The sequence below is a fragment of the Paenibacillus mesophilus genome (assembly GCF_005938385.1).
GTDB classification, from domain to species: Bacteria; Bacillota; Bacilli; order Paenibacillales; family NBRC-103111; genus Paenibacillus_AB; species Paenibacillus_AB mesophilus.
Genome location: NZ_VCRA01000007.1, coordinates 288,357 through 346,027 on the forward strand (window position 1 = coordinate 288,357; position 57,671 = coordinate 346,027).

Consider the following 57,671-nt stretch of genomic DNA (forward strand, 5'->3'; position numbering starts at 1 on the left):
TCGCCTGTAATGACGATACTGCCTTCCTTGTACACCTTGCTATTCTTGGTCGGCGTACTGCCGTCGGTCGTGTAGTAGATCACATGACCTGCCGGGGCTTTCAACTTCAAGATGCTGTTTCTGGCAACCTTGACCGGCTCGGAGGAGCCGACGGCGATTTTGCCGCCGCCAATCGCGGCCTCAATGGCCTGAGGCGCAACGAAGAATCCTCCTCCGCCCATCGAGAACGTCTGCTTGGTCCATGTCCCGGTCATCACCGGACTGTTCTCCATCTCCTCCGCGATCGCTACCGCCTTGATCGTCGTCGTGGACGTTAGCGTGATCGGCCCCGTATAGAGCTGCGAGCCGGCGCTCGGCTGGCTTCCGTTCAGCGTGTAGTAAATGCTGGCCGAAGGCTCGTCGGCAGTGAGCGTCACTACAACTCTATCGGTGAAAGTCGAGCCGGACGGAGCCGCCTTCGGAGTCGGCACCGTCACCTCGTATTTGAAGGACGGGGTATTAATCGCAACTCTGCGGCTCTCGTCGCCCGCTTGGACCGTCAATACGGCACGAGCTGTCGATTTCAGACTTCCGGACAAAATTCCCGCGCTGTCCCGGACTAATTGAGCGTTCTCATCCGCTTGCCAATGCAGCGATGGATCGGAGGTGAGCGTAAAGCTGCCGCCGATTCGGCTCATCAGATCGCCTTCATTCAATATCACCGCCGCCGTACTCAGCTTGGAAGCATTCGAGCCGCCAAACGGCTTGAGGGCCGGATAATATCCTTCAGCCGCTTCCCAAATGGCGCCGTCTAATCCTTTAGGCAACCGGCCTTGCGTGAGCTGCCGGGCCGTCAAGCCCGCAGCGCCGGTTACGGCTCCGCTTGCCCGTTTGCCGTCTGCGTCAAAGTATGCCGTATCGTTTTTCAAAGCTTGCTTATTGAAGAAGCTGTCCCCGATGATAGCGTTGGCCGCCTTCTGTCCTGCGATCCCTCCATAAAAGGTCTTGTTGCGTTGAATCAACTCGTTGATACCGGCAATAATCTCCCCGTAGCTCAGAGAGCCGCTAATCGTTCCGCCAGCCGCATAACCGGTGATGCCGCCTGCCTTGGCAGCCGTTTGGCCTTGAGCGTACACTTTACCGGAAGCATACGCGCCAATGATGGTACCGCTGCTTACGCCCGCAATTCCCCCGGCTGTCGCCGAGTCGCCTTTCGCCACTATGTCCGCATAGGAGAACGATTGTTCCACGATGCCGCTCTGCTTAACATCGCCGGCGATACCGCCTGCCGCTGCCGACGGCTCAGCCGTGTCGACGGTAACCGTACCCGCAGTATACGATTGTTGGACCCGGCCTTCATGAATCCCTGCAATACCGCCTGCATAGCCACCGGTTGCGGCAACAGCCGAGTTCGCGGATGAACGTTCGATCGTGCCGCTGTTGAATCCGGCCAAACCGCCGACGGCCGACACTCCGTCGACTCGGAGCCCAATGGCGGTGACGGCGGTCAGTTTATTGTTGTTCTCGCCTGCTGCTCCGCCTACGTTTTGGACACCTTTGACGCTGCCTTGCACTTCGACTTGATTCAGCTCGCCCGCGTTCGAGCCTGCGATGCCGCCCGCATCGTTCCCCGCAGCGGTTACCGCCGCATTCACCGTCGAACCGGTAATTTGACCGTGATTGATTCCGACCGCACCGCCGATATAATCCCGGCCTTCTACCCTTCCGCCGATCCGGGTATCGCGGATTACGCCTCCCGCATGGTTAATACCCGCGACAATCCCCACGCGCGAACCGGCCGATACAAACGCATCTTCAAATGCCACCCTTGTAACGAGGCCGCTGTTTTCCGCGATAAATCCTTGTATATCCGCCGAACCGGCCGTATGCTTAAAGCCTTTGAGCTTGTAGCCTTGGCCGTCGAATTGTCCGCGGAAGTCGCCGAATGGCGTCCATTTCCTGCCCGCCAGATCGATATCCGCGCCCAACAAAATTTTCTCTACTGCCGGCTTCTCAACAGCCGTTCTATGGAACAGATTGTAAAAGCCAAGCCCCGTATCCGCATTATACAGCCGGACGATGCCGGATAGCTGGTTTCCGCTCACGATGATCCAATCGGCTGCGATCGTCCTGTTCAGGAAAGGCGCATCCAGATCGAAATTCCAGCTGCGGAATTCGCTGTACGACTCCGAGACGTCCGCTTGGTCATTGCCCGTCGAAATCCCCAAATTATAGCCGATCGGACTCGGCTCCGCCGTGTAGGCGGACGAGAGCACCTTGCCGTCGCGGAAATTGTAGCCGACCAGCGCCCCCTTAAACACGTTCGCTCCGCTTACGTTTACGGTCATAGCCGCTGTCTTGGCAAAGACGCCGTTCAGCGTTCCGTCATTGTAGCCGGCGAAGCCGCCCGTATACGATCGGGTGGGGTGATTGACGCCCGTCGTGGTCAAGCTGTCCTGCGTCGCGTAGGCATGCCGGATGACCGCGCGTCTCTCCACTGCCCCGGCAAAACCGCCGCTGCCGGTATCGTAGCCTGTGTTGTCCACCTTCCCGGTTGCATAAGCGTCGGCAATCTCGTACCGGTCGATGGAGCCGGCAAAACCGCCCGCATACGAGCCGGTAATACCCTTCGCCTCGACAGAGCCTAGCGCATATACCCGTTCCATCGAGCTGCTGCCGATATCCGAATCGCCCAGTATTCCGGCGAAACCGCCGATGTAAATCGTCGTATCCGGATTGTCGTCGGTGACCTTCACCGGCAATGCCGCATAAGCGTTTGTCACCTTCGTATTGTCGCCGCGTCCGATCAAGCCGCCGACATGCGCGGCAGGCACCGTACCTTGCTTCGTCACGGCACGCTCTACCGTAATGTTTTGTCCGTCCGGCGAAGCGGCGGACGTATAGTGAATTTGTCCTCCCGTCGAACGCCCGACGACACCGCCGATATCGTAAACCACGCTCGTGTCGGCCTTGATGCTTTGCAAGGGCTCCGAGCTTACGATGATGCCGCTGCTTGCACCGGCGATGCCTCCGACCGCCGCCTCCTTGCCTCCATGCACCGCCAAATCGACGTTCGTCTTGGCGTAATAGACGGAAGACTGGATCAGCTTGCCGACGATTCCGCCTACGTTCAAATCTGTGCTACTGTCGCCCCCCTGTGCAACCAGAGGGTTCCCGCGTACGTGAGCTTCATAAATGCCTGGATAAAGCGGCGCCCGTCTGCCGAAATCGAATGCCTGATCCATGGCGCCGGCCGATAGGATGCCGGCTATACCGCCCATCGAGCTTTCGCCCGACTTGGCCGAGAACGTCATATTGGATACGGCATCCACCCGGTCGAGGATGGAATCTTGCCCGCTGCCTACGATGCCTCCGGCGGTTACTTGCCCGCCTGCCGCCTGAATGACCGCATCGGAAGTCGCTTGATGCACGGCCGTACGCGACAGCTTGCCTGCAATGCCCCCGAGCGTTGCTTCCGGGCTTGCTTCGAGCGAAGCAATGGACAGCTTATCTACCTTTACCCGTTCGATATCGAAGCTGTTCGTGCCCGCACCCGTCTTGCTGCCGATCAGTCCGCCGAGCGTACCGTTGCCCGACAGCTGTCTACCCGTCTGAGAGGCGGTGACTGAAACGCCGTTCAGAGTGTTCCCTGCATCGGAATGTCCGGTCAAGCCGCCGACGATGGAACCGGTGCCTTGCGCCGCAATCGTTCCCGAGGTGTAGGTCAGCGTAACATCCTCTGTAAGGCCCGAGACGTGCCGGCCGATCAAACCGCCCGCCATGCTGTTCGGACCATAAGCGGCAATCGAGTAGTCCATGTCCGTCTTGAACGAGCGGACCGGACCCGTTTGCTTGCCGATCAAGCCACCGATCGTCGCATGCTCGGCCGAACTCTTCAATGCTATTCCCGTCGACCGGAAGGCGAACAAGCTCGGATCGAGCGACTGCGCATTGTCTCCGATCAAGCCGCCCGCGACGGCGCCCGTCCCGACGGCTTCCAGCGTGCTGCCGCTTTCCAGCGTGACGCTCGCGTTTCGGAACGTCCCCGTATTTTTCCCGATCAAGCTGCCGACCGTGCCGCCGCTGATCGTTGTATCTTTTGCCGCTTTGATCGTCACGTTTTGAACTTGGCCTTTGTTGTAGCCGGCCAATATACCCGTATAGCCGGTTCCTGCCACGGAGAGAGGCTCCATGACGATATTGCTTGCCTTGGCCTTCTCGCCGATTACCCCGAACAGCCCGGAGTAGCCATAGTCCGGCTTCAGCATCAGCCCGTCGATCAAATGGCTGCCGCCGTCGAACGTTCCTTGGAAAGGCGTGTTCTCGGCTTTGCCGATCGGAATCCATTGTCTGGACTGAATATGAATCGGATTCGCGATGCGGATCGTCCGGCCTTCGAAGTCGAATCGCTCCGCGCCGGTTACCGTACCGTTGACCAGCGCCGCCAATCCCGCCAGCTCCGCCTCCGTCTTGATGTCGTACGCAAAAGCGAATTTGTCGCGCATATACCAAGCGATATTGGCGTTGACCTCACCGCCGCTGCCGCCTCCGCCTTCTCCGCCGGTATTCGCGCTCCGCTGAAGCTCCGGATATTTGTAATCCGCATTGACGGAGCCGTATTTCCACGTGCCTTCGAAATCCCAACCGGACAGTGCGGGGAACGTCGTCCGATCCATCAGCGTCGAGGACAACAGCGTGCTCAACCGCGCATGAACCTGCAGCCAGCGGTGATTGCCATCCGCGAAGTCCGGCAAATCCTTGTTGGTCTCCAATGCTTCGTCCTTCACATAATAAGCCTTGTACAGCAGCTCCTTGCTCGCATTGTCGTAACGTCCGGCGAAACCTCCGGCATAAGCTCCGTTCCATGCCTGAACTTGTGCGGCGGAATATACGGTGGTCACTTCGCCGCCCGTAATTCGGCCAAGCAAGCCGCCTGCATACGAGCCCTCGGCCGCCGCCGTGACGACATTGCCCGCATAGGAGTTCGAGATCGTCCCGCCCGCCTGGTCGCCGACGAGGCCGCCGACATTCGTATAGCCGCCGCTTGCCGTCACCTTGGACACGGAATGGGACTTATCGATCACGCCCGTATTGCGGCCGGCAAGTCCGCCGAGGAATACCGGGCTGCCGGGCGTTCCATGCGCGTTGCCGAGCACGTCGATATCGACGTAAGAGGCGATCACTTTGCCTTTGTTATCGCCGACGAAGCCGCCCGCGAGTGTTCCTTCCCCTTCGATCGCAAGGGTGGAGTTGGAATACGTATAGTATAAAGTGCCGGTCTCCGAGTTGACTCCGACCAGACCGCCGACGATGCCGCCCTGTCCTTTGGAGGAAACCGGAATCTTATCCGTAATGCTGTTGTTGGCGATCAGACTGCGGTTTTCTCCGACCAGACCGCCCGTAATGGAGGATGGGGCGTTCATCTGCACCGAGCCGACATATCGGCTGTTCTGAATCGAGCTGACTCCGGAAGCCGGACTTGCGGCCGGATCGCCGTCCTGCTTGTCGTTGACGCCGACAAAGCCGCCGGCCTTCGACTGTACGGCCGTCTCGCTCGCCTTGATGTTCAGACCGTCCATAAACGTATTCGAGATATAAGCCGAAGCAGAGCCCCGGTTGTAACCGGCCATCCCGCCGACTACGGATTGGCCGCCATTAACGATCAGGTTGACCGTTCTGCCGGTTATCTTGTTCATTGAAGTTTGGTCTTGATAAGCCGCAGCGCCGCCCGCATAGGCGGAAGTCGAGCCGGCGCTTGTCGTGATCAGCAAATTCTCGATATTGGTTAAAGTCGAATCGCCGAGCAATTTGCCCTGCTCGATCCGCCCTGCAAGTCCGCCTGCTCCGTTATGCGCCGCATTGACCGTCATCGATACATAGTTCGGAGCAACGGCCTCCACGCGCGGATTCACGATCTCCGTCAGCTTGGCCGAACCGACGATGCCGCCGATCCAGGAGCGCTCCCCGGTAGAAGCGATCAGCACTGCATCCTCTACATGGACGTGAGGGCCGATAATTTTGGCTGCGACAGGACCGCCAACGGCGACTTCTGAACGGCCCGCTATACCGCCCGCCTCAGCGGCCGCTCCGCTCGACGTGATCGCGATCCGGGAAGCACTGCTTTCCATCAAGGTTCCCCGGTTCGTACCGGCGAGCCCGCCCAGCCGGCTATCCGCTCCGCCGGAGGTAATGGTGATGCTCTCGGCCGAGGCTCTTGGCGTATCCCCCAGGTTTTCACCAACTATGCCGCCTACGGAAGCTCCGCTGCCAGTCGTTGTAAACGTCATGTTACCGGCGTTCAAAGCAAAACCTGCCGCGCCTTGGCCGTCCGAGCCCGGGATCGTTCCTGCTGCCGCATCATGGATGCCGGAGATTCCGCCCGCTTTCGCCTGCGCGCCTTGGATACTGAACGTCATCTGCTCCGCCTTGACGTATGCCTTCGCAGAACGGTTATGGCCGATCGCTCCGCCGACTTGGCTGTTCGCAGCCAGCAGCTCGACGTTCATATGGTCCGCCGTAACAGGCGCCCCGGGTTGACCGACTTGCGCATCGGCCGTCAAGGAGCCGGCCAAGGAACCGAGCGTATAATGACTTCTGCCGGCTTGAGTGATCAAGCCGATATTGGCCGCCCGACTGTTCGTCAGCGAGAAGGCATTCGTATTCGTTCCGACGATACCGCCGGACGTGATCCTGTCCTCGCTTCCGACCGCGTCTCTTACCGCCGATTCCAGTCTCACGCTGTAGCCTGTGGCGAATTCCGCGTCTCCTGCGGTCGCCGCCGCTATCGCTCCCTGCGCCTTGCCTACAACCCCGCCGGATATGCCGCCTGCAGTCTGCAGGACAATGGTGGCGTAGTTGACCGTTGCCGTATCCACGCTGCCGTTCAAGAAGCCCGCGATACCGCCGGCATTTCCGTCCGTGGCCAGCTTGGCAAACTCCGCTGCGGTATTCCCCGCATGGGCGTTCTTGATAGCGCCGCCGTCCACATAACCGGCGATACCGCCCGTGTACGATTCGTTTCCGCCGCCGGTCGACTGGATCTTGCCTTGGAAGACGGCCAAATCGATTGCGGCGCCGCTGTCGCTATGATTCACATAATAGCCGACGATCCCCCCGGTGCTCACCGTGCGATCCGAAGCGGACGATGCCGCGGCAACTGTAATTTCTTTATTGAACGCAGCGCCCGAGATCGCTTTATCCGCTCCATCCCCGGGAACGATGCCGATATAACCGCCCGTGTATAGTTTGCTTAGGCCGCTGACGCGGATATCCGCCGTGCTTGATACGTTATTGCCGACGACGCCGGACGTTCTGGCATAAGCTTTGTTCGCCACGATACCGCCCGTATAAACCCCGGTGCCGCCGCTTACGTTAATCTCCCCGCTGTTGACGTAGGCTTGACCCGCTGTGCTGTCGAGCAGCACCCGCTTGCCTGCGTACCCGACAAGCCCGCCCGTATAGGCTTCATTCGGCTTCATCGCGATCGAACCTACCGTAATGGCCGCGCTGTTCTTGGCGGTATCGGCGAACGTAACGGTTCCTGCCGCTTTCCCGATCAAGCCGCCGGTAAAGGCCTGATTCAAGCCGCTGACTGTGATCGGTACGGTATTCGTAAACGGCTTGCCCCACACGAATGTGCTGTTGACACTGCCGGCCAGCGCGCCTGCGTGTACATTCGAACCGCCATGATTCGTAATGGGCGCGGAGTTGGCAAAGGCGATCCGGAATTGCGGATTCGCCTGCTCCGCATCGATCGAGCCGATCAATGCTGCCGAATATGACCCTTCGGCCGTCGGAGACTGAATCGTGACGACTCCGCCGTTCGAGGTCGTATCCGAGAAGTCGACGGCCGCTCCCGCTCTGCCGACGATACCGGCCGCATAGGCGATACGCGCACCCGTTATCTGAACGGCCCCCGTATTCGTAATCGGCGTATCCTCGTCTGCCATGCCCAGTCGCCCGGCTGCATAGCCGATAATGCCTGCCGCATGAATCGTGCCGCCGCCATTCGCCTGAACCGCCGCCTGATTGGCCACCTTTTTCATAATAAGGCCTTGGCTCTCGCCGTAACCGACGATTCCGCCGCTTTCGATATTAGGCCCCTTGGCGGTAACGGGCGCGAGGTTGCTGGAATTGGATATGCTGCCTTCGCCCGCGCCGACGATGCCCCCGGCATACACATGCTTGATGGCGAAATCCGCTTTGACCGGAATATGATTCGTTATGTTATAGACGATGCTGCTGTTCACCATCTTGCCAGCAGCCGCGCCCGCGTAAGCTACCGTCGTATCCTGTACGGGAACGTAGTCCCATATCGTACCGTACGTTTGCGAATAGACGGACTGCCACACATAGAGGATACCGGAAGTATTGACGGAGCCGATATCGATTTTGCCGCTGCTCGTGAACTCGAAGCCGCCTACGGTGCCTCTGTCCATAAAACCGACCAGGCCGGCATAAGTCAGATTGCCCGACAGCTTCATCCCGTTGATCTTGAACGTGGCATTGTTTTTGGCAATCAGCGTGCCGCGAAACGGATGCTGCTCGGTCCCGATCGGCACCCATTCGTAGGCGGACAGATCGAGATCGCGATCGACTTCCAAAATTTTGTTCCGGAGGCCGTCGACCGTGCCGCTGCTCACCAGTTTGGCCGCGCCTGCGAGCTTGGCCGGCGTATCGATCGTAAAGGTTACGTAGTCCGGATTGTACCACGCCGTATTCGCATGGTCCGTCCACTTATCCGTATCGGCGTTGACATTAAATAAGCCGGCCAACCCCAACACGGCAAACAATATTGCGGCAAATGCAATCCCGAAGACCGCCTTTGCTTTGTGCTTCCGTATCATATGCACACCGCCTTCTTGAATTCAAAACGCGAAAAGGAATGTACCCACACCATTGCTGCACTTTGGTGTGGGCATGCTTGCCGCTATGAAACGGTCAATTTCCCGTAATCCATCGATCCAGCCTGATGGCAATGGCCGCAGCCTGGGCTCTGGTGAGAGGCCCCTGCGGATTGACGAGCGAGCCTTCACCTTCAATGATGCCGTACTTGACGCTGAGCGCGATCTGCTTGCGTGCCCAATCCGGGATGAGCTGCCGGTCTTCGAAAGCACTGAGCAGCCGCTCGACTTCTTCATCCGGGAGATCGCCGCTCAGTCCGAGCGCGGAGAGCGTCCGGCCGACCATCGTCATCGCTTCGGCGCGCGTCAGCGCGGAGTGCGGTGCAAAGCCGCCGTTCTCGAGTCCGTTCACGATGCCGAACTTGGCCGCGATCGATACGCTGCGATTGTACCAAGCGTCGAACGGAACGTCGATAAATTCCGAGGTTGCGGTCTTGTTCATCAGACCTGCCACCCTTAGCAGCACGGTCGGATATTCGGCACGGGTAATGTTGCTGTCCGGGTCGAACCGCCCCTCGCCTTTGCCCTGCATGAACAGCTTCGCTGCCGCCGACTCGATGCCGGGCTTGCCCCAGAACTCATCCGATACATCGGTGAATGCCGCTTCGGTGTGCAGGAACGCCACACTGCCGTCGCCGGTCAGCCGAGCTTCTATATACGCGGCTCCATTGACGAAATCCGCCTTCCAAGGGACGGTTGTCCATTCCCCGCCCGGACCGCGCACAATAACGGCATCGATATGACCCGCTTGAATCGAAGCAGGGACCGGAACTTTGGTAATCAAATAACCGGTGCGGTTTGCTTCCGGCAAGTTCGTCCCGATCTCGACGCCTTGCCCGTCCGCCAGCAAAGTACTCGACACATCGGCAGCCAGCTGCTGCATAGCGAGTATGGAAGACTCGCCGTTAGGACTCAGCTTGACTTCCAGATCCTGCTGCATGCCTGCCAGCAGCTCCGGCGGAATGACCAGAATCGCGCGAGGAAGCTCGATGCGGATGCTCCGCTTGCTCGCCAACGCTTGCTGCACCACGTCTTTGTCGAAGCGAAGCGCGAATTCCTTGATCGTGGAGTCGGCCGCTTGGACGACAATGTCTCCCTTGCCTGCATCGGCGCCGCTCTTAGCCGTAATATGTACCGTGAGGCTGTCGCCCTTGCGTTCAGCCGAAACTTTCTGACCGTTCACGGTTACCGAATCTTTGGACGAAATCGGCAGCGCGCCTCCGCCTCCGCCCCCTCCTGCGTAGCCGCCGAATGGGCTCCATATTTTGGCGCCCACGACGGCGGATGCGCCGACCGCTTCCTTCTTCGCCGAGGTCCGTTTGGCGACGACCAGAACATTCCCGGACTTGGCCGGTACGATTCCGTCTTGCGGCAGGAAGCTCCATCCGCTCAGATCGTCACCGAACCCGGGTGGGACTGCCTGCGTCGCATCCGGAAACACTTTATACACGATTTGGTAGCCGGGCAGTTCCCCGGTATATCCCACATTCACTTTGGTCGCGGACACATTGTTCGCTATCGATTCGGTCGTAACCGCATAACGCTCCAATACAGCGGGAGCCGGCACTTTGACGGATGCGACGAGCGTGGAGTCCAGTACGACCGGACCGCCTGCCGCCGCTTCCGTTTCTCCGCCATCCGCGATCGCGTAACGGACCTGAATCAGACTTGCGCCCGTATCCGGTCCGGCGGTAACCTGCAGCACTTTCTGGTTCTTGCCGCCTTTCGATACTTGAACCTCTTCGATCGTTACGGCATCGCCCATGCTAACCGAGTAAGTCACACGCTGCGACTGCTCCGGAGTCATCGGCACTTCGCCGAACACCGCTTTGCCGTCCGTCGTCTTTCCTTGCTGCACCAGCAAATAAGGCTCGACGGTTACCGCTTTGCCCGGCGCAAGCGTCCCGATCGGCTTCAACACAAGCGCCGCCGGAACCTTGAAGTCCGCATTCGTCACCGCTACCGTCGCCCGATTCTCATTCCCGGCTCCGTCTCGTGCAACGAAAAGGAGTTGGACCTCCGGGCTGTCGATCGTGATCGGAACCGACGCGGAGAACTTTCCGTTTTCTGCGACGGCAACGTCTACGCCAGTCCCTTCGGAGACCCGATCGATATAAACGGTCAGCTTGGCGTCCTTGGACGTCGTGCCGGCCACCTTTATCGCTCCTTGAGCCGTCCGCTGTCCGGTTACCGGTTCATTCAGATACAAAATCGGTGCGCTCGTATCGACGTTCAAGTACAGGAACGTCACTTTCTTGTCCTTCGTTCTCTTGCTGCGGGCCATCAGCTCGATGCCGAATGAGCCGTCCGTCGCGAATCGGTCGAACGTCAAGTCGCCCTCGCTCGTCGCGCCGTTATTCGTCAGCTCCGTTTTCCCGATCGAAACCCCGTCTTGAAACGCCTCGACCTCGATATCCGGCTGATCGGCAACCAGATGGATCGTTTGCTTCGTCCGATTGGTGAGCACCTCCAAATAGTCCGGGAATTGCCCTGCCGTCATCCCCAGTCTTGGTTCTGCCGGTACGGGAAGCAGCGTATTCGCGCTATCCGTTCTGCCTGCGAAACGATAGTTGTCGTTCGGGTCGAGCGCCTTGCCCGGCTTCGTAGCCGCCGATACGCCCAGTACGTAATACTGGCCCGTTTGCAAACCCAAGTACGTTATTTTCTCGTTCGCATTCGACACAGGCCCGTTCAAATTGGCTGTGTTCACTTCCTTGGAATCGGAAAACTTCGTCCACCCGCCGACAAGAATGCCTTCATATTGGCCGGTGACCGCGTTCCAGTACGGACGAAGCTCCTCCTCCGTAAACAGCTGCTCGGCAAAATGCGGGTAAGCGGACAGCTTCCCGTCCTGCTGCTGCATCGCAGAGACGGAATAGCTGTGCTCCACGTTGTCCATGCCCGGCTTTTTAGCCGCCGGCTTGAACGAAAGACTGAAATACCCGTTGCCGGCCGGTTCGATCCGCACGTCCGTCACTTCGCCGGGAGCCAAAGGATCGACGATCCGGAATGTCTCCACCGAGGTTCGGGTTTTGAACGATGCCGGAGATTTGAGTGCGGCCCGCAAATAATAGTCGCCCTGCTGCAGCAAGCCGCGGAGGTCCTCCACCTTGCCCATCAGCGGAACTTGGCTCACGTCAACGTCCAGCTTGCCGCTTGTAACCGTACCGTCCATGCGTCCGCCGGCATCTACAGGAACTTCCTTCGCAATCAGAACTCCAGGCTCGCCGGGATTCAGAACTTCATTGCCGCCGACGACTGTTTTGCTTGCGGTCACGGCTTCCTTGGTCAAATACAAATCAACCGTATCTCCAGACTTGGCATTCTCCACTTGCCATGAAGCTGTAAATTTGTTCGCATCCGTATGGCTGCCGATCAAGCTGACGTTCTTCAGATCGGCTGCCGTCGGCACGTTCAACAGCCGCGTTGCGACCGGCTTCGCCGATGCAAGCGTCCAAGTTCCGCCCTCCAGCGCCTTCGCCTGCGGAATAAGGATGAAAGCTTTGCGCACGTCGGCCTTCGTAGCCGATTGGGCGGCCGGAATAAATTGCGTAAAGGCGTTAGCCTGCGGATTCGTATTCGTATTGTCGAACAGGACCGGATACGGGACGCCGTTTCGGTCCTTCAAGACGAAGGCCGGCATTTCCGTTTGGTCATATTCGATTTCAATGATGCCGTTGCCCGAGACGCCGCCCATCGGAACATCGTGGGTGCGGCCGCCATCTTTGACATGAATGCCTCCGATACCGGCTTCCATCGCGCTGTTGCCCATCAGCTTGACGCCTTCGGCAATGTCGCGGAACACGATCTCGTGATGATCCTTCTCGGTATCGAGCCACGAGGTAGCTACCGTACTCATGCCTTGCCCGATAACGAGCAGCTGGGGGCCTTTCTCCGGATCCTCGATCAGCAGATGGGCGAATCCTTCCGGAATATTGTCCTGCGAGGTGCCGAACTCGATACCGCCGCCCCAGTAATACGTAATGCCGAGAGAAATGAACAAAATGCCGACGCTGCCCCAAAGCTTATCGTTATTCAGTCCGAGGAATACGCTGGCAAGCGGCATCCCCCCGACGACCGGCACGCTTTCCGGAATTTGCAGGCGCGCTCCGATGTACCCTTCAAAGTCCGTCCGATGCTTCTCCAGATTTTGACCTACGAAAATACCGGCTTTACCCATAATGACACCCCAGCCGCCGATATCGATTTCGGCTTCCACTCTCACGAACCAAGGCGTTACCCACTGGGCTTCGAGCAGCGCTTTTGTCACCATTTTGATTTTTTCGGTGCCTTTCGGATCAAAGGAGTAGTCCAGCTTGCCCAAAATCGCAAGCCCCGTCCGCTTAACCGTCAAATCCACACTGCCGAGCAAATAGACGGGCGGAACGCCGAATGTCGCATCAACCCCTGCCTGGATCACTAGCGGAAACGGTTCGTCGGCCGTTCCTCCGGCGATCGTATCCGCCAGCTCCCGAACGGCACCGCGGACGGCCGACAAGTAAGTAGCGCCCGTGATCAGCACGCCCGGCTTATCGACACCCATACCGAACGCCACCACGTCGGGCAGCACCCTTCCGTCCTTCACCTGCTTGAAGGCAAGCTCCGCCTGAACCTCGAACTTGTCCTTGACATCGGCCTTGAACTTGATTCCATATTTGTTGGAAACGTTCTCCACCTGCTGGACATAGTGAATTACCGTAAGCTCTCCGCTGGCGGTGCTCGCGTCTTCCTTCTTTTCCTTTTCCTTGGCCTCGAACAAACCGAGGTCCTTGCCCAGATCGAAGCGCAGCCGCGCATCCACGCCGACGAAGCCTTTGTCGTTGAACACGACGTTGCGGACCTCGCCGTCGACAATTTTCATCGACAGCTTGCCGCCGAACGAAATGCCGCCGGGCCGCAAAATAAAGTCGTTGAAAGTAAAGCCGAAGCCGCCGATCATAAAGCCCGGTGCGGCAAACAGGCTATGCTTGTTGAAATAGACGTGAGTCAGCATCAGCTGGCGCAGCGGATTGAGCCGGTCGCCGAGCGCGCCCGTCGCCCAGCTTAGCGTGCCGTTCAGACTCGTATCCTCCGGATTGCTGTGATTATCCGGAAACACCTCGTACTTGTCCTCGTCCCTCAATATGAGTTTCGGAGCCAGCATCTTGTCGAAGCCGTTGAAGAAATCGAGCGTCCATTCGCCGGAATGGAAGACGAAGCCGCTGTTGGCCACGCTCAAGGTGCCTTCTCCCTTGACGAACAACGTATCCAAAAACGGCACTTTATCGTATCCTGATACCTTCTTCGGAATGTCAAACACGTCCAGCTTTCCCCGGACAAACACCATATCCTTGCCCCGGTAGGCTACCGCTTCGTTAATGAGCGCCGGCTCGGTCTTCGTATCCACGATGATCTGCTTTTCGGCGCCGTTGCCGACCTCCTTGATCATGCCGCGGATATCGACCAGCTTCTCGCGGACCGGTTCGCCGTTCGCTTTTTTCTGAGCGAAAAAGTCATTGTATTCATTCTCGGATTCGAAAATTTTATAGTTGTAGGCAGGAACCTTCTTGAGCGTATCCCGGTCCATGAATCCGACCGTATCGAACTTCGGATCGGCCATTTTGCTTGCTACAGCCACATAGCTCTTGATTTCCAAAAGGATATCGACGGCATCCTTCAATAGAGCGCCGGTCTCGAATTTCTTGCCCGGGAACGCCGCATTGACCACCTTCAGAAATTCTCCGTCTGCAGCGGAAGTGACCCCGCTCAGGTCGACATACTGCTTGTAAACCGCCATCAGGCTCGCTTCGCGAACTCGCGCTTCCTGATTGTTCGTTACCTTGAACGTCTGCTTCGTAGTGATATCGTACATGGCCGCGATTTCCTCATCGCCGCCCGTATCGCCCTTGAAGTCGATCTCCACCTGGTATTCGCCTAGCGGAAGGTCCGCTCCGAGTCCGGCTTCGAGTACGTTCCCTTTGGCGTCTACCCGTTCCCCGCCCCGGTACGTGATGCGCATGTCGCCCGAGAATCCGTCGTCGGCAGGCTGCAGAATGACGGAATTTTTGACGGGCACCTTGTACCTTTTGCCTGTGACTTTTTCCTTCAAATACAGGTCGAAGTTCGGCGCCATCAGCTCGTTGCCCGTATTGTAGGCTTCGATATTCGTAATATTGACGGTCAAATACTTGATGTCGGCGCTGTATGCCTCTTTCGGAGCGAGTCCGTACACATAGGTCGGAGTCGCTTGCCCGATGGCCGGAAGGAGGACGAAGCCCGATTTGACCGATTCGTATTGTGCCTTAAGTCCATCGTCCTGAACGCCCTCGATTTTCTTGACCGTCTCGGGGCTCTTGACCGTCAGCATATATTGCCGGGTCGTCGGCCACGGCTTGCCCTTGGCCTGAACCGTAAACGAAATCGTTTCCGTATCGCCCGGCTTGTATTTCGGCTCGATGCCGTTTGCCGCTTCCTGCGGCGTCGCTTGCTTGCGATACACCATCTCTTTGTTGCGGTACGATTCCGTCACGACTTTGCCGGTCGAGGCGTCTCTGACGATTTTGCCTTGATCGTCCAGCTTTACGAAGCTGAGGCCGCTCTCCAGCTCGAGCATTGCGGTCACGTTCGTATGCTCCATGCCGAACAGCGCGAGGTTTTCGATCTCGGCCGTAATCGTGAAGACGCCTTCGTTGTCGTAGGCGCTGGCGTCCGCATTCGTCGCGAGCGTAAGCGGCGGGTCGATATACCGGACCGAGAACACCTTATCCGGCTCGATAATTTCGCCCAACCCGTAAATCGTCTCGAACGTTTGAACCTTGTTGTTCTCGATCGCCTTCGGCTGCCAATAAAACGCGACCGCGGAGTCGGCCGATCCATAGTCGTTCGTATCCCGCGTAAAGTCCAGATTGCCGTTCGGCGTATAGTCCCATTTCGTATTCGCAAGGCCGTTCCAGTGACCGACGATCATCTCGTCGACCAGATTGATGTTCGCTTCGGAAATGTTGTTGAAGCCGTAAGCCAGCACATTGGTAGCCAGCGGATTGGTCAAATCCAGCTTGTCCCTCATAACCCAGTAAGGAGGCAGCTTGTAGAAAGGGCGATCCTCCTCGGAAATGTTCGGGTTGTTCTCCGGATCGTGCACCAGCTTGCGTTCCACGAGCAGCGGAGCCTTATAAATCGTTCCGATCTGGAATTCCGGACCGTCATTGCTCCCGACCTGCGTGTCGAGCATGATCCGGGTCCCCAGCTCGACCTTGGCGCCGCTGTGGTTCACAACCTCGTAGCGGATATTGACGTTGCCCGCGTTCAGCTTGTCCTCCGGATCGGGGTAAAGCATCAATATTTGCTTGATGGCTACTCCCTTGATCGTCCACACCGTCTCGATCTGTTTCGTGCCGTTGCCGTTCTCGACAATGACCGGCGGAGTAATCTCGGAGAATAATGCGGCGCCGAATTTATACGGATTGCCGAATATATAGTCCGTTCCGTCGATCCGAAAACTGGTGAACGACGTATCCGGATCGTCCCCGCCGAACAGCATATTGACGTTGTCGTCCTTCTTGCGGATCGGCTGGCCGTCCGCCGTGCGGATGCCGAAGCGGCCCGTGCTGTTGTTTACGGTAATTTTGATGAATTTATTTTCCAGCACCGTCGTTTTGGGCTGCGTAACAACGGCTGCCAGCGCCGTCGTCGCTTGGGTCATAGAACCCAGCAGCAGCAGCAAAGCCAGCACGGACACTATCGTTCTTCTAAACAGCTTCACGTGAGAGCCTCCTTCTGAATAAAGCGATCGATTCCTTACTCCATCTTGCTAATGAAGAAAGTCGCATACTCGCGTTCCCGCTCCTGATTCCGTACGATAATGGTGTACCAGCCTGTTTTCGGGAAGATCACCTCGTAATTTCCGCTAACCAGTTCCTGGTGAGTCAGCTTCGTCGCGATCGTTTTCATCTGCCCCTCGCGGAACAGACCCGAGTAATAATACAAGTCGTAAGTCGCTTTTTCGTTAGTCAGCTTCTGACCGGATATTTCCATTAGATCGAAGCCCGTAATCTTGAAAATTACCTTGTTCGTATCGAATATCGACGTCTCCGCACTTGCCGCCGAGATCAGCGTGTCGTTGCCGAAGATCAGCATGCCGTCCCCGCCGACTACTACAACCTCTTGGGTGGCCGTGCCTGCGTTGCCGACCTGATCCACCGCCATATAGGTGACGGTTTGACGCCCAAGCCTCGCAAGATCCAGTCCGCTGATCGACACCTGAATGTTGTCCGGCGACGATACATTATCCCGAACCGTATAGCCCCCGAGATCTTTGCGGAAATCAAAGTCCGGCTTGTTCCGGGCCACTCCGATTGTCGCCGCATTTAGCGTCAGCTCCGGCGCCTTATTGTCCAATCCTTTGACCGTCACCGGAATCCGGTTCATATTGCCTAACAGATCGGATATGGCTATCGTAAGCGCACCGTCCGCCGAGAACAGACGAGAGGTGGCGAAGCTTCCGTCCGCCGCGCTGATTTGGTTCGAATATTCCTCTACGGCCGGATTGGGCTTGTTGGGAGCCGTTCCGAGGAATACCCGGTTCGGAGCCGATATTTGGCCGCTGATTTCAACCTTTATTTTGCCTTTGGCATACGATTGACCGTTAATGTTCACTTTGGCGCTCTCCGGCAAAACATTCCCGTTGTCGTCCACAAGCGTATATTCAATCTTGGCGGCTTGAGGAGCCGTGTTTACGATATTGCTTACCGATTCCCTGACGATGGTCACGTTGTTCTGCGCGTCATATACCGTAAACTCGGCGACACCGTTTGCCGTCATATAAACCGTTGTCGGCTTGCCGTCATGAACGAAAAACTCCTCCGAAGTCGTCGATTCCTTCTCCACCGTCAGCCGGACGCCTTCGATCAGCTCGCCATCACCCGCACCGATTCGCGCATATTCCGTGCCGTCGGTTTTCGTATACGAGAGGGCGATTTTCACTTTAGGCCCTTCCCGGTCGATGTTAGTCTCCGTATACGCAGCCGTACCGCGGTTGCCCGCCTCGTCCAGAAACTCGAACGTGAAAGTGCCGTTTTCCTTGAACGTGTACTTGTTGCTTCCATTGTTATTGGTGATGCGCACAGGCTCCGACGGATTCAGCTTGACGGTCACATTGCCCGCCGTTTTACCGAGACCGGCCAAAACCTTCTCGACGGTTCCCGTAGGAGGCGTCGTATCTATATTGCTGACGACCGCATAAAGCGTCGCCTTGCGGTCGGGATTGGCCGCATCCGTCAAATCGAACGAATAGTAGCCGTTCCGGTTGACATGGAACCGGTTCCCGCTCCGCTCCGGCGCGGAAGGATTGACCGCCGAAGGCACAACCTTGATGCCCAGCGGGGTCTGAATATCAATATCCACGCCGCTCGTTGAAGTAACAGGCCGATCCGTACCGAGTGTCGCCAGCGCATATACCGGCTCGGTCAAGGATACGGACCCGGTATGAAGCGGCTTTGCTTCCCCGATCGTCCCTTCGCTGCCGTCGGCCTGCGGTCCCGTTCTGTAGCGGACTTGGATTTGACCGTTTTGTACGTTCGCGGAAGGCACCTGGACGGCGACGAAGTTCGTATACGAGCGCCATCTCAGCCAGCTCTTTCCATAGTCGGGAGATATCGAGTACGTGTAGCCCGACTTGTCCAGAACATCCAGACTAAGCTGTACGATAGCGGTGTAACCGTCCGTCTGGTCCCCGAACACATAGAGCAGGTCCGACCTGGCGTCAGCCGGCGGCTGGATAACCGGCTTCGATACTCTGAAATGGCCCGCGGTAGAAACTACCGTTTCATTGCCTGCGGCGTCCCGAGCATAAACGTATAGCTTGTAGTCTTGCGCTTCTCCGGGTGCCAGATCGGTAGCATCGACGGAAGCGGACGTTTCTTTCAATTCCTTCCATGATGCGGAGCTTGCATCGGGAGCCGTGTCGCCTTTTTTCACCCATTGATACTTGCCGACCAGGTTATCCTTATTCAGCACATCGCTGACCGCCAAGCCGACGGTTTGTTTTGCTCTCGGATATAAATCCTCCTCCATGGAAAATTGGACCGAAGGAGGCTGATTGTCAAATTTATATGCCTTGTTGAAATAGTAGTAACGGTCGTTTGTCGCTTCCTTCACCGTCATATGCAAATACTGCACGCCGTTCAACGCTTTGTTGGCTGGCACTACATACTCGAATCCGCCGGGACTTGCCGCCATTCCGTTAAGCGCGGCAAATGAAGCGCCGTCCGGACGTACCGTACTGTAGCTGAAGGCGTAACTGACCTGGTACGGATTAGCCGCGAGCAGTTGCATCGCGCCGTATGTCAACGTCGTGACGGATGGTGTATAGACGTCATAAGTAACTGCGCTCACGGTCGGCGTCTGCGGCCGGTTCAAATAAAACAGGATGTCGTGGCTTTGCACATATTTGTCTTCGATTCCTCCCGCGAAGGTGCCGCTCACTGTCGCATTCGAATCCACCTTCACCGGCCCGCTTGCCAAGCTTGACGAGTTGCCCAGCATATCCGCCGCTTTCATATGCAGCACATAGTCCCCGTCCTCGGATACCTCGTTCCTCGTTCCGGTCGTGAACTGGCTGCCGTTCAGAATAACCGGCTTCCACTGGATGTCCTCGGGCGTACCTCCCGCTTTGACCCATTGATAGAATGCTTCCTTCAGACCGCTGTGCTCGTCGGTGATAGTCGCCGTCACTTCCACGTTGGCGGAATTATTATTGGACAACCCCGTTATCGTGATCGTCGGTCCCTTGTTGTCCAACTGCAAGGCAGCGACGTTGTGCGTCCAGTTCGAGTCGTCTTTATTAAAATCGACCAGCTCCCAGACATTCAAATCGTCGTACTGGCCTACCGCCGCCAACGCCTTGTTGTCCGCATAAAAGATTTTGTCGGCCTCCGAGCCCGGAGCCTCGTTTTTCCATGCTTCGTATTGCGCCTCATGGTCCTTTTTGAACTTCTTCATCTTCTCGTACTGCATCAGTTCCCGCGCCGTATCCCACGTCATATCCGCCGTCCAGGAGTGCAAGTACCACGTCCCGCTGCCTTCGGCGGTGAACGCTTCGGCCGGCGGAGGAATCATGTTCGTCTTGTTGTTCACGACGTTCAAGTTCAGATTCGCATAGCCGGCATCGTTCGGGTACAAGTTTTCCCTGGGCTGCTTGGCCGACAGAGAGTAACGTTTGACGGCCGCATAATGGTCATCAAGCTGGTAATCTATCTTATCGATAAGCGGGTCTTGACTGTTTCGCGTCCAAGCGTAGTACACGAGCCCTACCGCAGGCGATGACGGACCGGTCATATTCGAAGGGCGGTAAATGCCCCGGCTCGGTCGCTCGAAGTTCGAAGCCGCATTGTATTCGGGATCGATGACCGGCACCGGCACCGGCGGATCGTTGACATCGATCGTAATTTTGCCGCGCTTCTTGTATACCGCGTCGGTAGCTCCTTCGCTTTCATAATGGAAGCTGATGATCGGTTTCGTATTGTCCACCGAAAATTTGGCCCAGTCGATTTTGGAATTGACGTTCGAGCTGTCGCCGTCTACATGAACGCCATCGTAGTTGGCCGGTTGGATCAGCAAATTGCCCGCATAGTCCTGAATGACATCCTTATCCTTGGCCAAGAATTGGCTGTCCGCCGGATACCCGGCATCCTTTCGGTCATGCGTCAGGGCGAGCACCTTCAGAAGAGGCGTCTCCACCGTCACCCCATCCGGAATAACCATCCGGAAGCGTACGTTTTTCGTGCCGTAGCCGAGATTGTCATTGTTTACCTGATCATAGTAGTAGGCTCTCATGCCATTGTTGAAAAGCAGGTACATGTCGTTCGATGCATAAGGATTTCCGTTGCGGTCGTCTCTTGGGACAACATCCTCGGAGAATTGCACGGTAAAATCCATTACGTCCAGATTGTTCGCCGTCACCCCGGTGACGATTTCGGGCTGAATCCCGTTGCCGACCTTGGAATATTTCGGCGCGACGGCATCGATGATAACGCGGTAGGCGCCGCTGTCGTAATCGAACGGGTTGACGAGTTCGTCCCTTACTTCCATCAAGTTGTCATCGCTATTGCTACCTTTAAGAGGAAGCGTGAACGGTTTGATTCGATTTCCTGCCGCATCGATAAAATTCGCGCCCTGAAGCTTCTCTTCCATGCTCGTATCCAGCGGTCCACGATTCATGCCCGCCAGCGCGTCGGACGGCTTCATGCGCGGCTTCACCGGAAGATTGCCGCTGTGATGGTATTTGGACGCCGTGTATGTATAATTGATGTCTTTATGAAGCGGGACATTCAGAAACGTGCCCGCGAAATCCGCAGCCGTATATGTCGTATTGATAAGAAATTGCTCCAGACCTTGGGTTGGCAGTCCGTCTCCGGGAGGATTCGTAAAAAATGGATGACGGAGAAAATGATCGTTGTAGCCGGAATTTAATGCCGTCGGCCGGACCGGCTCGCTGAAGTTATAAGTCAGCGATATTTTCTCGCCCTGCTTGGCGTACAGCTCGGGCTGGCCTTTCTTATTCTTCCGCTCCACTCCGTCGCCCGTGAACGTATAGCTCTCCAGCTCCGGGCGTACTTTGTCTTGAAATTTGATGAACAGACCTTCTATGCCGGCATCTTCATCCTCTACGAAAGCTGCGATATGGATGATCGATTCGGCTTCAATTTTTGCCGTGGCTTCCGTGTATCCGATTGTTCCCTCGGCATCGCCGCTATCGCCGCTCAATACGACGGTTCTTTCTCCAATTGGAGGTATGATACTGAAAGATGCGGCGGAAGCCGACGTCCATAAGAATCCCGAATCATATTTTAGTTTATTCCACCCAACAACGATTTCGGCGTTCCCGCCTTCCGCGATTGCCTTTAGCAGCTCGTTGTCTTTCACTCTAATTTCAAATTGTACGGTAGCCCAGTCAGTAGAAGTCATCGAACCGTCGGCATAAATCTGGATGTCTTTGTCCTGCTCGGTTTGCACAAACCCCGGAGAACTTGCAAATCCGCCGCCGCCAACATTAAAGTTCCGAAACGCATTGTCCGCTTGGACGGTCGTATTGCCGATTTTCGTTCCGTCCAATAAGATCGTCTCGTCATCGGCCGCATGCGCCACGTTAGCTCCCCATACGGGCAGCAGCGATACGATCAAACATAGGGTTAAACTAACGGCTATCCATTTGGACATCATTCTGTAATTAATCACGAACCGAGCTCCCTCCTAAAGTCATGGCAACTAGTACTTTGGATTCATATGACCATTCGTGATTCAGGCACGGAATCTTCCCGCGAATTGACACGCAAAAGCCTCCCTTGAAACTCCTGTCCTAGTACAAGCATCGATTTATTATAAATAGCGGCTCTAAACACAATCTAAACAGTTTGTCGAAAACAGGCGAAAATACATGGTTTTAATCATTTTTCAACATAAAAATTCGGTTCCCAATTGATGTGCCCGGAAGTTTTTGTTGATTTATCGGTCGTTCGAGAAAAAGAAAAAAAGCCGCTGCATAAGCGACTTTCATGTAAGAAGTAATCTTATTTTATTTAGAAATCCGGGCTAGATAAGTTGAACTAAAGCTGCCCTGAGAAAGCCAAGTGCAATGGAGAAAGGGAATTACCTTGTAAGCGAGTTTGGCTTTGAGAGCTTTCTACAGAAAGCTAGCTTCGTAAGCCTGGAGTTTCTACAGTCCGAAGGCCAATCAAATAAAAGAAACTCAAAACAACCTGTCTGAAGCTGCAAGGTAATCCCTTTCGGAATGGAACGACAGCCAATCAATAGTTCAACTTATATAGATCGGATCACCGCCCGCCAATCGATCTGCCCGTTGCGTCGATATAAAACTCGACTGCATCGTCATCCTTGCCGACCGTCACTCTGGCGACGCCGTTCTCGAAAGATTCGGCGTAGTCGAATGCCGGGAGGATTACCCAATTCCCCTTCTTATCGATATACCCCCACTTGCCGGTTTTCCTTTTAACCGCGCCGGGGCGACACCTTCTCCAAACATTCGGACGTCGAAAAACCGCGGGGAAATGACCATGCTGCCTTCCGTATCGATGAACCCCCATGCAGGTCCATTGTCCGTATCGACTTGAACGCCGGCCAGTCCTTCGGAAAAATCGCCGGTGGCGGTGTAGGCGGGCTCGATCGCCATTTGGCCTTTCCGGTCGATATAGCCCCACAATTTTTCGGACGGAAGTTTGACGTCGGCTCTATTTTGGCTGAAGCCCCCTACCCGTTCATAAATGTATGGGATAGCCGTTTTACCGTCCTCATCGATATAACCCCAACGCTTCCGATCGGGCGAGACGGCAGCCAGTCCTTCGTGAAACCCGGAATCCATCGAAAAATTAGGCTCATATTGCGGAGGGATCACTTCCCGGCCATTTAGATCGATATACCCCATGGTCAGTTCCCCCAGAAATTGACCGGTATACACTGTAATCCGATTGTCCGAGAAGTAGGTAACCAAATTATACGTAGTCGGGAACAACCTCTCATTGTCTTTGTTGATGAACCACTGCTCGATATTATTATTTTTATATACGCCAACAGCCGCCATGCCGTGCCGAAAAGGAGTAGCCATATTGTAAACGGGTTCAATTACCGTATTTCCTTGCCAGTCGATATACCCGGATAATTTCAAGCTTCCCTCATTTACCTCGATAACGGCCAAGCCGTCGTGAAACAAATCGGCACTTGTGTATTGCGGTGCAATGATCCAATCGCCTAACCGGTTTATGTATCCGTATAGTCCGTTCTTTTTAAGCGGAAGCAGCAGCTCTTCGGATAAGGGCACAGTCGGAGCATCGGTCAAAAGCTGAACGATTCGCTGGTCCTCATTCCGACTCAAGGCAGCCATCACTTGGGCTAGCTGCAACGGCGTCTGGCCGCTCGCATTTACCGCCCTGACATCCGCACCGCCCGTCAGCAGCGCTTCCACCAACTTGACATCGCCCAGCCGAACCGCCTTGTGAAGAGGATAATCCCCATCGATCCCGCGCGAATTCGCGACCGCTCCCGCACGGAGAAGCTCCGGAACGAGTTCCGGGACGTTATGAATCGCCAGTTCCAGCACGTTTTGCTTGCCGCCGTTCGTATAGTTGACGTATGCTCCTTCGCCGATTAAGTTTAGCGCACGCGCAACGTCCCTTTGTTCAATCGCCCGCAGCAGGTTTTCTTCGTCGGTCGTCATCAGCTTGATCGTCTTCGTTTCCTCGTCCCAGCCGACCGAACCTCCTACGCACTCCGCGATAAACCGCAGCGGCACGAATACGGTGCCTTGGCTCAATTCCGGGGGGTGCTCCAGCGTGACGGCTTTATCGTTGACATAGCCTTGCCGGCTCCCCAAAAATAGTTTGATGCGATACCGATCATTCGCGCCTTGAATCGATTTCTCCTTCTCGCTCCATTCGACGGTCAAGCCGAGCTGTTCGAGAGCCGAGCGAAATGGAACGAAAGCGGTCCCATCATGCACGACGGGAGCTGGCTTAACGGGCCGACTGTTCAACTCGATACGAAGCTCTTCTCCGCTTTGCGCTCCGAGCGAAGTTGGCCATACGAGGGCGGCGGCGATCGTCAATCCGATCACTTTGTTCAGTACGGATTTGCTGAATAAGAAAGCGGGCATCATGGATGGACAAACCCCTTTAGCAGTATTTTCCTCTACTATATCGGATCTGCAGTAAAAAGACGACCCTAGTTCGCAAAATGAACGAGAGTCGCCTTGTTCCCCATCATAGGGATAAGATTTGTAAACAGTCGCGAATTTCTTCAACCGCCGAAGCTTTCCGCCACTCCTTGCGATATCCGAGGCAAGCGCAGACCATTTCCGTTCCCTGATCGGCATATGTTTTCCGATAATGTACATGGCCCATAATGCCGTAACGCACGCCATATTGCCGGTAAAGATCGGCATATTCCGCGCTTCCGAGAAAGGCATTGAAGTAAGACCACTGCGGGTGGGGCATCGGCACTTTGAAATACGGGTGCGCCAGCATGTGCGTGACCATCACAATCGGTCTGCCGCGGTGTTCCGCCAAATCCCGTTCCATGCGCTCGTAAAAATAGCGGTGAATGTCGCGGTTGCTCATTCCCCAGTCCACATAAAGGCTGTCCTGCCATGTCCGGTCCATCGCGTGCATGCGCTCAAATTCGTCGAACGAATAGTCCGGTTCGCCCATTGTGTAATCATACCAGCCGGAATTTCCGATCACGACCCATTCGTTCCCGAGCTCGTATGGCCTCTCGCTCAAGCATCCGTCGAACGTTTGAAACTGCCGGTATAGGTGCCATGTATCCCGGATGCCATTGTCCTTGCTCCAGTAATCGTGATTGCCGGGGACGAAAAGAACGGGATAGCCGCAGCGCTCCTTCAACAATTGAAGGACGGCGAGACTGCGGTTCGCGTCGTTCGAAATATCTCCGGCGATAATGAGGCCGTCCAGCCCGCTTTCGCCCGCAACCTCGAGCAACGCTTCTTCGATCGGCGGTTCGCTTGGAACCTCGTTAAGATCCACGTGCAAATCCGATATGACGCCCAATTTCACGGTGTATCGTTCGCCTCCTCGTATAAATGGCAGCTCACCTCGCGGCCGGGGCCGACGATTCTCAACTCCGGAGCGACATCGCGGCATTTGTCCATCGCGTGCGGACATCTGGGGTGAAACGCGCAGCCGCCCGGCGGATCGATCGGGCTCGGCACTTCGCCTTGAAGCATCACCCGTTCCTTTCTCTTCTTCACGTCGGGAACGGACGAGAATAGCGCTCGGGTGTAAGGATGGAGCGGCTCTCCCCCCGCCGCGCCGGCATCGAATATTTCCACCATTTTCCCCAAATACATGACGCCTACCCGATCGCTGATGTACTCCACGACGTTCAGATCGTGGGAAATAAACAGATACGTCAAGCCCCGCTTCTGCTGCAGCTGTTTCAACAAGTTCAAAATTTGCGACTGCACGGATACGTCGAGCGCGGACACCGCCTCGTCGATGACGATGAACTTGGGTGACAGCACGAGAGCGGCAGCGATTCCGACACGCTGCCTTTGCCCACCGCTCAATTCATGTGGGTAGCGGCTCGCATAGCCGGGGTCCAGCCCGACCTGCTCCAGCGTCTCGGCAACGATCTTCCGTCTCGTCCGCTTGTCTCCGATCCGGTGAATGATCAGCGGCTCTTCGAGAATCCAGCCGATCGTCTTTTTCGGATTCAAGGAAGAATACGGATCTTGAAACACGATTTGAATGTCCCGGCGAAGCGATTTCATCTCGCTTCCCGATAGCCCGCTTAAGTTGCGGCCCCGGTAATAAATGTCTCCCGCCGTTTGCTTCACCAGCTGTACGAGCAGTTGGCCCGTCGTGGATTTGCCGCAGCCGCTTTCGCCGACCAGCCCGAAAATTTCTCCCTCCGCGATTCGGAAAGAAACGCCGTCCACCGCCCGCAAAACTTGCCGTTTCGCAAGCAGCCCCTGCTTGGAGACGGGATAATGCTTGGCCAGCGAACTGGCCCGGATCAACGCTTCGGTCATAGAGCCATTCCTCCGTCCGCATACAAATGGCACCGGACCCGGTGATGGGCCGCCGTCTGCCGCAGTTCGGGAGTAGTCGACTCGCACAGGTCCGAAACGCTCGGACAACGTCCCGCGAACGGGCATCCGGATCGCCGATCGGCGATCGAAGGAACCCGGCCGGGAATCGTATAGAGCGGACCGCCCCTTTTGTCGGCGCTTGGCAGCGACTGCAGCAGCCCTGCGGTATAAGGATGCTTCGGGTGATCCAGCAGCTCCTCTAAGGGAGCGTCTTCCACGATATAGCCGGCGTACATGACGATCACCCGGTCGCAAACTTCCCGAATAACGCCAAGATCATGGGAGATGAAAAGAATCGATGTGCCTGTCGAACGATTCATCTCCCGCAGCAAATCCAAAATTTGCGCCTGAATCGTCACGTCGAGCGCCGTGGTCGGTTCGTCGGCGATCAGCAGCTTCGGCGTGCAGATTAAAGCCATCGCGATCATGATTCTTTGCATCATGCCGCCGGATAGGAGGTGGGGATAGTCCTCGTACAGTCGCTCCACCCGGGATAGGCCGACCTTGGCCATCATGTCCGTCGCGAGCCGTTTCGCTTCCTGCTTCGATACGGATAGATGGGCCATGGCCATCTCCGCAATCTGCTTGCCGACCGGCATGAGCGGATTGAGCGCCGACATCGGATTCTGGAAAATCATCGAAACTTGCTTGCCTCTGACCGCGCTCCATCCATCCCTGGACGCCGGCTCCATGGGCTTGCCGTTAAGCAAGATCCCGCCTCCCGTCATCGCGGCCGTCTCGGGCAGCAGCCCCATCACGGACAACGACGTCAAACTTTTCCCGCATCCCGACTCGCCGACGATGCCGACCGTCTCCTTTTCCCCGACCTGAAACGTGATTTGCTGCAGCGCCGGGTACGTCCTCTTCCCGATCGTAAAGGCGACTTCCACATCCCGCAGCTCAAGCAAGGCGTTTGCCATGGCGGCTACTCCCCCTAACTTATCCCTTGTTGTCGTAAACGTCCCTTAACCCGTCTCCCAGCAGATTGAATCCGAGAACCATCGTCGTAATGACCGCGCCCGTAATGAGGACATACCATGGAGCATTCACGATGAAAGGCTGGGCTTCGCTCAGCATTCTGCCCCAGCTCGGATTGGGCGGCTGTACGCCCAGCCCCAAGTAGCTCAGCCCCGCTTCGGCGAGGATGGACCCGGAAAATCTTAAGGAGGCGGCTACGATAAGCGGCGAAGCGATATTGGGCAGGATGTGGTGAAATACGATGCGCAGCGGCCCCGCCCCTCTCGCCGTCGCCGCTTTGACGAAAGCGAATTCCTTGTATTGGATAAAACCGCTGCGGGCGATTCTGGAAAACGCGGGGATGCTCATGACGCCAAGGGCGACGATCGTATTGCCGAGCCCGGGACCGAATACGGTGACGAGCATAATAGCCAGCAATATGCCCGGGAACGCCAGCTTCGCATCGATGATCCGCATCAGAACTTCGTCCAGCCATCCGCCGGAATAACCGGCCACCGCGCCGACCAGCAAGCCGAAGATCAAACCGATCGCCACCGACGAGAAGCCGATCAGAAAAGCGGTTTGTGTCCCTTCCATGATCCGGCTGAATATATCGCGCCCGAAATTATCCGTCCCCCACCAATGGGAAGGCTGCGGATGGGCAAGTCTCATCGCGGTGTTCATCTCGTTCGGTCCGTACGGAGTATAGAACAAGCTCGTCATCATGAGCGCAAAGAGCAGGGCGATCAAACTCGCGCCGATCATCATCGGCTTGCTGCGGACCAGCTGTTTCCATTTCATCTTGTTCACCTTTTCAGTCGAATGCGCGGATCAACGACCATATACAGCATATCGACGATAAAATTGATGCAGACGACGATAACCGTAACGTAGAGCACCATCGTTTGCAGCAGCGGCAAATCGCGCGTGCCGATCGAGGTGATCAGCAGATTGCCGAGTCCCGGCAATGCGAATACATTTTCCACGACGATGCTGCCTCCCAATGTATCGGCGATCAGCAAGCCAACGATGGTAAGCACGGGAATGAGCGAATTGCGCAAAATATGACGGTACATGACGATATTGTCGCCGAGCCCTTTGCTTTTTGCGGTACGTACGTAATCCATGCGGGACTGATCGAGCAGCGTATTGCGCAAATAGCGGATTACGACGGCGATGCCGGGAACGGCGAGCGCAACCGATGGCAAAAACAGCGATTTGAACGCTCGCACCGGATCCTCGCTCCAAGGGACGTAACCGAAAGTCGGAAACCATCTTAACGTAACGGAGAACAATAAAACCAAGATGAACGCGAGCCAAAACGACGGTACCGCGAGGCCCAGTTGGGTGAATACGGATAACAGCAGCGCCGGGAGCTTGCCGTCCTTCCGCGCGATATAGATGCCGAGGGGAATACCCACGAGCAAGGTGAGTCCCAAGGACATCAGCGCAAGCGACACCGTCACGGGCAGACGTTCCGCCACGATATCCGCCACCGGACGATGGTAGCGGAGCGAATGGCCCAAATCGCCGGCAGCCGTATCCTTGATCCAGGACAAGTACCGTTCCGCGGCCGGGCGCTCCAGTCCCATCGTCTTGCGCAGCTCGGCGAGCTGATGCGGGTCCGCGTCTACGCCGAGGACGATCTCGGCAGGGTCGCCCGGCAATATTTGAAAGACCAGAAACGTAATGACCGATACGAGCAAGACGGTCGAACCTAATGTAACCAGCTTCCGGATATAAAATCTCACCTGGCGATCCCTCGTTACTTCGAGTAGTACATGGCTGCGAAGTCGTATTTCTGAATCGGGTACATCTTAAAGCCGTGCAAATTGCCTTTCATCGCAACCGAGCGGCTCGGGTCCATAATAAAGAACGCGACGGCCTGTTCGGTAAGTATCGTCTGAGCTTGCTTGTACAGCTCGGCCCGCTTGTTCGCATCGATTTCCAGACGGGCGCGGCCTACGAGATTGTCGAATTCGCCGTTGCTGAACTTATAGAAGTTTTTCGAGTAAGTCGTTTCGTAGCGCCCCAGCACCTCATGCGGATCGAGCTTGCCCGTGAGTCCGATAATCGTAGCTTCGTATTTCGCATTGTTATACACGTCCTCCAGCCAGCTGCTCCATTCGATTTGCTTGATCGTCGCTTGGATGCCGACGGTTTTCAATTGCTCGGCAATGACTTGGGCCGTGTCGACGTGGAATTTATAGTTGGACGGAACCGTAATCGTCAGCTTGAATCCGTTCTCGTATCCCGCTTCCTTCAGCAGCTTCTTCGCTTGTTCGGCGCTCGGCGCGTAACGCTTGTCCAATCCTTCCTTGTAATACATTTTCATGGCCGGACTCATGTTGGAGCCGAGCTTGACTCCGTTACCTTCCGCGACCGTCTTGATGATGACGTCCTTGTCGATCGCGTAGTTGATGGCCTGGCGGACTTTAACGTCGTTTAGCGGCTGCACGGAATTGTTCAGCGCCATGAGCTGAACCATGTTTTGCGGTCCGGACACGATCGAGAACCCGTTCCCGAGCTGGAGCGCGCCTTGCGCAGATATGCCCGGAACCATGTCGATATCCCCGGATTTCAGGGCTAGCACGGAGGCGTTCGAATCCGGCATGAACTTGAATTCCACACGGTCGAGCATCGGTTTATGTTCTTTGTCGTAGAAGTTTTCGTTTTTCTCCAGAACGAGCTGCTGCCCCGGTGTATAGGCTGCGAACTTGAACGGACCGGCGCCGATCGGCTTCGCGCTTTGCCCTTCGTAGTCTTTCGGGACGATCGCGACGATGTTGGCTGCGAGGAACGCCGCGTCCTTGGCTTTGAGCTTGATCACTACGGTATAGTCGTCCGGCGTGTCGATCGACTCGATTGCGGCGAACTTCGAGGAGAGCGGTTTTTTCCCGTTCAACCCGGATAATTTCGCATAAGAATAATAGACATCCTTCGAGGTAAGATCCGAACCGTTATGGAACTTGATTCCTTTCCTCAATACGAACGTGTACGTCAAGCCGTCCTCGGAGATCTTGTAAGACTCCGCGATTGCCGGAATCAGGTCGCTGTTCTCGCCCGCTTCGAACAAGCCGTCGAATACGTTGTCCATCATCGAGCCGGTATCCGTCGCCGCGGACAAATACGGGTCCAGATTATCCGGCTCGGTCGCCATCGCCACCCGCACGGTGCCGCCGGAAACTTTCTCGCCTTTGGCCTGAGAGGCCGGAGCGCTATTGCCGCTATTGCCGGGTTTACCGCTGCCGCCGTTGCCGCAGCCGGACATAGCTATCGATGCGATCATCAATACGGAGAACCCGGCCACGATCGTTTTCTTGAGCTTCAACAAGAGAAAAACCCCTTTCCAATCTCAAATGTTGATTTGCATGCCGCAATGGGCCAATCGAATTTGTCCTGCATAGTGCCTTGAAGCTTCCGCAACGAGCTGGTTAAGCTCTCCGTAATGGGGGAAATGCGTCAAGATCGTTTGCCCCGCGCCGGCCAGTGCCGCGATCCGCCCCGCTTCGCCGGCTGTCAAATGCCATTTCATGATGCCTGCCTGCCAATCGTAGAAGCTGCTTTCGATCAACAGAACGTCCACATTCCGGGAAAAATCGATAATGGCTTGGCAGTAGCCCGTATCGCCGGAATAGACGAGCGTTTTTCCTTCCCGCGACGTCAGCTTGACCGCGAGACACGGAATATCGTGCATGTTCTCGGAAAATTCCAGTTTTACCTCTCCGATGGTCAACACCGTGCCTGCCCGGATCGAATGGACGCGAACGTTCTCCGGATATTCGAAAGTCAGGCCGCCGCGTTCTTCGCCGTTTACGTATATGTCGAGCGGTTTCGTTCGCCTGCCGATCCGCATCAGAATGAGAATGGCAAACTCCAGGCTGTATACGTCCGCGATATGGTCGGCGTGCGTATGGGTAAGGACGACGGCGTCCAGTTCCTCGAGCGGGCAATGGTTTTGCAGCCGGGACAGCACGCCGCTGCCGCAATCGAGCAAGATTTTGCTGCCCTCGCTTTCCACCAAGTAACCCGAGGTCGCCTCGTTTTTCTCGGGGTAAGCCCCCCAACAGCCGATTACGGTAATATCCATCCGAATATCCTTTCCCGCGGGATTTATCGCGACCGGTTCATCCACTCGAAGTTGTCCTGGAACGCCTTGAACATCACTTCCATCTTCTCGATATTGAGCTTGACCCGCTCTTTCTCCAGATGGGAGATTTCGTTGATGAGGGCGTTCGTAACCGATAGCGCCGCCGTATACGAATCGAGGAATCCGGTCGATTTGCATGCCGCGAAGAGCGATAAATCGGCCAGCTTCGCAAACGGGGACAGCCCGGAATCGGTCAGCGCAATCACTTTCGTTCCCTGCTCCTTGGCCAGCGTCGACACTTTCAACGTCCGCGAGCAATATCTGGGAAAACCGCAGGCGAACACGAGGTCACCGGGCTTGATGTAAGACGCGTATTCCGCAACACCTCCCTGGGGAATCAGCTCGCAATTGCCCAGCATATATTTCAGGACGAAGCTGAAAAACGAAGTGACCGACAGCCCCATCCGCCATCCGGCGATCCAGATCCGGTCCGCATCCAGCAGCATCCGGGCGGCTTGACGGATTTGCGCCTTGTCCGTCCACGCCATCGTTTCCCGCACGTTTTCGATTTCCTGGACGAAGTGCTTCTCGATCCAGGAATCTTCCTGATGGCTGGTCGAGTGCAGAAAATTTTTGACCGCGCGCTGGTCTTTCATCACGTGTCGGCGCAAATCATGAAGCATGCCCGAGAAGTTCGGATAAGCCAAAGCCTGAGCCAAACGATGCACCGTCGCCTCGCTGACCCCGGACTTGCCCGCGATCTTCTGCGCCGACTCCATGACCGCATCCTGCATGTTGGCCTGGATGTAATGCGCCACTTTCTTCTGCGCGACGCTAAGCGCGTCGAATTGCTCTTCGATTCTATCCGCGATCGTCGACATCGCCATGACTCCTTACCGGTTGATCTCCTGCGGTACGCGAGGGTGCCCCAAGTACGCAGCCACATCGTGTATGCCGGATATGATGGGGTAATACGAGAGCTCTTCGACACCCCGGTTTCCATATGCATTGATAAGCAAACAGTGCATGCCGATTTTCTGGCTGCCTATGACATCGTCGTAGTAGTTGTCTCCGATATAGAGGCATTCGTTTGCCGTTACGTTCGCTCTGTCCATGGCCAACCGGAAAATATCCGGATTCGGCTTCTCCACGCCTACCTCCGAGGAGACGATAATGTCGTCCAGCTCCGCGTCCAACCCGTTCTGCGCCAGTACGGTCCGGGCCGACTCGTCCCAATTGGAAATAAGACCGAGTCGAAATCCGAGGCTTCGCAAATGTTGGAGGGTTTGCCGCGCGCCTTCGTAAGCTTTCCAACGTATCGGCCATTCCTGAGCCAAAGCCCGATAAGCTTGAGTGACCTCCTCGATCGGCAGCGCCAGCCGCAGGAAATAGTTCAGCGTACCGATATACCAAGGCAGGAATGCCCGGCTGTCTTTGCCGAGAACGCCTTGAAATTCCCGCATGAACAGCTTGTCCGTCCGATGATAGGCGATTGCGATTTCATCCGCATTCCGGAATACATCGAAACGTTCGAGCAGCACCTTCTGATACACTTCTTCCCGGTTCGTTCTGACCAACGTGTACCCGAGGTCAAACCATAAATAACGAATCATGCCGTCCCCACGTCTCCCGATTCTTGAAAGATTTCCTTCATAAAGTGATAAATGTTTCATTTCCTTCACCTTCATCATAGAGAGCGAGTATTCGCGCAACGTAAAATCCAGTTGGAGATTTCGTAAATGTTTCAGTCGAGGCGGGAAGTAAGGGTGGTTCGGAGCTGTTATTCGGTACTTTATCGGGGATTTTTGCAAAATATAAGCCGTATGCTCGGTCATCATGTACAAAAAATACCCGCACTGCCAGTAACGGCAACGCGGGCACCATTGAAATCAGCATAAGAAAATAAGTTCATTTGTACCCCGTTACGTCAGAAGCGCCTCGTCCTGCAATCTTGCCAAAATTTCATCAACGGTTTCTTCGGGCGTCAATTCGGACGAATCCAGCCACATTCCGATTCGGGGAGTCTCGTTTTGCAACAGGCCATTCAACATTTCCACGGTCCAAGCGCCGTATCCTTTCTTGGCGCGGGCGGCTTCTCTTTGCTCAACAACCGATGCATTCGGACAAAGGACTACAACGTAAAGGGGGCGGTTTCGGATGAACGATACGAACTCGTTCAGCATCGGACCGACGACAACATCCTGAACGACTACTATAAATCCGGCTTCATAATAAGCATCCGCCGTATGGGCGGCCAGCCGATACCGGAGTCGCAATTGTTCCAACTCGTCATTCCCCGCATCGGGCTGCATTTCTTTGCGGTTATTCACGATCATTCTGCGAAAAAGATCTCCCCGCACATGCACGGATTTCTCGAAGCGTTCAGACAGCAGCTGGGCGATTGTCGATTTTCCGCTTGCCATTATTCCGGTAACGAGTATAATGCCGGGAAATGCTGTTGTCATAATCAAATATCACTCCTTTGAAATAAAGCTGCCAGAGTCCATTTATTTACTTTCATCGTACTTCTTGATCCACTCTTTTCCGGTCGCCCATTCCTTAACAGAACTATGATCCTTTAAAATATCCTCGCACGCCTTGGCCATGACCCACTCTCTCAATCCGTCTTGATCGCTCGTCCTTAATTCCTTGGTCAAATAAGCCAATGCTTCATCCCCCATGCCCAGTATTTCTTTGTAGGCACTTAATTGATTCTTAATATAGTCATTAGGATTGCTTGATACCATGTACTGCTTATTCGTTATTATTTTGTTCAAATTGTCCTCGATACCGGTTGCACTCTTATTTTGGCCGCAACCGGTTATCAGTATTGTAACTGTAATCAGAATTAATTGAAGTAGTGCTGCTCTCATTATTTTCCCCCAACTTTTTTATATTCGAATTTTTCTGTTATCCGATAACTATCATTCACATGAATACATAATACCACGGATTTCCCTTCTTTTTTCGAGTCCTGGCTGACGAAAGTCTTAATTCCCATTTATTGGTGCAAATTTCCGATTGACGGAAAAGGTTTGTCACTTTAAACTTGTAATAAATTAATTGGAAGCGTTATCGAATTGGGAAATTTTATTTAATGAATGGAGTGAAGGATTACGTGCTGAAAAAAATGGGCGTCACCTTGTTGGCATCCGCCATACTATTGACAGCGGCCGCTTGCGGCAATGCGGGAACCGGAGGGGCGAAGAAGACATACTCCATCGCAATCTCGCAATACGTGGAGCATCCGTCGTTGGATGCGACCCGTCAAGGCTTTCTGGCCGCGCTGAAAGATGCGGGAATTACCGAGGGAGACAATCTGAAGGTCGATTACAACAATGCGCAGGCCGATTCTCCGAACAATTTGTCGATCGCGCAAAAAATCGCCGCCAAGAAAAACGAACTCGTTCTGGCTATCGCTACCCCTTCGGCGATCGCCGTCGCGCAGCAGGTCAAAAATTCGCCGATTCTTTTCTCGGCGGTCACGGACCCGCTTGACGCCAAGCTGATAACCAATATGGACAAGCCGGGCGGAAACATTACCGGTGCCTCCGATACGAATCCTGCAGCGATTACACAGCTGATGGATTTCATTCACGCCAATTTCCCCAAGGTCAAAAATCTCGGCTTGGTCATCAATACGGGGGAGCCTAATGCGATCGTTATGGCCAATACGGCCGAGAAGGCGCTGGAGAAGCACGGCATGAAGCTGGTCAGAGCGCCTGTCACGAATACGTCGGAGGTGAAGCAAGCCGCGCAATCGTTGGTGGGCCGAGTGGACGCCCTCTACATTACGCTGGACAATAACGTAGTCAGCGGCGTCGGTTCGATCATCCAAATCGCTAACGAGAACAAGCTTCCTTTCTTCTCCAGCGACCGGGATACGGTAGAGAAGGGAGCCTTCGCGACGGTGGGCTTCAAATATTACGATCATGGCTATCAAGTGGGCCAGATGGCGGTAGACATCCTGAAGAACGGGAAGAAGCCGGGCGATCTCAAGGTGACCGTTCCCGATAAATTGGACCTTATTCTGAACATGAAGGCGGCGGCCAGTCAAGGCATTACGGTTACGGACGCCATGAAGAATCAGGTCAAGGACAAACAAAATAACATCATACAATAAGGCGATATCGGGGGGGCTTCCAACGTCCCCCTTTCTTTGCTTGAGGAGGGGCTTGCATGCAGGATCTTTACGGCGCGGTCGAACTCGGCCTTCTTTACGCCCTGATGGCTTTGGGCGTTTTCATTACATTCCGGATATTGAATTTCCCCGATCTGACCGTGGACGGCAGCTTCGCTACAGGCGGGGCCGTTGCGGCGATCATGATTTCGAACGGGTATTCGCCTTGGCTTGCGACTATAGCCGCCTTTGCCAGCGGATTGGCTGCGGGGGCCTGCACCGGCCTGCTCCATACGAAAGGGAAAGTGAACGGCCTGCTCTCCGGGATTTTGATGATGATGGCCCTTTACTCCATCAATATGCGGATTATGGGCAAGCCCAATGTGTCGCTGCTCAATGTGGACACCGTCTTTACATCGGTATCCCCCGTCGTTTTGATGCTGATTGTCGTGATCGTCATCAAGCTTCTATTCGACGCGTTCCTCCGCACGGATTTGGGTCTTGCACTTCGGGCTACGGGCGATAATCCCCGCATGATCCGGAGTCTGGGCGCCAACACGGACAATTCGACCATTTTGGGCGTCAGCCTGTCCAACGGATTGGTGGCGATCTCCGGTGCCGTCGTTGCCCAACAGTCCGGCTTTGCCGATATATCGATGGGCGTCGGCATGATCGTAATCGGCTTGGCCTCCGTCATTATCGGCGAAGCCATCTTCGGGACGGGCAGCGTGTTCCGCGCTACGCTCGCCGCCGTGCTCGGGTCGATCGTCTACCGGATCGTCGTCGCTTTGGCTCTGCGGGTGGAATGGCTCGACGCCTCCGACCTGAGGGTCATTACCGCCCTGATCGTCGTCGTTGCGCTGGTACTTCCCTCGGTGAGGCGCTCCATACGGCAAAAAAATGTGGCGAAAAAGCGCGCCATGGAGCTCGCCGCTCCGCAATCGCCACAAACGGGAGGTGAGCGGTAATGCTGGAGCTTAACCAAATATCGAAATTGTTCAACCCCGGAACGCCGGACGAGAAAATCGCTCTGATGGACATCCGGTTGAAGCTGAACCCCGGCGATTTTGTAACGGTAATCGGGAGCAACGGAGCCGGCAAATCGACGCTGATGAATTTGATTTCCGGTACGATGAAGCCCGACGCCGGGAACGTGCTCATTAACGGAGAACCGGTTCAGCAACTTTCCGAGGACAGGAGAAGCCGTTGGATCGGCCGCGTATTCCAAGACCCGATGGCGGGCACCGCCCCTACTATGTCCATCGAGGAGAACTTGGCGATGGCTTATGCGCGGGGGAAACCACGGTTATTCAAGCTGGGTGTTACATCCGCCAAACGCGTACAGTTCCGGGAACAGGTGAAGCGGCTGGGCATCGGGCTGGAGGATCGGCTGCGGGCCAAGGTGGGTCTGTTGTCCGGAGGGGAACGGCAGGCGCTCAGCCTGCTGATGGCGACCTTCACGCAGCCGGAAATTTTGCTGCTCGACGAGCATACCGCCGCGCTTGATCCGTCCCGCGCCGAATTGATAACGCGCCTGACCGAGGAAATCGTGCGCAAGCAGCGATTAACGACACTAATGGTGACTCACAACATGGAGCAGGCGATCCGCCTCGGGAACCGGCTGATTATGATGGACAAGGGGCGGATCATCCTGGATGTCCCCGAGGAACGGAAGCGGGATTTGACCGTGGCGCAGCTGCTCGGCGAGTTCGAGCGGATCAGCGGACACAAGCTGGCGGATGACCGGATTGTTTTGAACTAAAGGATTCGTCTCGCATAGCGCAGAACAAAGCGCCGCCTTAATCTAGGGCGGCGTTTTTACTTGTTTGGCCGTCCGCGCCATCATTGACACTCCCGAACCCTTTATAATATGATACAAAAAGAATACAGACAGAGACATAGTAGACCAGATATGATATAAGGTTGTGAGTTATGAGCCAATCGCCTAGCCGCAAAACGTTCCGCAACCGTTTCGACGATATGGTAAAAACGTTGCGCAGCCGTCTTTCCTCGGGTCAGTATGCGCCGGGCGATTTTTTGCCTTCGGTCGAAGCGTTGTCCGAGCAATTCAGCATGAGCATCAATTCGGTTCGCAAAGGACTGGAAGCGCTGGCCGCCGATGGATGGATCGAGACGATTCCCCGGGTCGGCTCGAAAGTGCGCCCGAAAACGATAAGCGCGGAAACGAAGCTGCTGCTCGCTTGTCAGCACACGCTTTCCCGGGATGCCGCGCTCGGGGAGCTGCTCGACCGGTTCCACGCCCGGTACCCGAACGTTCGGGTACAGACGACGATCTTTCCGGAATCGTCGTTGCAATCGCTTGTCGAAAGCGGCGATTTCGACGTGGCCGTTTTGACTTATCCGGGCTTCGAGGAGCTGGCGCACGAAGGGCTTCTGCAAAGCTTGGAAGTTCAAGAGAAGCGCGGAGACATATACCCGTTCCTGACCGAAAGCTTCAAGCATGACGGTACGCTTTGGGCGCAGCCGTTCCTGTTTTCACCGGTCGTATTGTGCTACAATAAAGAGCATTTTCGGGAAAGCGGTCTGCTGGAGCCGGACAGCGGCTGGACTTGGAATACGCTTCTCGAGCATGCGGAGAAGCTGACCCGGAAGCCGGAGAGGTACGGATTCTTCTATCTCCACGAAACCGAGAACCGATGGCTTCCCTTTATGATGCAGAGCGGACAAGCATTCGAGAGGAATGAGGCCGGGAAAGTACGCTTGCGCGGGACGAAACTGATGGAAAGCTTATCGTTTTGCCGCGATATCGTCCAGAACGAGACGATATTCCCCCGCGGGCTCCGAATGGACGCCCAAACGTTGTTTTTGAAGCAGCGGGTTTCGATGATCGTAACGACTTACTTCGGGCTCAACATGTTAAAGGATGCAGCGTTTGAGTTCGATGTATCTCCGCTGCCTCGCCTCCATACGCCGAACACGCTGCTGCTAGTCATGGGTCTGGCCGTCCATGTGCGCTCTCCCCATAAAGAAGCGGCTAACGAGCTGGTCCGCTTCTTGACTTCGGCCGAAGCGCAAAAGCTGATCGGCGAGCGTACGTTCAGCATTCCCGCCGTGAAGCCGGTCGCCGAGGCGCCCGTTCCCGAACGGGACGCCCGCCTGACCAATTATCACATGTTCCGGCACATTATCCCCACGTTTCAGCTCCATAAGGATTTGAACATGAATTACCGGATGATCGTGAAGATGCGCGAGGAGCTGCTGTTATTTTGGTCGGGCTTGGAAGGCGAGGACGGCCTTTCCGCAAAACTGGAAGCCCAGCTGTAAGAATACGCAGAAGCTTGTCTTTTTAGGATACCTTCCTGAAGAGACAAGCTTTTTGTATTTTATCAGAATCACATAACTTGTAATTGACGCAAAATGAAACAGTATAATATAATCAAAAAGCAAAATGTGATATAGATGTATATCAGGAATGGGGGGGTGTTCTTAAGGATTAGCGCCGTCGGCATCGCTCACGGCGATAAGATGTCTCGTTAGTTCCTTATTCGGATAAAGGAGTCGATAGGCATTGAAATGGAAACGCTTTATTTCCAAGCTTCTTGTTGTCGTAATGGCGCTGGGCATCGCACCGGCGCTCCCGGGACCGTTCGGTACGATACCGGCGGTACAGGCGGCGTCCGGGTTGGAGTTTCTCCCGAACGGAGGATTCGAAACCGTATCCGGCGGCTTGCCGATCCGGTGGACTTCGATTACCCAAGGCTCCTACTACGCTTCCGTAACCGATCATGTTTACGCGGGCGTTAAAGCTTTAAAAATCGCGGACCCGAGCGCCAACACCGGTGTCGGGATGCGAAGCGCCGCCGTGCCGATCACGCCGGGAAATCGTTATGCGGCGTCGGTGTTCGCCAAGGACGATTCGGGACACTCGACCCTGTACCTCGAGTTTTGGGATGCGAACAACCAACGAGTCGCCTATAAGACGAAGACCAATGCGGCGAACGCGGCGTGGACCGAACTGAATGTCGAAGATTCGGCGCCGGCGACCGCCGTGACCGCGACTTTGCTGCTCTATTCCAATTCCGCGAACGTAGGCGTATCGTATTTCGATGCGGCTTCGCTCCGGTACAGTCCTCCGATCCCCGAATTGATTCCGAACGGAGGATTTGAGATGGTGTCCGGCAATATGCCGTCGCAATGGACTCCGCTCAACTCCGCGATCGGAATCGCATCCGCGACGGATCAAGTGCTGCAAGCCGTATACAGCGTAAAGCTGACCGATTCCAGCACGACGGCCTCCGGCGGCTTGCGCAGCGCCAAGGTGCCGATCGCAGCCGGCGAAGTGTATCGGGCGCTCGTCGATGTTTTCAAAAGCGGCGGCAATTCCTTCAGCTATTATTTGGAATTTTGGGACGCCGCGAACGTGCGGGTGTCGAACAAGTATAAGACCGCAACCGTTTCGAACGCGTGGACGAATATCAGCGTCGAAGCGACGGCCCCGGACAACGCGGTATCCGCATCGGTACTGCTCTATTCGAGCGGATCGAATACCGGCGTCGCGTATTTCGATCAAGCTTCTCTGAAGCAGGTGCCGGATATGGAATTTCCTCTCGCCGTAACCGGTCATCCGCGACTGTTCTTTACGGCCGCCGATATTCCGGAGCTTCGCGCGCGCGCGCAAGATTTGACTCCCTCCCCTTCCGGCGCAACGGGCAAGGAGCTGTGGGACAGCGTACTCGGCGATGCGAACGAGTATTTGAACGAAACGTCCTATACCGTGCGTTACTATAACGGATACCCGGTCACTTACCCGCTGCCGCCCGTCATGCCGCCTGTCATGCCCAACCCTCCGGGTTATACGGGAAGTCCTACGTACCCGTATTGGGCCGCCATGGCCAAAGCGCTCCAATACCGGCTGGAAGCGTTGTCGCTCGCTTACGTCATTACCCAAAATCCGGATTATGCCGCAAAAGCGAAATCGTACATGCTTTCCTTGTCGGATTGGGAGCGGTGGACGGATACCAATTATCCGTGCGGCGGAGGCTTGTCTTGTCTGGATACGGCACATTTGACGCTCGGCGTAAGCGCGGCTTACGACGTATTGTACGATTTGCTGACTCCGGAGGAAAGGTCCAAGGTGGAAAATGCGCTCGAACAACTTGGACTAGAACCGCTGCGGCTCTCGATCAACGACGTCGACAACAATGCCGACGCGCTGCGGGCGGCCGCGCTCGGAAGCGGAGGAGCCGCGCTGCTGGGCAAAAGCGCCAAGGCCGAAAAGTATTTGACCCGCGCGGTTCGCTATTATGATTGGTACCTCGATTTCCGGATGAATTCCGGACAAACGGAAGGGTTCAACTACACGGATTATTCGGTGGAAAACATGATCCGCGGGATCGACAACTTGACTCGGACGACCGGGGTGCAAACTTATTTCGAACATCCGTTCTTCAACGATTTTATCGTACGCTGGTCCAACTACTTCCTGTCCCCGGGAGGCGGAGGGTTGGCCACGATCTCCGATTCGGGCGCGAATGCGTACAGTTACGGCTTCTTTCACAATACGATGAGCATCGTGGCGCGCTGGCTGAACAATCCTAATGCGGTTTGGTATTTGACGCAAGCGGACGTAGCCGGTTCGGCCTTCGATCGATTCCTGTATTTCATCCCCGACGCGAATGCCCGCATCCCGAGCGATTGGCCGAACTCCGAGCTGTTCGACGAAATGGGCTGGGCGGCGATTCGCTCTGGCTGGACTGGCGGCGATTCCTTGCTGACGTTGATCGGCAACAATAACAAGCTCGATCACAGCCACTACGACCAGAACAGCTTTACGCTTGCCACGAACGGCACATTTATCGCCAGGGACCCGGGATACCGGGATCTGAGCCCCGGTCCGAAACAAAACTTTACGGCGAAGGACGGCCACAGTACGATCCGGGTAGACGGGCAGTCGCAATCCGCCAAAGGAGAAGGCCGGTTGCAAGCCGGCATCCTGTCGCCGAACGTGGACTATATGATCGGCTCGGCTCCCGGCGCTTACGGCAATTCGCTTTCGAGTTTCGATCGGCATATCGTTCGCGTCAACGATTACTATGTCATGATGGACGATCTGAAGGCGAGCTCGCCCCATACGTACGACTGGATGCTCTACGCGGGTCCAGTCAAAGACGCGAAAATCGACGGGACAGCGGCGTCAGTCGGCGTTACGACGTATGGCAACAAGTTTTCCTATCGTCACAGCGGCGCTCGGATGACCGCTTACACGTTGGGGACGTCCGCATTGCCGATTACGTTCGACAAGTATTCCGGCGCGGAGTCGTACGGATATATGGTGAAAGTGGGAAGCGGCGCGGCGACTGCCGATAACCGGTTTCTGAGCGTGCTGAAGGCGGAGGCTTCGCCGCAGCCTGCGGGCGTTTTAACGGGGGCAGATCTGCTGAATGCCGTAGTGTCGTCGTCCGGGGACAGCGCGGATTACGTGAAGGCCGCAACGGCGGATATTATGACGTTTAAAGCCGATGCCGCAGGGGACTACATAGACTTCTCCATGAACGTGAGCGCATCGGGAACCTATAGTTTAAGCGGCTATTTTATGCTCGCTTCCAATTACGGTCAAGTGAAAGCTTACGTGGACGGCCAGCAGCTCGGGACCGTTTTCGAAGGCTATAGCCCGGTGACACAGAGCGCTCCGCTCCACCATTTCGGCGATATAGCGTTGTCGGCCGGGGATCATACGATACGTATGGAAGTCGCCGGGAAGCATCCGTCGTCAGGCAGTTACCGGATCGGGATCGACGAGGTTCGTCTTTTGCCGGCTGCAAGCAATGCCGTGGAAACTGATTCGGCTTTACAGGCCGCACAAGTTTCGGCTGCAGGCGTTATCGGCGCAAAAGTAAATTGCGATGTCTCGTGTTCGCAATTCGATTACGTTCTGTTCAAAACGGGCACGTCGGGTTCGTATACCGTCGAGGGCATCACAAGCGATGCGAAGCAATCGGTCGTCTCGCGCGGGGCTTCCGGCGTTCCGGCCGCATTCGCGATGACCGGCGGCACAAGCTTGACGGATGTCGGGCAGACGTTGCTGCTGGGGTCGGCGAACTTCGACGCTTCGTTTACCTTCGACGCCGGTAGCGGTACAACGGCAGGCGTTCTCGTTGTTGAAGCAGCCGGATCGTATTCGTTCCGCGTTCCCTCCGCGCCCACGCTCGTAAAAGTGGACGGCGCGCCGGTCGCGAATTACGGCTACGATGCGTCGGCCAAACTATTGACGGTGCCGGTAGCGTCGGGGCGGCATTCGATCGAAGTTCGATAACGATTTGCCATTTGAAGGGCCCTCATCTCGGTTGCATGATGAGGGCCTTTTTTCTGCTCTGTCTAGGCTAGCTTCTTGTCCTCGCCACATACGGATAAATCGGATCTCTTAATTCAAAGTCATAGGTTGTTCCATTCACGATCCCAACAACTTTCTCGCCATCATAAAGTTGTAACATAAATCCAGCCATTTCTTTTGCAGTATGAAATTTTGGAACGAATCCTTCATATTGAAACTCCTTGATATCCAAAGCGCTTTTAATAAATTCAGTTTCAGTTGCAGCAGGAGCCAACACTTTCACTTGCATGGCAGCTCCTCTTTCTTTCAATTCTTGCGCGAGACCTTCTGTAAAGGCACTTACATAAAACTTCGTCGCGCAGTAGGCCACGGAATTGCCGACAATTTGGTATCCACCGCCTGAAGAGATATTGATGATTTGCGTTCCTTCAACATCGGCATAATCACGCACATACAGAGAGGACAGAACAGTTAAGGCCTCAATGTTCAAGTGAAGCATGGCTGTAACTTTATTTAAATTTTGTTCCCGAACGGAAGCAAAGCTCCCGGATCCGGCATTGTTGATCCACGTCTCGATCTGATAATCCTGAAGACTTTCGTAGAATTCATACACATTTGCAGTAACAGATAAGTCAACGGTTCGAATAACAACATCCACGTCCAGGTTTAGATTAGCCACTTTTGATTGTAATTTTTCCAGTTCCTCCGTTCTGCGGGCCGCTACAATTAAGTTTTTTCCACGCGCCGCGAAAGCGAGAGCCGTTTCATACCCGATTCCTGAGCTGGCTCCCGTAATAACCGTATATTTCATATCAATTCCTCCTGAATTTTGATCGCTTTTCGTCTCCAAAACAAATAGATCATCTAATAATTCGATAACTAATTAAATTGGTAACCTAAGTATATGTAAGTGAAAGTGTACAGTCAACCAAATTGTTATTGACTATCCGTCTTGAACTATCCCTTTGTCGAGAAAAGGCAGTCGACCATCCCGGCCGGCTGCCTTCTATTTTACTGCAGCACGGCCTTGATGAGCTGACTGCGGTTTTTCACCTGCATCTTCGCATAGACCGAGCTTAAGTGTTTCTTTACCGTAATTTCGCTAATAAACAGCCGTGCTGCGATTTCGAGGTTGGAGCAGCCTTCCAGCACGCATTGGACGACTTCCCGCTCCCGTTCCGTCAGCCCGAATTCAAGAAGCGTATCCTCTCTCTCGGCCCTCTCCGATATTCTCGTTTCCGCAGGCTCCGGCTGTATGCCTATACGGCGCAGCATAGCGGCCAGATAAGCGTCAAGCTTCTCCCCTCTCGTATCCAACACAAAAGTTGGCGTCGGGGTTTTGCCGTCATAGCTGCAGTGGAACACATCGGGAACCGCTTCGAACCCGAGACCCAGATGCGAATCGTGGAACATCGGAAGCGGAGGCGGCGAAGCAAAGAACAGCTTGCCTGAGCACATGTAATTGTACATTTGAGCACCGCCTTCCTGAAGAAGAGCGGAATCGGTCCAGTCCAGGATATCGATGCTTCTGATAAACCAGCCGGCCTGCTCCGATTCCGAAACGTCAAGCTCCTTGCGCTCTGCCGCGGACAGGCTGCGGATATAAGGGCCGGAGAACGGATTTTGCTCCAAGTAAGCCAGCGTCCCCCGGTTGATCGGAATAATAGCCGACAGCCCGTGAACCTTTCCGCCCTGCGTCTTCATCAGCATAACCGACTGCTGTCCTAATCCGAGCAGCTCCTCCAAGTCCACCCCCTCGATCGTGTACAGCGTCTCTTCTCCCGAAAGCGTTAACTCCAGCAGGCTGCCAGTCACGGGGTCGATGCCTCTACGGGTAACCGTTCTTGCCTCATTACGGCGCTGCTGCAAATACTGAAGACCTTCCCCAAGATTGGACGCCGATAGCGACTCCCAACTAAACTCATTCTTCCACGTCGCATTCAAGTGCGCCCGAATCAGGGCATCTCCGATATAACAAAACAGTTCCCCCACTTCCGGGGCCACATCCCGCTTGCCGCTCGCCCCTTTGATAGTCGAGGCGTAATAGCGAACGCAGCGCTCCATAAGCTTGCCGAATTTCACGGGCGCCCGTTCCCTCAGCTGACTTCGCGTGGACTCCCTCATCAGGTCGTGTAGTCTCCATCCCTGCTCGATCTTTCTTACAAAAGAAAGCGAAGTGAGCCTGCCGAAGTTCCCGGCGCTTATATCCTGCTCCATGACATACGCAAGCAGCTCCTGATTGAACTGCCTTAGCATCGAAGCCGCCTCCACGAGCTGCCTGAGCTCTTCGTCCGGAACTTCCTTCAGCCACGATGAAGCGAGCTCCGAAGACCATCCCGCATCATGAAGCGGGCCGCTCCCTTCTAGCAGAGCCGTCGATACGGCCAGCGACAGAGAAAGCCCATGCCCTCTCGTACGCTCCCATAGCCGCTCTCCCTGGGCTTCTTCGGTAAGACCGCATTTGCGTGCATAATCCAATACGTCCGTCCGGGTCAACTGTTCGATAGCGAGCCACAAAGTACGCTCTCTCCAGGCCGGAGACAACAGCCACTGTCCCTTGAGCGGGTGCCGCCCCGCCAGGAGAACGAGTATTCTCGGGTCCAATCGTCTCAAAAATTGCTCTCTCAGCCAGTCGTCCATGCCGGTCATTTCTTCGATAGTATCCAGCGCCACAACGACCTGACGGTCCTGCGCCAACCGGTTCAGCCCGCCCAGCGCGGCAGCGAGCGGCTCTTCATTCCCGCCGCCGCTTCCGTCAGCGAATGAGAGCTGCAGGAGCAGCTTCCTGCAGAAATCGTCCCCCGTCCGTCTGAACTCCCGGCTGTCAAGCTGCACGTAAACGGCATCCCGCCTTCTTGCTTGCCTGCGGAACGCATCGAGCAGAGTGCTTTTGCCTACTCCGCCTGTGCCATATAGGTTCCAAACGGGCTTGCTCACCGGCTCGCCGGCCAAAAACCGCTCAAACAGCGCTCTCTCCCGCTCACGGCCTACCAGGAATTGATCTTCGCGGTCATCAATGCTTGAGGCGGCCGGCGGCCTTGATTTCCCCTTTCCCCGCTCGAATCGTACGACATCTCCCTTCATTCCGAACCTCCCATTGTTGACCGATATACGGCTATCCGCGCCAAATTCATCTAAAGTATACTTCCAAATTATACCGTAGTATAGTACTCAGACCTTAGGTCCGGGTGATAAAGTTGAACCATGCGATAACTGCTGAGCCTTGAAAGGAGGCATACGGATGTGTCTCATGCAACATTGCCGAGAACGATTGAAAACCCGCTCGTCCAAGACCGGGTCACCTTCCTTACGACCGGGGCCGAGTCCGGCGGATCCTTTGAGTATGTAGAGGTCGAACTGGCCCCCGGAGGAGGCGTGGACCTTCACTACCACCTCGCCTATACGGAGCACTTCGCTGCGGTGGACGGAGTGCTTCACTTGGAGCTGGACGGACAGCTTCGCGAGCTCCAGCCCGGTCAAGCCGCATCTGCGCCGCCGTGGTCGCTGCACCGCTTTTTTAACCCGGGCAAGGAAAACATCGTGTTTCATGTCAAAGTCGCTCCGGCCAGACGGTTCGAGCAGATGCTCCGAATAGCTTACGGTCTCGCCCGGGATGGCAAAGTGAGGGAAAAGACCGGAATTCCCCGCAACCTCTTCGAGCTGGCCGTCCTATTCGAGCTAGGCGAATCGTATATGAACGGAATCCCGATCGGGATGCAAAAGGGGATTTTCAGCTTGCTGTACCGAATCGCCAAGTGGCGCGGCGTGGAAGAACGATTGTTAAATACGTATTGCAGATGAAAAAAGGAAAGGATGATGTTCAATGGGAACTCTCATGCTAAAAATCGCATCGTTTTATTTTCTGGTCGGGGTCGTGATGGGAATGGGCATGTCCATGACCGAAAGCTTCGGTCTCAGCCCCGTCCACGTTCATCTGAACTTGATCGGATGGGTGTCCATGGCTATCGGCGGCCTCGTATATGACCGCTTTCCCGCAGCGTCCCGTACACTCGGCAAGCTGCACTTCTGGATGCACAATATCGGGGTTCCCCTTATGATGGGCGGACTCGCCGCCTATATTCTCGGCTTCGCAAGCCTCGCTCCGTTAATCCCGGTCGGGGGCATTCTGATCGTGCTCGGCACTCTGATTTTCTTTATCAACATCGTGCGTAATGTGCATGCCTCCAAGGAAGTGCATGCCGACCGTTCGGCAACCCGTCACACTGCCGGATGATCCGGACGTCCTTTATGCGAAACCACTAAAAGCTCCTTAAACAACAAATCCCTGCTTTGGACTGAAACCGCGTATACGGTACAGAACAGCAGGGACTTTGTTAGGTTTGCAGCCTCACGGCCACTCGCGCGGAATTAGCGGAAGTCCGGCGGAATACGGCGGGCCGTCCCGGTCAGGATAGCCGCCTCGATGATGGCGTGCCGTACTTTCACGACGACCTGCTCGTTGAAGATGCTAGGAATGATGTACTGTTCATTCAGCTCCTTGTCGGAGACGACTGAAGCGATGGCGCGCGCCGCGGCCAGCTTCATCGGCTCGTTGATGCGCCTCGCCCGGCAGTCGAGCGCTCCCCGGAATATGCCTGGAAATGCGAGCACGTTGTTGATTTGATTCGGATAGTCGCTCCGCCCCGTCGCCAAGACGCGAACATGCGGCAGCGCCTCCTCCGGATCGATCTCCGGCTGCGGGTTGGCAAGCGCAAAGACGATCCTATCCGGTGCCATCGTCGCTACATCCGCGGCGTTCAGAAGTCCGCCCCGCGACACCCCGATGAACACGTCGGCCCCGCGAAGAACATCCTTCAGTCCCCCTTCTGCCGCCTCTACTTGCGGCTGGTCGGCCAACCAGTTCCACATCGGCTGTTCGTACGTCCCGCCGCGTACGATCGCACCGTCCCGGTCTACTGGGACAAGACGCTTAACCCCAGCGGCCAGCAGCATTTTGCAGACGGATACACCAGCTGCACCGATTCCGTTTACGACGATACGTACTTGGTCGATCCGTTTGCCCACAACCTTGAGCGCGTTGAGCATACCGGCAAGCAGCACGACCGCCGTTCCGTGCTGGTCGTCGTGGAAGACGGGAATGTCCAGCTCCTCGGCCAGACGCGTCTCGATCTCGAAGCACCGAGGCGAACCGATGTCCTCCAGATTGATGCCGCCGAATATCGGGCTAATCGCCTTGACGGTGCGAATAATTTCTTCCGTATCCTTCGTATCGAGACAAATCGGGAACGCATCCACGCCGGCCAGCTGCTTGAACAGCATCGCCTTGCCCTCCATCACGGGAGCGGCGGCATGCGGTCCGATGTCCCCGAGTCCGAGCACGGCTGTGCCGTCGGTGACGACCGCTACCGTATTCCGCTTGATTGTCAGCGAGTACGCTTTATTCGGATTCTCGTGAATGGCCGAGCACACTTTCGCCACGCCCGGGGTATATACCCGCGACAAATCGTCGCGATTGCGGACCGGCATATTGGGCTGTACGGCGATTTTACCGCCCAGATGGACGAGAAACGTTCTATCTGACACATTGATCAGCTTGATCCCTTCCTGCCGCCGCAGCGCCTCCACGACATCGCTCTCCGCCGATTCGGCGACATCGACCGTAATATCCCGCACCGAGGTATCCTGACCCGGACGGATGACGTCGATCGATGTAATATCTCCTCCCGCCATGCTAATCGCGGATGCTACGTCTCCGAACGTAACCTTGCCGTGATCGAGCTCCAGTCGTACAATAATGCTGGTCTGTGCCATAGTTTGCCCCCTTGAGTGATAAATCGCAATATGCAAGCCGGGTACCATCCCCGCCCGGGGCCCGGCACGAACAAAACCTCTATTTCTCCTCGACCGTCTGCCGGAGCTGCCCGTACTTCGACCAATCGACCGTATTCTCCAACACGATCGATACGATAACGCCCATCAGCAGTCCGTTGCCGATTATCGGCCGCAGCGTTCCCGGCAGCCCGGCGAAGGCGTCCGCCGGCACGTTCAGGATCGAGATACCGAGCAGGGCGGGAGCCGCCATCCGATAAACCGTTCTCGGGTTGAAGGAATAGCCGTGCAAATTACGGAAAGCCGTGCCGAACAATTGCAAATAAACGACGAACAGTACGGCGCCGCCGACGCTGGCCGGCATCGCTGCGAAAAACGTCCCGAGTGCCGGAACGAATCCGAGCATGACAAACAGCGCTCCTCCCAATACGAGAGCGGAACGGTCCAACATCCTGGTGCTTTCCAGAAAGCCGATCGACGAAGTGTACGGACCGTACGGAACGAGCCCGAACAACCCCGACACGGCCGTATGAAGGGCGGTCAAATGATAGGAGCGCTTGTACGACGCGTCCGTGCTGGACTTGCCGTACAGCTTGTCCGCGGCGCTTAACGCCGTAACCGTATTCGTCATGTTGATCAGCCCGGCGAGCAATGCGGCGAGCAAAATGCCAACTTCGATATGAGGCGCTCCCCACGGGAACAACGTCACACCGAGCCCGCCTCCCTCTCCGACGGTGTGGCCCTCCGTTCCGGGGAACAGAAGCCGGTACGCGACCCATCCCGCCACCATGCCGATCAGGATGGAAAAATTGCCGAGCATGCCGCGGCCCTTGATGCCGATCCAGCTGACCAGAAGGACGATCGCGACCGACAAAGCGGCGACCGGCATATCGACCCGCCCCCCGTCCGACAAGCCTGTCATGCTTTTGAAAAAAACGATAATAAGCTGGGACGATAGCAAAAACAAATATACGAACATCACGACCGGCGTAAACGCTTTTTTCAGCAGCGCGCCGAAACCGAGCGCCCCGAGCAGCGAGGTGAGCGCCCCCGCGGCGATCATTCCGGCGGATAACGCCCCGCCAAGCTCGCTTAGGCTCATTCCCATCGACGGAGCCGCCGCGGCGAGACTCAGGATGAACCCCCACCATAGTCCTGCCGGCCCTTCCATCAAAGCGTACCGATGGCCGAAGCACGCTTGCAGGATGCTGGCGGCGCCGGTAACGATGAACGTAACCTTGACGAGATACGCGATAAGCCCGGGAGCAAACCCGAACGCCGCTCCGATCGATAAAGGTACGACGACTGTATTGACAAACAAAAAAAACATCCATTGCACGCCCGCCAGCCAAAAAGAAGCGGAGGTCCATTTATTCACAGCTTAAGACTCCCCTTCCTCAACCGGATCGATAAACCAAGAAGCCTGAACTCAGTAGATGTCGAACATCGCTTGGATGAGTGCGGGGTCGCTTGTCCGGGTCAAAGCGAGCATAAGCAGTACCCGGGCTTTGTGCGGATTTAAATTGTCCGAGGTCACAAAACGGCCGAGCCGATCGGCCGGCTTGGCGGTCACGTAGCCGGTTCCGGTACGCGAGGCGCTCACGATGACGACACCCTGGGCAGCGGCTTCCGCAAGCGCCTCGCGGGTGTCCGGATAGATGCCGCCATTGCCCATTCCGGCATGCACGATCCCTTTCGCACCGGCAGCCACGGCCGCCTCGACCAGTTCGCGCCCCCCGTCGCCGTGGCCGTACAACATATCGACCCGGGGCAGCTCGGCGAATCCGCGCACATCAAACTCGGAAAAAATTGTATGCTTCCTGACGCTGTCGTAATAAAACCGGGGAACGCCGTCGACGATCCAGCCGAGCAGGCCGAAATCGCGCTGACCGAACGCGTCCGCCGTCGTCGTATGCCGCTTGGACATGTCCCGGGCGGAGCCGATCGCGTCGTTCAGCGTAATCAGCACGCCCCGGCCCTCGGCGGAGCGGCTCGCAGCCAGCGCCACCGCATTATACAAATTTAGCGGACCATCGGCGCTAAGCGCCGTAGCGGGCCGCATCGCGCCGGTTACGACGACCGGCTTACGGCTTTTTACGGTCAGATTGAGGAAATAGGCCGTCTCCTCGAGCGTATCGGTTCCGTGCGTAACGACGATTCCGTCGCAATCGTCGCCGGCGAGCTCCTCGTTGACCCGGGATGCGATCGAAAGCCATAAATCGCCGGTAACGGCGAAGCTCGGGATATTGGCAACTTGCGCCGAGCCGATCTCGGCTAACCTCCGCAGCTGAGGGACGGCCTCGAGCAGCTGCCCGATCCCGATGACCCCGGCTTCGTATTGCGTCGTCCGGCCATCGTCCGTCCCAATGCCTGCTATCGTTCCTCCGACGGCGAGCACCTTGACCCGCGGCAGACGACCGCCGCCGATTTGTTCATGACTGTACAAACAGATCGACAACCTTTCCTTCCTTCGTGCGGATCAAGCCGAAGTCGGTTATTTTCAAAGCCGGACTTACCGGTAAAGACAACGTGCTGAGCGACATGATCGGATTGTAGTGGCGGTAGCCGAGCCGTTTCATCGCGTCCCGCAGCCGAGCCGTCTCGGCCGCAAGCTCGTCCAGCGTCGCTTCGGACAAGATGCCGCCGACCGGCAGCGGCAGGAAGGCGAGCACTTCTCCGTCCTCGACGACGCAGTAGCCGCCTTGCCGCTCGATAACGGTATTCGCCGCCAGCTCCATGTCCGCCTTATTTCTGCCGAGTACGAGCAGGTTATGGTTATCGTGGGCGTACGTGGTCGCGATCGCGCCCCTCCGGATCGAATCGCCGCCGACAAGACCGAATGCCCGGTTGCCGTTGATCCCGTAACGCTCCAAGACCGCGATCAGGCTGTACGGACTGTTCTCCCACAGCAGCTCGCGTCCGTCGACGGACACGTTGTCTACATGCTCCCGTGTAAACGTCGATCCGTCTCCGACCAGGATGACCCGGCATGGCAGCTCGCCGTTCTCGATCGGCGCGGATACCGTAAAATCGGCCGGACCGACCTGCGGCAGCTTGACGCTGGCATAGAAGTCGGCCGGAAACTGCCGCTCCGCCGGCTGCTCTTCATATGGCTCCGTGGCATCGTACACTTTGGCGCCATTCTTATATACTTCGCCAATGACGAACTCGCCGACGTCTTCGAGCAAAATAAAATCGGCAGTCCGGTTCGGCGCGATTCGCCCCCGGTCGCGAAGATTCATCCGCTTCGCGGGAGTCGCCGTGGCGGCGTAGATGGCCGCCTCGGGCTTCATGCCCATCCGGATCGCTTTGCGTACGAGATGGTCCAGATGCCCGTGCTCGATGAACGTATCCGGCATGACGTCGTCGGTCACGAAGCAGAAATGCTCGCTGCGATCGTTCCGGATCAGATGCAGGATCAGCTCCGGCGACATCGACTTCTCCTGAATTTCGATGAACATGCCGGCGCGAATGCGCTCCTCGAACTCTTCCACCGTCTGCTGCGTATGGTCGGAATCGATGCCCGCGAACACGAAGCGGCTCAGCTCGACGTCCACCAGCTTCGGGCAATGTCCCTCGATCGGAAGATGTGGGTATCGGGTCCTCATATGGCGCAGTATCCGGTTCGTTCTGCCGTCCGGATTGGAGGTCATATCGGCATAATCCATCACCTCGCCCAAACAGACGACGCCGTCTATGCCGACCAGCTCGTCGATTTCCGCCACATCGACCGTGCCTCCCGTCGTCTCCAGCAAAGTTGCCGGAACCGAGCTTGGAATGCCCCAGAACATGTCCGCCGTGCATTGGCGTCCGGCTTCGATCATTTCGCGGATGCCGCGAATGCCGAACACATTCGCCATTTCGTGCGGGTCGGCCACGATCGAGGTGACCCCGCACCGGATAATGCCGTGCGAGAACGTCCGTGGCGTCACCATCGTGCTTTCGATATGCAGATGAATATCGATCAAGCCCGGTACCATGGCGCGTCCGCGGCCGTCCAGCACGGCAGCCGCTTCGATCGTCTCCGCCCCCTTGTCGCCGATATATAGGAACTTGCCGTCCGCAATAGCAACATTGCCCGGACGAAACGACTTCAGAGCGGTATTGAACACCTGGACGTTGACGATAAGCAGATCGGCCTTCAAGGCCAATCCTTTATTGGAATCGTTCATCACAGCACCGGCACCAGCTTCTCTTCCGGGAACAGCAGCGTAACCCGTTCGCCATGCTCGTACGGCTTCTCCCGGCCGTCATTGACGATGAATTCGCCGAGCGGCGTTTCGACGACGTACTGGTATTCGCGGCCCAAGTAGGTTGTTACCTTGACCGTACCTTGCGACGAATTGGACTGCTGCGCTCCGGCTTCTCCTCCGGAAATGTCGATATCGTCCGGACGGATCGCCCATTTGCCCGTTTCTTGTCCGCCCGTCGAGACGGCGCTGAACGAAGCTCCGGCCTCTTTCGCGTGGATCACATTTTCAAAACCGACGAAACGCGCTACAAACTCCGTTCTTGGCTGCTTATAAATCACTTGCGGGGAATCGAGCTGCTCGATGACGCCTTTGTTCATAATCGCGACTTTGTCGGAGATCGAGAAACATTCCTCCTGATCGTGGGAAACATAGACGGTCGTCACCTTCAGCTCCTTCTGGATACGACGAATTTCCATCCGCATCTGCACGCGCAAATTGGCGTCAAGGCTGCTGAGCGGCTCGTCGAACAGAAGCAGGTCGGGCTGGATGACGAGACTTCTGGCGATCGCCACCCGCTGCCGCTGACCGCCGGACAATTGGGCCGGATAGCGGTCCTCGAATCCTTTCAGATTGACGACCTCGAGAATGTCATGCACCCTCTTCTTCGCTTGGCTGCCGTCCGTTTTGCGCAGCTTGAGGCCGAAGGCGACATTTTCGAATACGCTCAAATGCGGGAATAGCGCATGTCCCTGGAATACGAAGCCGAAATTCCGCTTGTGCACGGGAACTTTCGTATAATCGCGACCGTCGAACAGAAACTGCCCTTCCTTCGCTTCATTGAATCCGGCGATGAGCCGGAGCGTGGTCGTTTTTCCGCAACCGCTCGGTCCGAGCAGCGATACGAACTCGCCTTTTTCTACCGATAAATTGAAATTTTTCAAAATATTGTTTTTCTGGTCATACGCGACCGTTATTTGCTTCAGTTCAATCAGCGCCATGTCGTTACCTCCAGCGTAATAGTGGTCAGCACCCTTACGTTACTTAGTGAAAAATCTCAGCCCGAGCGTCCGTTCGATCGCGCCGATCAAAATGGCGGTCATGATCATAAGCAGCACCGATATGGCGGCAATCGTCGGATCGAAATAATACTCGACATAGTTGAGCATACTGATCGGCAGCGTGCTGACCCCCGGTCCGGTCATGAACACGGAGACGTCCACGTTGTTGAACGATTCCAGGAAAGCGAGCAATATCCCCGCGATAATCCCCGAGCGGATGTTCGGAAGGACGACGGCAAAAAACGTTTTCAGCCGGCTCGCTCCGAGGCTCATGGCCGCTTCTTCGACCGAATAGTCGAAATTCATCAAGCTGGACGAGATGACCCGGATGACATAAGGGATCATAATGACGACGTGCCCGATCAGCACTCCGGGAAAGATCGGAATTTTGTACGTAATGACGAGATATTTCAGCAACCCGTAACCGAAGACGATACCCGGAACGATAATCGGGGAAATAAAGAACGAGCTGAAGAAGGACTGTCCTTTGAACTTGAACCGGCTGAGTGCATAAGCCGCCGGAATGCCGAGCAGGAACGAGATGAATATGCCGGCCATGGCGACCGCCATACTGATTTTGAACGAGCTCCAGAACATCTCGACGCGGAAAATATTTTCGTACCATTTCAGCGAGAAGCCTTTCGGCGGAAACGCCAAGTAATTGTCCGGCCCGAACGACGCTCCAATGATGATGATCAGCGGCGCGAGCAGGAAAATATAGATGACAAAGGTGAATATGCCGAGCAGCGTTTGTTTTTCTTTCATCGTCTACCCTCCCGTTACCCGTTCGGATTCAATTTTTTGGCGAGCGAATTGATGATGCCGATCAAGAGAAACGTCAGGGCGATCATGATGGTGGCGATGATCGATGCCGTCTTCCAGTCGCCGAGCGTCATCGTGTTCTGGAACAGCAGCGTGGCGAGCACCCGCTTCTTGCCTCCGAGCAGCTGAGGCGTCGCGTAGGCGGTCAAGCTTCCGACGAGCACGAGTGTACTGCCGACGAGCAAGCCGGGAACGCTAAGCGGCAAAATGACTTTCAAGAACGACTTGAAGCGGGACGCGCCCAGGCTGGCCGCAGCCTTTACCAGGTCCGCGTCGATGTTCTCGAGCACGCCGATCAGCGAGATGATCATCAGCGGCAGGAACAGGTGAACCAAGCCGATAATAATCGATGTTTCCGTATACAAAATTTGTATCGGCTTGTCGATCAGATGCAGATCGATCAGCAAATTGTTGATCAGCCCGTTTTTGCCGAGCGTAACCATCCAACTGAACGAACGGACGACGGCGCTGGTCAGCAGCGGGAAGATGGCAAGAGCCAAATAAATCCCCCTGCGGCTTACCTTCGTCCGGGAAATGTAATAAGCGGCCGGATAACCGAGCAGAATGCACAGCACTGTCGTGATCAAGCTGAGCTTCAGCGTCGTCCACAATATGCCGAGCGTATACGAATCGGTAAAAAAGGAAATATAGCCGCCGAGACTGATGCCTTCATCCGTCCGGAACGTTGATAAAATAATAAGGGCGATCGGTATGACCATAAACACGGTCAGGAACAGCGCGCCCGGCAAAACGAGCATATATGCGGGTTTCTTCATCGACTTTCCGCCCCCCATAATTGTTCAAACTTCAAGGTTTCCTCTTCCGTCGGAAGCGCCGCTTGGGCGCCCAGCTTCGTAACGGTAATGGCGGCCACCTTGATCGCATACCGGACCGCTTCACGGGCATCGTCGCCCCGGGCGAGCCGGCTTGCGAACGCCCCGATAAACGAGTCGCCCGCCCCGGTCGTATCGACCGCATGGACTTTCATCGCCGGATAACGGACGACTTCGCTCTCGCTTATATAGGCCGCTCCGTCTCCTCCGAGCGTCAGCACGACGTGCTTGCACGGAAGCGCCGCAAGCCGGGATGCCAGCAGATCGAATTCGGACGCGGGTGCGCCCGTCAGCTCTTCCGCTTCGACCTCGTTCAAGATGAGGTAGTCGATGTCCTGCAGCATGTCCGCAGGCAAAGGCTGCATCGGGGCCGGGTTAAAGACGACCGTCTTGCCGAACCTTTTGGCCGCCTTAATGCTGTGGACGACCGCTTCCAGCGGTATTTCCAGCTGCAGCACGACGACGTCGCAAGTTTCGAACAGCCCCGTATTCCGCTCGATATCGTCCGGGCCGAGATGACGGTTCGCACCGGGCGCCACGACGATCGAATTGTCGCCGTGCCGGTCTACCAATATCATCGCCGTACCGGTCGAGACGTTCTCCACCGTACGAATTCCGTCCGTTTCGATCCGTTCTTTGGCGAGAATCGCCCGCATGTCGCCTGCGAATTCGTCGCTGCCGAAGCAGCCGATCATCGCGACCCGCACGCCTAGCCGGGCGGCCGCAACCGCTTGGTTCGCGCCTTTGCCGCCCATCATTTTATCAAAACTATGCCCAATAATCGTTTCGCCTATTCGAGGCATATCGCGGACCTGCGTTACCAAATCCATGTTCAGACTGCCGACTACAAGGACAGATCCGTTATTCATCGCAGCTTCTCCTCGTCGTAGGTGTACTTATGAACTGTTGCGAAATTGCCTTTGTAACAGTTCCTTATTGCTTCAAATAATGGACGAACATGTCCAGAAACTTCTCCTCGTCGACCTGAAGGCAGACGTCGACGTTCGGCGTCCGGTTCAGCCTGTTCTGGAAATCGCAAACCGTCTGCCCGTCGCACAGCTCGCTGCGCGTCTCTACATCAACGAACAGCTTGCGCGTCTGTACGATGCTTCTGTCGATCGCTACGCCGACCGCAAGCGGATCGTGCAGCGCGCAGGCGCGGACGCCGTTCACTTGGCTGTACCGCTCGATGTAATGCGAGGTACACGTCTGAACGAACTCTCCCGCTTCCGTCCCAGCGAGCTGGCGCACATGGCTTTCATGCAGCAGCGCTTTTCGCGTAACGTCCAGCCCTACGAGCGTAATCGGAATGCCCGAGTGGAGCACAAGCTTGGCCGCTTCGGGGTCGGCGAATATGTTGTACTCGGCCACCGGCGTCAGGTTGCCCGGACCGGACACGACGCCGCCCATAATGATCAGTTCCTTTACCCACGACGCGAGCTCGGGCTCCTTGCGCAGGGCAAGCGCCATATTCGTCAGCGGCGTCATCAGAATCAAGGTCAACTCACCTTTATGTTTGCGCGCCTGCTCGATGATAAAGTCGGGAGCGTAGCCTTCGGCGGGCTCTCCGGGCTCCATCTCCTCCAGCGCCCCGCCGAGGCCACGGGCTCCGTGTACGCCGGTTTCGTGGCGCGGCTCCCGCAGCAGCGGAAGAGCGGCGCCGCGGACTACGGGAATGTCGCCTTCCTTGCCGAGCAGCTTCAGCACTTTGAGCGTATTGACAGTAGCTTGCTCAAGCGGCACATTGCCGCAAACCGTCGTAATGCCGAGGATGTCGAGCTGCCCGCTTTTGACGGCCAGCATCAGCGCCAGCGCGTCGTCGATGCCCGTATCCGCGTCGATAATCACTTTCCGCATCCGTCATTCTCCCCCTTGCAAGTAGTTCAGAATCGATTGCGTTACAACGGCCACGCCGTATTTCAAGGCGTCGGGGTTAACTTTAAATTTCGGATTGTGCCAAGGAACGGCCGTTTTGCGCGCTTCCTCCGACCATTCTCCCGTCCCCCATTCGATAAACACGGAAGGAACCGCCCGGGCGA

35 protein-coding genes (2 of these 35 cut by a window edge) are annotated in these 57,671 nt (G+C 56.0%); 7 read left to right on the forward strand and 28 right to left on the reverse strand.

Translation table 11 applies throughout. From position 1 onward, the window contains the following. The 16 genes from FE783_RS15660 to FE783_RS15735 form a co-directional block, all read right to left on the reverse strand. Positions 1–8,825: the 5' portion of a chitobiase/beta-hexosaminidase C-terminal domain-containing protein gene (locus FE783_RS15660; RefSeq protein ID WP_138880318.1), read on the reverse strand. Its footprint begins 637 nt before the window's first position; the window shows 8,825 of its 9,462 coding nt (coding positions 1–8,825); its start codon is at positions 8,823–8,825; the stop codon falls past the left edge of the window. A 94-nt stretch (positions 8,826–8,919) separates the two neighbouring features. Next, positions 8,920–16,623, reverse strand: coding sequence for an S-layer homology domain-containing protein (locus FE783_RS15665; protein WP_138880319.1), 7,704 nt, complete (start codon positions 16,621–16,623; stop codon positions 8,920–8,922). 35 nt (positions 16,624–16,658) lie between these two features. After that, positions 16,659–22,094: a hypothetical protein gene (locus FE783_RS15670; protein ID WP_138880320.1), complete on the reverse strand. Its 5,436-nt coding sequence runs from the start codon at positions 22,092–22,094 to the stop codon at positions 16,659–16,661. Between the two features lie 596 nt (positions 22,095–22,690). Continuing rightward, positions 22,691–22,840 carry a WG repeat-containing protein gene (locus FE783_RS38990; RefSeq protein WP_420799747.1) on the reverse strand — a complete coding sequence of 50 codons (150 nt, stop codon included), beginning with the start codon at positions 22,838–22,840 and terminating at the stop codon, positions 22,691–22,693. Further along, the gene (locus FE783_RS15680; RefSeq protein ID WP_158301829.1) at positions 22,816–24,525 is read right to left on the reverse strand and encodes a WG repeat-containing protein; all 1,710 of its coding nucleotides are present in this window, start codon (positions 24,523–24,525) and stop codon (positions 22,816–22,818) included. Before FE783_RS15680 ends, FE783_RS38990 begins: the two co-directional genes overlap by 25 nt. Before the next feature lie 103 nt (positions 24,526–24,628). Further along, positions 24,629–25,441: a metallophosphoesterase gene (locus tag FE783_RS15685; protein ID WP_138880323.1), complete on the reverse strand. Its 813-nt coding sequence runs from the start codon at positions 25,439–25,441 to the stop codon at positions 24,629–24,631. Then, the gene (locus FE783_RS15690) at positions 25,438–26,418 is read right to left on the reverse strand and encodes an ABC transporter ATP-binding protein (protein ID WP_138880324.1); all 981 of its coding nucleotides are present in this window, start codon (positions 26,416–26,418) and stop codon (positions 25,438–25,440) included. Before FE783_RS15690 ends, FE783_RS15685 begins: the two co-directional genes overlap by 4 nt. Then, complete coding sequence (locus tag FE783_RS15695) at positions 26,415–27,398, reverse strand: ABC transporter ATP-binding protein (RefSeq protein WP_138880325.1); 984 nt, start codon at positions 27,396–27,398, stop codon at positions 26,415–26,417. The genes FE783_RS15690 and FE783_RS15695 overlap by 4 nt, the downstream gene beginning before the upstream one ends. Before the next feature lie 19 nt (positions 27,399–27,417). Continuing rightward, entirely contained in the window at positions 27,418–28,236 is an 819-nt protein-coding gene (locus FE783_RS15700) for an ABC transporter permease (RefSeq protein ID WP_138880326.1), read from the reverse strand. Positions 28,237–28,241: 5 nt separating this feature from the next. Next, positions 28,242–29,186: an ABC transporter permease gene (locus FE783_RS15705; protein ID WP_138880327.1), complete on the reverse strand. Its 945-nt coding sequence runs from the start codon at positions 29,184–29,186 to the stop codon at positions 28,242–28,244. 14 nt (positions 29,187–29,200) lie between these two features. Continuing rightward, entirely contained in the window at positions 29,201–30,769 is a 1,569-nt protein-coding gene (locus FE783_RS15710) for an ABC transporter substrate-binding protein (RefSeq protein ID WP_138880328.1), read from the reverse strand. 21 nt (positions 30,770–30,790) lie between these two features. Next, on the reverse strand, positions 30,791–31,525 hold the full coding sequence (locus FE783_RS15715; protein ID WP_138880329.1) for an MBL fold metallo-hydrolase: 735 nt from the start codon (positions 31,523–31,525) through the stop codon (positions 30,791–30,793). Between the two features lie 23 nt (positions 31,526–31,548). Then, a complete protein-coding gene (locus tag FE783_RS15720) occupies positions 31,549–32,406 on the reverse strand; it encodes a MurR/RpiR family transcriptional regulator (protein ID WP_138880330.1) in 858 nt (285 codons plus the stop codon). 12 nt (positions 32,407–32,418) lie between these two features. Then, positions 32,419–33,138 (reverse strand): HAD family hydrolase, encoded by a 720-nt coding sequence (locus tag FE783_RS15725; RefSeq protein ID WP_138880331.1) that lies wholly within the window; start codon positions 33,136–33,138, stop codon positions 32,419–32,421. A gap of 309 nt (positions 33,139–33,447) precedes the next feature. Then, positions 33,448–33,990: an AAA family ATPase gene (locus tag FE783_RS15730; protein WP_138880332.1), complete on the reverse strand. Its 543-nt coding sequence runs from the start codon at positions 33,988–33,990 to the stop codon at positions 33,448–33,450. Between the two features lie 42 nt (positions 33,991–34,032). Continuing rightward, positions 34,033–34,398, reverse strand: a complete 366-nt coding sequence (locus tag FE783_RS15735) for an LPS-assembly lipoprotein LptE (protein ID WP_138880333.1) — start codon at positions 34,396–34,398, stop codon at positions 34,033–34,035. A 224-nt stretch (positions 34,399–34,622) separates the two neighbouring features. Here FE783_RS15735 and FE783_RS15740 point away from each other — a divergent pair, with 224 nt between their 5' ends. The 5 genes from FE783_RS15740 (at position 34,623) to FE783_RS15760 (ending at position 42,918) form a co-directional block, all read left to right on the forward strand. Continuing rightward, complete coding sequence (locus FE783_RS15740; RefSeq protein ID WP_420799744.1) at positions 34,623–35,648, forward strand: ABC transporter substrate-binding protein; 1,026 nt, start codon at positions 34,623–34,625, stop codon at positions 35,646–35,648. Between the two features lie 56 nt (positions 35,649–35,704). Continuing rightward, on the forward strand, positions 35,705–36,613 hold the full coding sequence (locus FE783_RS15745) for an ABC transporter permease (RefSeq protein ID WP_138880334.1): 909 nt from the start codon (positions 35,705–35,707) through the stop codon (positions 36,611–36,613). Further along, positions 36,613–37,407 carry an ABC transporter ATP-binding protein gene (locus tag FE783_RS15750; RefSeq protein WP_138880335.1) on the forward strand — a complete coding sequence of 265 codons (795 nt, stop codon included), beginning with the start codon at positions 36,613–36,615 and terminating at the stop codon, positions 37,405–37,407. Before FE783_RS15745 ends, FE783_RS15750 begins: the two co-directional genes overlap by 1 nt. A gap of 170 nt (positions 37,408–37,577) precedes the next feature. Then, positions 37,578–38,930, forward strand: a complete 1,353-nt coding sequence (locus tag FE783_RS15755) for an extracellular solute-binding protein (RefSeq protein ID WP_138880336.1) — start codon at positions 37,578–37,580, stop codon at positions 38,928–38,930. A 244-nt stretch (positions 38,931–39,174) separates the two neighbouring features. Then, a complete protein-coding gene (locus tag FE783_RS15760) occupies positions 39,175–42,918 on the forward strand; it encodes a heparinase II/III domain-containing protein (RefSeq protein WP_138880337.1) in 3,744 nt (1,247 codons plus the stop codon). A 67-nt stretch (positions 42,919–42,985) separates the two neighbouring features. Here the strand turns inward: FE783_RS15760 and FE783_RS15765 are convergent, their stop codons facing one another. Both FE783_RS15765 and FE783_RS15770 read right to left on the reverse strand, forming a co-directional pair. Then, positions 42,986–43,747 carry an SDR family NAD(P)-dependent oxidoreductase gene (locus FE783_RS15765; protein ID WP_138880338.1) on the reverse strand — a complete coding sequence of 254 codons (762 nt, stop codon included), beginning with the start codon at positions 43,745–43,747 and terminating at the stop codon, positions 42,986–42,988. Positions 43,748–43,947: 200 nt separating this feature from the next. After that, positions 43,948–46,020, reverse strand: a complete 2,073-nt coding sequence (locus tag FE783_RS15770) for a LuxR family transcriptional regulator (protein WP_138880339.1) — start codon at positions 46,018–46,020, stop codon at positions 43,948–43,950. 159 nt (positions 46,021–46,179) lie between these two features. Here FE783_RS15770 and FE783_RS15775 point away from each other — a divergent pair, with 159 nt between their 5' ends. Then, complete coding sequence (locus tag FE783_RS15775) at positions 46,180–46,737, forward strand: cupin domain-containing protein (RefSeq protein ID WP_158301830.1); 558 nt, start codon at positions 46,180–46,182, stop codon at positions 46,735–46,737. A gap of 22 nt (positions 46,738–46,759) precedes the next feature. Next, positions 46,760–47,170 carry a cytochrome-c oxidase gene (locus tag FE783_RS15780; protein WP_138880341.1) on the forward strand — a complete coding sequence of 137 codons (411 nt, stop codon included), beginning with the start codon at positions 46,760–46,762 and terminating at the stop codon, positions 47,168–47,170. A 134-nt stretch (positions 47,171–47,304) separates the two neighbouring features. Here the strand turns inward: FE783_RS15780 and FE783_RS15785 are convergent, their stop codons facing one another. The 10 genes from FE783_RS15785 to FE783_RS15830 all read right to left on the reverse strand — a co-directional run. Continuing rightward, the gene (locus tag FE783_RS15785) at positions 47,305–48,708 is read right to left on the reverse strand and encodes an NAD-dependent malic enzyme (protein ID WP_138880342.1); all 1,404 of its coding nucleotides are present in this window, start codon (positions 48,706–48,708) and stop codon (positions 47,305–47,307) included. 79 nt (positions 48,709–48,787) lie between these two features. Beyond that, a complete protein-coding gene (locus FE783_RS15790; protein ID WP_238403095.1) occupies positions 48,788–50,104 on the reverse strand; it encodes a uracil/xanthine transporter in 1,317 nt (438 codons plus the stop codon). A gap of 51 nt (positions 50,105–50,155) precedes the next feature. Beyond that, on the reverse strand, positions 50,156–51,172 hold the full coding sequence (locus FE783_RS15795) for an asparaginase (RefSeq protein WP_202916201.1): 1,017 nt from the start codon (positions 51,170–51,172) through the stop codon (positions 50,156–50,158). Beyond that, positions 51,159–52,871: an adenine deaminase gene (locus tag FE783_RS15800; RefSeq protein ID WP_138880383.1), complete on the reverse strand. Its 1,713-nt coding sequence runs from the start codon at positions 52,869–52,871 to the stop codon at positions 51,159–51,161. The genes FE783_RS15795 and FE783_RS15800 overlap by 14 nt, the downstream gene beginning before the upstream one ends. A gap of 26 nt (positions 52,872–52,897) precedes the next feature. After that, the gene (locus tag FE783_RS15805) at positions 52,898–53,917 is read right to left on the reverse strand and encodes an ABC transporter ATP-binding protein (protein WP_138880343.1); all 1,020 of its coding nucleotides are present in this window, start codon (positions 53,915–53,917) and stop codon (positions 52,898–52,900) included. Positions 53,918–53,956: 39 nt separating this feature from the next. Then, positions 53,957–54,742 (reverse strand): ABC transporter permease, encoded by a 786-nt coding sequence (locus FE783_RS15810; RefSeq protein ID WP_138880344.1) that lies wholly within the window; start codon positions 54,740–54,742, stop codon positions 53,957–53,959. 14 nt (positions 54,743–54,756) lie between these two features. Continuing rightward, entirely contained in the window at positions 54,757–55,575 is an 819-nt protein-coding gene (locus FE783_RS15815; RefSeq protein ID WP_138880345.1) for an ABC transporter permease, read from the reverse strand. Next, positions 55,572–56,501 (reverse strand): ribokinase, encoded by a 930-nt coding sequence (rbsK, locus tag FE783_RS15820; RefSeq protein WP_138880346.1) that lies wholly within the window; start codon positions 56,499–56,501, stop codon positions 55,572–55,574. Before rbsK ends, FE783_RS15815 begins: the two co-directional genes overlap by 4 nt. A gap of 64 nt (positions 56,502–56,565) precedes the next feature. Further along, positions 56,566–57,489 carry a nucleoside hydrolase gene (locus tag FE783_RS15825; protein ID WP_138880347.1) on the reverse strand — a complete coding sequence of 308 codons (924 nt, stop codon included), beginning with the start codon at positions 57,487–57,489 and terminating at the stop codon, positions 56,566–56,568. Positions 57,490–57,492: 3 nt separating this feature from the next. Further along, on the reverse strand, positions 57,493–57,671 hold the 3' end of the coding sequence (locus tag FE783_RS15830; protein ID WP_158301831.1) for a M20 metallopeptidase family protein. The gene runs 1,021 nt beyond the window's last position; 179 of the gene's 1,200 nt are visible here — the last part of the coding sequence; the start codon falls outside the window, past its right edge; it ends in the stop codon at positions 57,493–57,495.

Bases quoted from the DNA above. Each gene is read 5' to 3' on its own strand.
- FE783_RS15825 (WP_138880347.1), bottom strand. From the start codon at position 57,489: ATGCGGAAAGTGATTATCGACGCGGATACGGGCATCGACGACGCGCTG.
- FE783_RS15755 (WP_138880336.1), top strand. From the start codon at position 37,578: ATGAGCCAATCGCCTAGCCGCAAAACGTTCCGCAACCGTTTCGACGAT.
- rbsK (WP_138880346.1), bottom strand. From the start codon at position 56,501: ATGAATAACGGATCTGTCCTTGTAGTCGGCAGTCTGAACATGGATTTG.
- FE783_RS15720 (WP_138880330.1), bottom strand. From the start codon at position 32,406: ATGTCGACGATCGCGGATAGAATCGAAGAGCAATTCGACGCGCTTAGC.
- FE783_RS15810 (WP_138880344.1), bottom strand. From the start codon at position 54,742: ATGAAAGAAAAACAAACGCTGCTCGGCATATTCACCTTTGTCATCTAT.
- FE783_RS15805 (WP_138880343.1), bottom strand. From the start codon at position 53,917: ATGGCGCTGATTGAACTGAAGCAAATAACGGTCGCGTATGACCAGAAA.
- FE783_RS15780 (WP_138880341.1), top strand. From the start codon at position 46,760: ATGGGAACTCTCATGCTAAAAATCGCATCGTTTTATTTTCTGGTCGGG.
- FE783_RS15785 (WP_138880342.1), bottom strand. From the start codon at position 48,708: ATGGCACAGACCAGCATTATTGTACGACTGGAGCTCGATCACGGCAAG.
- FE783_RS15740 (WP_420799744.1), top strand. From the start codon at position 34,623: ATGAATGGAGTGAAGGATTACGTGCTGAAAAAAATGGGCGTCACCTTG.
- FE783_RS15750 (WP_138880335.1), top strand. From the start codon at position 36,613: ATGCTGGAGCTTAACCAAATATCGAAATTGTTCAACCCCGGAACGCCG.
- FE783_RS15815 (WP_138880345.1), bottom strand. From the start codon at position 55,575: ATGAAGAAACCCGCATATATGCTCGTTTTGCCGGGCGCGCTGTTCCTG.
- FE783_RS15735 (WP_138880333.1), bottom strand. From the start codon at position 34,398: ATGAGAGCAGCACTACTTCAATTAATTCTGATTACAGTTACAATACTG.
- FE783_RS15770 (WP_138880339.1), bottom strand. From the start codon at position 46,020: ATGAAGGGAGATGTCGTACGATTCGAGCGGGGAAAGGGGAAATCAAGG.
- FE783_RS15765 (WP_138880338.1), bottom strand. From the start codon at position 43,747: ATGAAATATACGGTTATTACGGGAGCCAGCTCAGGAATCGGGTATGAA.
- FE783_RS15745 (WP_138880334.1), top strand. From the start codon at position 35,705: ATGCAGGATCTTTACGGCGCGGTCGAACTCGGCCTTCTTTACGCCCTG.
- FE783_RS15730 (WP_138880332.1), bottom strand. From the start codon at position 33,990: ATGACAACAGCATTTCCCGGCATTATACTCGTTACCGGAATAATGGCA.
- FE783_RS15725 (WP_138880331.1), bottom strand. From the start codon at position 33,138: ATGATTCGTTATTTATGGTTTGACCTCGGGTACACGTTGGTCAGAACG.
- FE783_RS15690 (WP_138880324.1), bottom strand. From the start codon at position 26,418: ATGACCGAAGCGTTGATCCGGGCCAGTTCGCTGGCCAAGCATTATCCC.
- FE783_RS15715 (WP_138880329.1), bottom strand. From the start codon at position 31,525: ATGGATATTACCGTAATCGGCTGTTGGGGGGCTTACCCCGAGAAAAAC.
- FE783_RS15700 (WP_138880326.1), bottom strand. From the start codon at position 28,236: ATGAAATGGAAACAGCTGGTCCGCAGCAAGCCGATGATGATCGGCGCG.
- FE783_RS15680 (WP_158301829.1), bottom strand. From the start codon at position 24,525: ATGATGCCCGCTTTCTTATTCAGCAAATCCGTACTGAACAAAGTGATC.
- FE783_RS15695 (WP_138880325.1), bottom strand. From the start codon at position 27,398: ATGGCAAACGCCTTGCTTGAGCTGCGGGATGTGGAAGTCGCCTTTACG.